The sequence below is a fragment of the Carnobacterium jeotgali MS3 genome (assembly GCF_000745125.1).
Taxonomy (GTDB): Bacteria; Bacillota; Bacilli; order Lactobacillales; family Carnobacteriaceae; genus Carnobacterium_B; species Carnobacterium_B jeotgali.
This window is the reverse complement of the sequence record NZ_JQNF01000003.1, coordinates 1-57671: the sequence shown is the minus strand read 5'-3', so window position 1 is coordinate 57671 and position 57671 is coordinate 1. Positions and strand designations below refer to the sequence as shown.

The following is a 57671-nucleotide window of genomic DNA, read 5'->3' as shown; positions in this document are numbered from 1 at the left end:
ATGCTGGGATTACAAATGATATGCTTTTAATGCGCATGTCTGAGGAAGATTTCGATCAAACAATTTCGGTTAATTTAAAAGGAACCTTTAATACGATTCGTCATGCATCAAAAGTCATGCTAAAACAAAAAAGCGGCACTATCATTAATATGGCTAGTGTAGTTGGTCTTGTAGGAAATGTCGGACAAGCAAACTATGCAGCAAGTAAAGCCGGCGTTGTTGGTTTAACAAAATCTGCCGCTAGAGAACTATCTGCTAGAGGAATCACTGTAAATGCTATTGCTCCAGGTTTTATTGATACAGAAATGACAGATGTATTATCTGACAAGATGAAAGAACAAGCGGTTAGTCAGATACCTTTGAAACATTTAGGTAACGTAGAAGATGTTGCAAGAGCTGCAGTATTCTTAAGTGAAAATAAATACATTACAGGTCAAGTCATCAATGTAGATGGCGGAATGGTTATGAATGGTTAAGAAGGAGGAAAAAAAATGACAAATCGTGTAGTAATTACCGGAATGGGTGCTGTGACACCTTTAGGAAATACAGTAGCTGAATTTTGGGATGGACTTAAAGCTGGAAAAAACGGCATAGCACCGATTACAAAATTTGATGCCACCGAAACAGGAATCACTGTTGCTGGTGAATTGAAAGATTTTGATGCAACAAACTATATGCAACGTAAAATTTCAAAACGGATGGATGAATTTTCAAGATACGGTGTTGCAGCTGCAGTTCAAGCTGTAGAAGAAAGCGGCATTGATCGTGAAAAAACAGATATGAACCGTTTTGGTGTCATCGTGGGTTCTGGTATTGGTGGATTAAACGCTATGCAAGAACAAATCATTAAAATGAACACAAAAGGGCCGCAACGTGTAGCTCCTTTCTTCGTACCAATGGCGATTGGAAATATGGCTGCTGGAAATATTTCGATTGCAATTGGAACAAGAGGAATTAATACATCCATTGTTACAGCTTGTGCGTCTGGTAACAACTCAATTGGTGAAGCATTCCGCAACATCAAACATGGTTATTCAGATGTGATTCTTGCGGGTGGAGCTGAAGGCACAATCAACGAAATCGGTATTTCAGGTTTTGCTGCATTGACAGCTTTATCAAAAAGTACAGATCCTGACCGTGCATCTATTCCTTTTGACAAAGAACGCAATGGTTTCGTTATGGGTGAAGGAGCGGCAGTCTTGATGCTTGAAAGTTTAGATCATGCATTAGAACGCGGTGCGACAATTTATGCTGAAGTCGTTGGATACGGTTCAACTGGAGACGGTTACCATATGACTGCTCCGACACCAGATGGAAGTGGCGCTGGGCGTGCAATGCAAGATGCAATGGCCGAAGCTGGCATTACACCTGCTGACGTTGGGTACATCAATGCTCATGGAACTAGTACAGGAGCGAATGATTCAGCTGAAACAATGGCAATCAAATATGCTTTTGGCGAAGAAGCAAAAAATGTGGCTATTTCAAGTACGAAAAGTATGACTGGACACTTATTAGGTGCTGCAGGTGCTATTGAAGCAGTAGCATGTGTGAAAGCTCTTCAAGACGGCTTTTTACCACCTACTATTGGCCTTCAAGTACCAGATGAAGCCTGTGATCTAGATTTCATTCCAAATGTTGGACGTGAAGCAGATATCAAATACACTCTAAACAATTCTTTAGGCTTTGGCGGACACAATGCCGTAACATGCTTTAAGAAATGGGAGGGTCAGTAATAATGGATTTCAATCAAGTAAAAGAAATTCTAGATCTAGTGAACAAATCAGAATTAACTGAATTCGATTTGCAAATGGACAATGTGAATTTAAGAATGAGTAAAAATACAGCTACTCAACAAATCAGCCATCAATCGGTTTCAACTGATTCAGAAGCAAGATTTAGCGAACCCGTTCGTAAAGAAAATTTACAAACTTCTTCTATTATCGAAGAAACTGCTCCAATTGCTGAGTCTATTGCCGAGGGCGCACTAGTTCACTCGCCAATTGTGGGCGTTATCTACACATCACCGTCACCAGACCAACCTGCTTTCAAAAAAGTTGGCGATAAAGTGTCTGTTGGAGAAACGCTTTGTATTGTCGAAGCCATGAAATTAATGAATGAAATTAAAAGTGAAATTGAAGGAACCATTACTGAGATATTAATAGAAGATGAACAAGTCGTTGAATTTAATCAACCGTTGTTCAGAATCGCCTAGGAGGAAACACAAATGACAACTATGAATATTAAAGAAATCCAAGAACTGATCCCAAATCGTTACCCTATTTACTTCATTGACCGTGTTGACGAAATGATACCAGGTGAACACGTTGTAGCACTTAAGAATGTTACGATTAATGAAGAAGTATTCCAAGGACACTTTCCAGGTGAACCGGTATTGCCAGGAGTTTATATTTTAGAAGCATTAGCTCAAGCAGGATCGATTCCTTTGCTTACGTTAGACCGCTTTAAAGGTCAAACAGCTTACTTAGGCGGAATGAACAAAGTTAAATTCCGTAAAAAAGTTGTTCCTGGTGATCAATTAATGTTGCAAGTTGATATTGTTAAATTAAAAGATTATGCTGGTATCGGAAAAGGCGTAGCTTACGTAAACGGAAAAAAAGTTTGTGAAGCTGAATTAACTTTCATCATTGGTAGATAAGACGATGTTTAATAAGATATTAATTGCCAATCGAGGAGAAATCGCTGTTCGGATTATTCGAGCTTGTCGTGAGATGGGAATCAAAACGGTTGCTGTCTATTCTGAAGCAGACCGTGATGCGTTGCATATGCAGTTAGCGGATGAAGCTATCTGTATTGGACCCGCAAAAGCTGCGGATTCGTATTTGAATATGCAAAGTATTTTAAGTGCAGCCGTTGTGACGAATGCACAAGCCATTCATCCAGGTTTTGGTTTCCTATCTGAAAATAGTACATTTTCGACCATGTGTCAGGAAATGAATGTGACATTTATTGGACCAGATGCGAGTACTATTGACCAAATGGGGAATAAAGCGAATGCGCGTGCTCTTATGATTGAAGCAAATGTACCTGTTATTCCAGGAAGTGAAGGCTTTATTACCGATACTAATGAAGCTAAACAACTGGCAGATCAATTAGGATACCCCGTAATGGTTAAAGCCGCAGCTGGCGGAGGCGGAAAAGGCATGCGAAAAGTGCTATCTAGTGAAGAGTTAGTTTCCGCATTCAATAGTGCTAAAAATGAAGCGAAAGCTGCTTTTGGCGATGATCAAATGTATATGGAAAAAATCATTGAACATGCACGTCACATTGAAGTACAATTACTAGGTGATCACTATGGAAATGTGATTCATTTAGGTGAGCGTGATTGTTCATTGCAACGGAATAATCAAAAAGTGATTGAAGAGTCTCCATCTGTTGCTATCAATGAAGAACAACGAAAAAAACTTGGTGAAACCGCTATTCGTGCTGCAAAGTATGTTGGTTATAAAAATGCAGGTACGATTGAATTTTTACTGGACCAAGATGGTGAGTTTTATTTCATGGAAATGAATACGCGTATCCAAGTTGAACATCCGGTAACAGAAATGGCCACTGAATTTGATATTGTAAAAGAACAATTATTGATTGCAAGTGGAGCAGAGCTGTCTATTCAACAAAGTGACGTTCGTTTAACTGGACATACGATCGAATGCCGCATCAATGCTGAAAATCCTGCGTTTAATTTTGCTCCTTCACCAGGAACAATCAATTATTTATTGATGCCTAGTGGTGGAAATGGATTACGAGTTGATAGTGCGATGTTTGCGGGAGCAGATATCCCGCCTTATTATGATGCAATGATTGCTAAAATCATTACAAAAGGCGCAAATCGTGCTGAAGCCATTGCAAAAATGCAACGTGCTTTAGGTGAAATGGTTATTGATGGGATTATCAGCAATCAATTTTTCCAAGAAGATTTGTTAATGGATAAGCGATTTGTTAATGGAGAATACGATACAAGCTTTTTGCAAGACGTTTTCCTGAAAGAATGGGTACCTCGTGTTGAATAAGTTTGTCTTGGATCAACAAAAAACATTTCACTAATAAGCAGTAAATAAAAGAGGTGACAATGTGCAGTTATTTAAAAAAAGAGCGTATATACCAATTAGTAAACACACGCAAATTAATGAAGAAAATGATACGCCTATGGTACCAGATGGCATGTTTGCACAATGTCCTAGTTGTAAAAAAGCCATCTATACAAAAGATTTAGGCACGCAAAAAATTTGTCCGGAATGCGGCTATACTTTCAGAATTCGAGCTCAAAAACGTATCGAATTAACCATTGATGAAGACAGTTTTGAAGAATGGAATCAAGATATTCCATTTGAAAACCCGTTAGATTTTCCGGAATACGATACGAAAATTCAAAAAGCTCAAAAAAATACTAAACTCCATGAGGCTGTTTTAACTGGAAAAGGGCTAATTGATGGATTAGAAACGGCTATTTGTGTAATGGATTCTCATTTTATAATGGGAAGTATGGGGAAAGTAGTCGGTGAAAAAATTACGCGGACATTTGAAAGAGCGCTTGCTGAAAGACTACCGGTCATTGTTTTTACAGCCTCTGGTGGTGCGAGAATGCAAGAAAGTATTTTATCGCTGATGCAGATGGCAAAAATTAGTGGAGCCGTTGCTCGTCATAGTGATGCAGGTCTACTGTATGTAACAGTATTAACCGACCCAACTACAGGTGGCGTAACAGCCAGTTTTGCGATGCAAGGAGATATCATTTTATCTGAACCTCAAGCGTTAGTTGGTTTTGCTGGCAGACGAGTGATTGAACAAACCATAAATGAAGAACTGCCGGATGATTTCCAACTTGCTGAGTCTGTTTTAGAAAATGGCTTTATCGATAAGATTGTTCCAAGAAAAGAATTAAAAGCAACTTTGAGTCAGATCTTACGTATCCATTACTAAGAACAGTCAAGTAAGTATTTTTATAAAGAAGGTGAAATAGTTGAAAGAAGCTATGGAAATCGTTGCTTTATCAAGAAAAACATCACGATTATCTGCTTTAGAGATCATGGAATCGGTATTTGACGATTTTATTGAATTCCATGGCGATCGATCTTTTCATGATGACAAAGCTATTGTAGGTGGAGTAGCAACCTTAAATGGAAAACCTGTAACGGTTATTGGGAATCAAAAAGGGCACGAAGTACAAGAAAATATTCTGCGGAATTTTGGTTCTCCTCATCCAGAAGGATATCGAAAGGCCTTACGTTTAATGAAACAAGCGGAAAAATTTAATAGACCTGTGATTACCTTTGTTAATACTTCTGGTGCATATTGTGGCGTTGAAGCTGAAAATAGAGGACAAGGTGAAGCCATTGCTCGTAACTTAATCGAAATGAGTAAGTTAAAAGTGCCTATTCTTTCTATTATTATTGGAGAAGGTGGTAGTGGCGGAGCATTAGCTTTAGCTATGGGAAACCAAGTGTGGATGATGGAACACACGATGTATTCTGTCCTGTCACCTGAAGGGTTTTCTTCTATATTATGGAAAGATGCATCAAGAGCGAAAGAAGCAGCTGAACTGATGAAATTAACGGCTCAAGATTTATTAGGTCTTGATATAATTGATTCCATTTTACCTGAAACGAATGAAGAAGGTTTATTGCCTCACGAGGATATCCTTAAAGCTATGCGTGAGACGATTAGTTCAACATTGGAAGAACTTTCTGCAAAAACACCTGATCAGCTTGTTGAAGAACGTTACCAACGTTTTAGAAAATATTGATGACTGTTCGATACTAAAATTAATCAATAAAAAAAGATAGAAAAGCCGTAAAAAGCTTTTCTATCTTTTTTTGCATAGACCGTTTTGCTTGCATAGAGCCTGTTGACTGTTTGAAGCCCAAAAGCAATACTCAGCGAACGGTCAATTTCTAAATGCTAGACTCTAGTTAGGTGGGTAAATCAATTTTTGGTATTTTTACTGTAGAAGATTGATAAAGATACTTGCCATCGTTTGTTTCAATTAAAATACTATAGCGGTGATCATCTAAAAGTAATTTGCCTAGCATTTCTCTAGAATAGATTCGTCCTAAAGGAAAACCATCTGGTAAAGCAACAGTTACTTTCTTCAACTCATAAAAACCTCTAGCAATCGTTTCTACAAAGATAATATTTGAGATTGATTGCAACTCAATTTGTTCCTCGACCATAAGATCTTTTACATAGCCTTGATTCACTTAGGAACCTCCTTTAGAATGTAGGTAGTTAATTGTTTTACAATGCCAAAAGATTCGTTTGACAAATGTGCGCACCGTACAGTATATAATACTTTATGAAATAAATCTATCAGTATAAAAATTAATTAAAGGATTATTTTCTATCACTTTAGTAAACAAATGTATGCTAAAATAAAGACTGAATAAAAAAGGGAAATGAAGAATAAAAACTGAACAACATGAATGCAGGAGTGTGACATAATGGGAGAAACAGTACCCTTTCCAAAAAATTATGAGTGGTATAAAAAAGAAGCGATGGAGCGCTTTTTATCAGGAAGAATGGAAGAAGCTCTTCCGTTCTTTGAAGAAGCCTATCAATTAGAACAAGATGAGCTATTAAATACAAATTATACAACTGCATTATACCAAGTGGGAGACTATCAAAAAGCTAAAGAGATCGCAGATGATAAATACTCTTTTTATGAACAAGAAGAGTCCTTAACCATTTTTTATACAGCTATTTTAATAAAGTGCCATTTATTTCTTCAAGCTGAACAAGCGCTAGTATTTCGCAAAAAAAAATTCCCACTAACGAATAAGGCTAATGAAAATTGGTTAGCTATTCAAGAGATGTTGGAAGAAGAGCAAGCTCAAATTGAGTTAGAAAAACAGAAAAAAATCCAATACTTGCTAAAAGAAGCTTATTCTTTAGGAAATAAATCGTTTGCTGAACAATCTACTATTATGAAAGGATTGGAAGAAATTCCATTAGAACCTTTTATTGAAGCAGTTAAGCCGATATTATCAAACCCTTATGTTAATGGCATTATTAAAGCGACTGCTATTGAACGATTAGCTATAGAGCAAGTAGCGGGTGAATTTGACGTTTATTGGATGAAAGAAAAAAGAACAATTCAGCCGGCTTCATTAACTTCCATTAAAAATCATGCAAATGTTCAGGAAGTTATGGCTTTATTATCTGAACGTGTGGAACAAAATGACCCTACCTTGTATCAAGCTATGATTCAAGAAGCGTACCTGCACTTTTTCATGCTGTACCCATTCATTAATGAAGTCATAACTTCTCCGCTTAAATGGGTTGAACTGTATCAAAAACGATATGATAACTTCTACCAAGAATCTGATGAATCCCTATCTGATACTAAAGAGATGGAAGAATGGATGCACAAGATTGATGAAGAACTAAAGGATTTAGCTTAAGCTTTTTATGATATTGGCTGGTATGTGACGACGGTCAAGCTGTTTTACCCTTAATTCGTTGTTTTTATTTACAAATTTATGCCTTTAGTGTACTATTAATGAGTATGCAATTGCTTTTTTATTGCGAAAAATAGAGTGTTTCGGAGGGAAATATAACATGACTGCTAAATGGGAAAAAAAAGGCACAAATGATGGTGTCTTAACATTTGAAATTTCAGAAGAAAAAATTAAAGAAGGTCTAGATACTGCTTTTAACAAAGTAAAATCTACCTTAAGCGTACCAGGATTCCGTAAAGGGAAAGTTCCTCGTACAATCTTCAACAAACAATATGGTGAAGAAGCTTTATACGAAGATGCTTTGAACGCTGTATTACCTGAAGCATATGATGCTGCAGTATTAGAAGCTGGACTTGATCCAGTTGCTCAACCAAAAATCGATGTTAAATCTATGGAAAAAGGCGAAGCTTGGGTTATTGAAGCTGAAGTTACTGTGAAACCTGAAGTTGAATTAGGTGAATACAAAGGCTTAACAGTTGAAAAACAAGACCGTGAAGTAACAGACAAAGACGTTGAAGAAAACATTGAACAAAAACGTGCTGCACAAGCTGAATTGGTATTGAAAGAAGATGCTGCAGTTGATGGCGACACAGTTGTTATTGATTATGAAGGATTTAAAGACGGCGTTGCTTTCGAAGGCGGCAAAGGCGAAAATCATTCATTAGAATTGGGTTCAAACTCATTCATCCCAGGTTTTGAAGAAAAACTTGTTGGCGTTAAAGCTGAAGATGAATTAGACGTTGATTTAACTTTCCCTGAAGATTACCATGCTGAAGACTTAAAAGGTGCTGCTGTAACATTTAAAGTTAAAGTACACGAAGTTAAAGCAAAAGAATTACCAGAGTTAGATGATGAATTTGCTAAAGATGTTGACGAAGAAGTTGAAACTTTAGCAGCTTTGAAAGAAAAAATCAAAACTCAATTAACAGAAGCTAAAAATGCTGCTGCTGATGAAGCAATTGAAGAAGCTGCAATTCGTCAAGCCGTTGACAATGCAAAAATTGAAGATCTTCCATGGGCAATGGTTCACGATGAAGTTCACCGTCAAATGGATGTATTTTTAAACGATATGCAACGTCAAGGTGTTTCACCTGAAATGTACTATCAAATTACGGGTACTACAGAACAAGACTTACACAAACAAATGGAAGCAGATGCTGATTTAAGAACTCGCACAAACTTAGTTCTTGAAGCAATCGTTGATGCTGAATCGTTTGAAACTTCTGAAGAAGAAGTAAATGAAGAAATCAAGAACTTAGGCGAACAATATGGTATGGATGAAAAAGCTGTCCGTGCTGCATTGACTCCAGAAATGTTGAAACATGACATTTCAATGAAAAAAGCAATTGATTTAATTACTGAAACAGCTAAAGAAAAATAATTGCTGATTCGTTAAGCATAAATTAAAACTAACAAAAAAAGGACTTCAAAAGTTATTCTTTTTGGAGTCTTTTTTTGCCTAAAAGAGAAGCAGGTTAAATTCTAGCTTTAGAGCCTAAATTATGCTATGCTATTTAAGATTTGAACGATTCTCATTGGATTATGAGCGGCAAATCTGCTACTATTGTAAGTGGTACGAATGAGAATAGAGGTGGACAGGAATGTTTAATGATGAAGAAACAAAAGGACCTGTGAGCTGCTCTTTTTGTGGCAAGTCTCAAGACCAAGTGAAAAAAATTGTTGCTGGTCCAGGTGTATATATATGTAATGAATGTATCGATTTATGTAAAGAAATTATTGACGAAGAATTTAGTGATGCAGGTTATGGCGAATTTTTAGAAGTGCCTAAACCTCAAGAAATTAGAGGCATCTTAAATGATTATGTTATTGGACAAGAACAGGCTAAAAAATCATTATCTGTAGCTGTTTATAACCATTATAAACGTGTAAACCAAATTGGTGGAGACGAAAAAGATGGCGTAGAATTGCAAAAGAGTAATATTTGTTTAATTGGACCAACAGGATCCGGAAAAACTTTTCTGGCTCAAAGTTTGGCTCGTATTTTAAATGTTCCATTTGCGATTGCGGATGCTACAAGTCTGACAGAAGCTGGATATGTTGGTGAAGACGTTGAAAATATTCTTCTAAAACTAATGCAAGCAGCTGATTATGATGTAGAACGTGCTCAAAAAGGAATCATTTATATTGATGAAATTGATAAAATTGCGCGTAAAGGCGAAAATGTATCGATTACACGTGATGTAAGTGGGGAAGGTGTTCAACAAGCCTTGCTTAAAATCTTAGAAGGAACTGTTGCAAATGTACCTCCACAAGGCGGTAGAAAACATCCTCATCAAGAGTTCATTCAATTAGACACAAGCAATATTTTATTTATTGTTGGTGGAGCTTTTGACGGAATTGAAACGATTGTTAAAAATCGTATGGGAGAAAAAGTTATTGGTTTTGGTTCTGCTAAGAAAAAAATAGAAGAAGGCCAAAGCGTTATGCAACAAATTATCCCAGAAGATTTATTGAAATTTGGATTGATTCCAGAATTTATCGGACGTTTGCCGGTTATGGCTGCGTTAGAAAAATTAACTGAAGATGATTTAGTCCATATTTTAACAAAACCTAAAAATGCACTTGCAAAACAATACAAAAAATTATTAGGTTTGGATGATGTTGAACTAGAATTTGAAGAAGATTCTTTAACAGAAATTGCTAAAAAAGCAATTGAACGCAATACTGGTGCACGTGGTTTACGTTCCATTATTGAATCAATCATGTTAGAAATTATGTTTGACTTACCTAGTCGACCAGAAATCGTTAAATGTGTGATTACAAAAGATACTGTAAGTGGTTCTGGACTTCCTGAGTTTTATGATAGTGAAGGTAAAAAAGTAAATTAATTTTGCTTGAATCATAGCTTTATGGCATCAAATAAACCAACTAAACGGGGTTGAGACAATTTATTTTGTCTTAACTCCGTTTTATTTAGATTTTTCGGCAAATAGTGAGAGTCTCAAAAAGAATGGCTTAATGAATAGCCAAAATTCATTTGTAAGCATCTTGATATCGTCTTAAATCTAAAGTTAACACGGTTGCTGCTTTAGTTGTTCATCTGAACTATGAGTTTCTAAGGGGAAAGTCGAGGTTGATTTAAATTTAAAATATCATTGATTACATTAATATGTTAAAATGATAAAAGAATTTATAATTAGAGATGGAGATTAGAAAATGAAAGTAAATAAAGCTGATATTGTCATCAGTGCGGTTTCGCCTGCTCAATATCCAAGTACAGGGTTACCTGAAATAGCCTTAGCCGGTCGTTCAAATGTTGGGAAATCATCATTTATTAATACAATGATTAATCGAAAAGGGCTTGCTAGAACATCAGGAAAACCAGGAAAAACTCAAACATTAAATTATTATATTATTGAAGATAGTTTTTATTTCGTAGATGTTCCAGGTTACGGATACGCTAAGGTATCAAAAACAGAACGGGCAAAATGGGGACAAATGCTTGAAGTTTACTTTACTCAAAGAGAGACTTTAAAAGTAGCTCTTTCAGTAGTAGACCTTAGACATCCGCCGACAGAAGACGATGTACAAATGTATGAGTTTCTAAAGTACCATTCTATTCCTGTTATCGTAGTTGCTACAAAAGCGGACAAGATTCCAAGGGGAAAATGGAACAAACATATAAAAATCGTTAAAGATAAATTAAACATAAGAGAAGAAGACCATTTCGTTCTTTTTTCTTCTGAAACAGGAGAAGGTAAAGAGCAGGCTTGGAGCTTGATTGAATCATACATTAAAGACTAACTTCTTTTTGTAGCAATTAAACAAGTCAAGAATAATTGATGAGCTAAAATAGAAGGGATAGAACGGTAATTAGCATTCTATCTTTTTCTGTTTTTTATCAATTATAATGATGGAAAATTAGAGGATGGTACTATTGAAAATCTTATTATACGGGGTTAGTCACAAAACGACGCCGATAGAAATTAGAGAACATTATACAATTGAAGAACAACAGTTACCTGAACAACTCGCTGAGATAAAATCTTTTTCAGGTGTTAAAGAAGCTGTCATTCTTTCAACGTGCAATCGAACAGAATACTATCTTTATATTGATCAAAATGAATTTATGCATGGAGAAATGCTTCGTTTTCTTTCAAATCATACAGGATATGAAATTTCTGAAGTTATATCAACAAGCTATGGAAAGTCGAATCATGAAGCTGCTGAACACTTATTTAATGTAGCAACTGGGCTTGATTCATTGATCATTGGCGAAACGCAGATTTTGAGTCAAGTGAAACAAGCGTTTGCTATGGCTGTTGAACTAAAAACATCTGGTCCAATTCTAAATTCTTTGTTTAATAAGGCTATTTCTTTTTCTAAAAAAATGCATACTAAAACAAACTTAGATAAGTTATCGTACAATCCCGGAACTGCCGCGGTTAAATTATATAAAGAAGAATGGGATAGCTTAGCAGACAAACGTTTCCTTTTGATTGGATCAGGAAAAATGATTCGTTTAACGGCTAAAACGTTATTTTATCAAGGCGCTACTCATATAACCCTAATTGGTCGTAACGAACAGAAAGTAAATGACTTAGCACATGAATTGAATTTATGGGCACAAAAAACACGGCATTCAGATGTGTTAAAACGTTATTTCTTTACAGCTGATTTTAATCATCTGCCAATGTCTTTAGCGGCGGCCGATGGAGTGGTCACTGCTACAAAAGCACCCTATCATTTGATAACCGGAAAAACGATTGAAGAAATGGCGACCATTCGTTTAACTTTGAAAAAACAGTTGTTTATGGACTTTTCGGTTCCGCGAAATATCGAGCCTAGTATTCAATACATTGAAGGTATTCAAGTATTTGATATGGACCAAATTAGTTTTCGTTTAGAAGAAGCCGATCTTGATAAAGATAAAGTCGTTAGAAAAATTAAAGTTGAACTAAGTGAAGAGGTAGCAGAATTTAAACAATGGTATCTAGAAAGAAAAGCCGTTCCTTATTTACAAGAGCTTAACGAACAAATGCTGAATTTAAAAGAACTGACATTAACAAGTTTAGAAAATAAATTGCCTGAATTAACCCAACATCAAATTCGTTTAATTGATAAGCATATGCAAAGTATGATTAATCAGATGAAGCGCATACCAGTTGAATCTTTAAAAGAATTTGCCAGAAAAAATGCTTCAAAAGAATCGAAAAAAGACTTAAAATTATTCGCTAAATCATTAGGACTTTCAGTGGAATTGGAGAATTCGGAACAACCATCTGAAGTACTTGTAGTAGAAAGTGGAGGGGTCAGCATTGAGAGTCACGAAACAATCTGAACAAGCTTTTGAAAAAGCACTTAATTTAATGCCAGGAGGAGTAAACAGTCCTGTAAGGGCCTTTAAATCGGTAGATGTACCTCCTGTATTTATTCAAAAAGGTAAAGGAAGCCATGTGGTTGATATAGACGGAAATGACTACATTGACTATGTCTTAGGTTGGGGCCCTTTAATTCTAGGTCATGCAAATGATCAAGTCATAGATAAAATTCAACACACAGCAAGTTCTGGGACCAGTTTTGGTATGCCAACACTCTTAGAAAATCAATTAGCTGAACTTGTGATTCAACGTGTACCTTCTGTAGAAATGGTTCGTTTTGTTAATTCCGGAACAGAAGCAACTATGAGTGCATTGCGTTTAGCACGTGGTTTTACAAATAGAGATAAAATAGTGAAACTAGAAGGTAGTTATCATGGACATGACGATGCCTTATTAGTAAAAGTTGGATCCGGAGTTGCAACACTAGGATTGCCTGATTCACCAGGAGTTCCAAAAAGCACTACCTCGAATACGCTAGTAGCTCCTTACAATGATTTAGAAGCGATTGAAGTGCTCTTCGAAGCGTATCCGGGTGAAATTGCAGCAGTTATTGTTGAGCCTGTAGCGGGAAATATGGGAGTTATACCCCCATTAAAAGGTTTTTTAGAAGGCTTACGGTCTGTAACAGAAAAAGATGGTGCTTTATTGATTTTTGATGAAGTAATGTCGGGCTTTAGAGTTGGTTACTACAGCGCACAAGGGTACTATAATGTATTGCCCGATATAACTTGTTTAGGCAAAGTGATTGGTGGAGGGGTTCCAGTAGGAGCCTATGGTGGCAGAAGAGACATAATGGAACATATTGCACCAGCGGGCAGTGTCTATCAAGCAGGTACCTTATCTGGTAACCCTATTGCGATGTCTGCAGGCATTGCTACATTATCTCAATTAACGGAAAAAGATTATGATCATTTTGAGTCTTTAGGCGATGCATTAGAAAAAGGCATCCTTTCATTAAGTGCTCTATATGATGTTCCTATTACAATCAATCGAGCTGGAAGTATGATAGGGTTATTCTTTAATGACGGACCCGTAACCAACTATGAGCAAAGTAAAGCAAGTGATACACAATTTTTTGCCGATTATTATAAACAAATGATCAATCATGGTATCTTACTACCTCCTTCTCAATTCGAAGGAATTTTCTTATCTACTTCTCATACTATTGAGGACATTGAACAAACCTTAGATGCTATGGAAGCTAGTTTTAAAGCATTGAAAAATTTAGAATAGAAAGACTAAAGGAGTTATTTTCAAATGGAATTTAATGAATATCAAAAGCTAGCCAATCGTACTTTATATGGAAACGAACAAGTCTTGACTAATTGTGCTTTAGGCGTTGCGAGTGAAGCCGGTGAATTGGTTGATTTAGTTAAAAAATATACTTTCCATGGTCATGATTTAGATAAAAAAGAACTAACTAAAGAACTTGGAGACGTTTTATGGTATCTCTCTCAAATTGCGGAATGGGCTGACATTCCTTTTGAAGAAGCAGCAATACAAAATATTGAAAAACTAAAAAAACGTTATCCAGATGGCTTTTCTGAAGAACGCAGTCGTAAGCGAATGGACTAACAAAAAAAGAAACGTTGAATGATGATTATCATTTAACGTTTCTTTTTTTAGTTTTTTTTTCTAAAGAATTAGTTTTTTCGTCTTCATCTAAAGGCAAGTCCTTTTCAGATTTAGAAAAATCAAGTTCATCTTCGGGGTCGATAGCAAATTTACTAAACAACTCATCTAAGCTTGTTTCTGATTTATGAATTAGTCCCATAATCAGCCTCCTTTTTCTTGTATCCTTATAGTAATCCCAAATTTGAAATAAAACAATGTTTTTATATAATTTCCGGCTCAAACTAATATATACATTTATATATGTATAAAAGTAGTATTAAAGTGAAAAAAAGTAAATATTTTTAAAATATATTGTATAAATATCCTTTATCTGTTATGATAATTTATAAGTTAAAAGTAGAAGATTGTAGAAAAGAGGAAAAATTATGATAAAGAAATCATTATATTTAGTTGTATTGAGTTTAATTGCTGTTTTTAGTTTTTTTATACCCGTTGAAACAGTATTTGCTGCTGATACGGCATTAGAAGATATTCAAGAAAAAGGAACTTTGGTAATAGGTACGAGTGCTGATTTTCCACCATATGAATTTCACAGTACAGTGAATGGAAAAGATACCATTGTCGGAATGGATATATCAATTGCTCAAAAAATTGCCGAAGATTTAGGAGTCGAATTAAAAATCGAGGATATCGGTTTTGATAGTTTGTTACCGGCATTAGAATCAGAAAAAGTCGATATGGTTATTTCGGGTATGAGCCCTACTGAAGAACGTAAACAAAGTGTGGATTTCTCTGAGGTATATTATACAGGAGGACAAAATATTGTTGTAAGAGAAGCCGACAAAGAAATATATAAAAGTACGGCTGATTTAAAAGGCTTGAAAGTTGGCGTTCAAACAGGTTCTTTACAAGAAACACTCGCTCAAGAGCAAATGCCGGATTCAGAAATATTGAGTTTAACAAAAACGACCGATTTGCTTTTAGCTTTAAAGACAAATAAAGTTGAAGCTGTGCTAATGGAAAAACCTAGTGCAGAAGCATATGTAGGAAATGATAACCAAATCCTAACATTTGATGGTGGATTTCAATTAGAAGAAGGCGAACAAGGTAGTGCAATCGCGTTTAAAAAAGATACACAATCTTTAGTAGCAGCTGTGAATTCTTCTTTAACAGAAATCAGTGAACAAGATTTAATTTCTGATTATCTAGAAGAAGCTGGAACCCATTTACAAGAGGCACAAGGTGGGACAGAAGAAGAATCAGCTGAAAGCAACAGTATTTTGAATTATTGGAATTATTTCTTAAAAGGTACCGGATATACGATTCTTATTTCAGTTGTAAGTGTCTTTTTTGGTTCAATACTAGGGGTAGTTTTATCATTTATGAGAATGAGTAAGAATAAAATCGTCCATTTCGTAGCTACAGCTTATGTTGAATTTGTACGTGGAACGCCAATGATGATCCAAGTAATGTTTATCTATTTTGCTGTTGGTTATTTAGTCAACATTCCAGCATTAGCATCCGGAATCATTGCTGTGTCGTTAAACAGTGCAGCTTACATTTGTGAAATCATCCGTTCTGGTTTAAATTCAGTGCCAAAAGGTCAATCTGAAGCTGCTAGAAGTTTAGGTATGAGTAAAAAAATCGCGATGCGTCAAATCATTTTCCCACAAGCACTTAAAAATATTTGGCCAGCATTAGGAAATGAATTTATCACAGTGATTAAAGAAAGTTCGATTGTCTCAATAATTGGGGTTAGTGATTTAATTTTCCAAACAAGAGTAGTAACATCCGTTTCATATAGAGGAATCGCTCCTTTAGTTGTGACGATGATTATCTACTTTATCTTAACATTTAGTTTAACTAAGTTATTAAATCATTATGAAGGGAAGATGAATCATGATTAAAATAGATCATTTAAAAAAATCGTTTGGCACTAATGAAGTCTTAACAGATATCAATCAAGAAGTAAAAAAAGGTGAAGTAGTGGTTATTATTGGCCCTTCTGGATCAGGAAAAAGTACATTACTTCGTTGTTTAAACTTATTAGAAACACCAACAAGTGGAGAAGTAATTTTTGAAGGAACGGCTTTAACTGGTCTAAATGAAACGAAAATAAATCAATTGCGAGAAAAAATGGGTATGGTTTTTCAAAGTTTTAACTTATTTCCTCATATGACTGTTCTAGAAAATTTGAAAGTTTCTCCTGTAAAAGTAAAAGGACTATCAGATCAAGAAGCAACGGCCAGTGCAATTAAATTATTAGAACAAGTTGGACTATCTGACAAAGCCGATGCTTATCCTGCTAGTTTATCAGGTGGACAACAGCAAAGGGTAGCCATCGCTCGTGCTTTAGCTATGAATCCGGCGGTGATGCTGTTTGATGAACCAACGTCTGCTTTAGATCCTGAAATGGTAGGAGAAGTCTTAAAAGTTATGCAAGATTTAGCTGATGTGGGTATGACCATGGTAGTTGTGACTCATGAAATGGGCTTTGCGAAAGAAGTAGCTGATCGTGTGATTTTTATGGATGGCGGCTATATTGTTGAAGAAGGTAAACCTGAAGAACTATTTAATAACCCGCAACATGAAAGAACTCAAGATTTTTTAGCTAAAATACTGTAATAATTTAGTGTTAAGCTATTTGATCAATAAGAAACGTAAAAAAGGATCTACGCTAAATAAATGGCGTAGATCCTTTTTTTATTAATCACTACATCAGTCACAAGAGGTTTTTAGCCGATAGTCATAGTACTTGGTTCAACATGAACTTTTGTATCAAAAACTTCAAAATCAGCTGCTAATAGAATTTCAACCTGCTCCGTTAATTCGTGGCTTCTTTTAACAGTCATTTCAGGATCGGTTTTTATCACAACATCGACATGGATAATGGTTCCATAGGTTCTGGCCTTAATCGATGCAACTTCTAAAACTTCAGGTAATGTTAGAATGGTTTGTTGGTATTTTTTTAAGTCTTCTTCGTTAAAGCCATCAGACAATTCAAATGCGCTTTCTCTGAAAATTTCAAATGCAGTTTTTAATATAATCAATGAAACAATAATTGCCATTACACTATCAATCCAGGCCATATTAAAATTAGAAGCAAATATGGCTATAGCAGTTGAAAAACTGATTAAACTATCATTGAAAGTATCTTTCGAAGCGGCTTTTAATGCCTGACTTTTTTGTTTTTTTGCTAACTTGCTATTGTACAAATAAACCCCTAGCAAGATAATACTTGAAAATAAGCCAGCATAACCTGCAACTAAATCAGGGGAGTTCCTTTCAGGAGCAAAAAAATGTTCCACTGCAGAGATAAGAACTTCTAGTCCAACCGCTAACATAATGAAAGAAGTGACCATGCTTGCAACGGTTTCAGCTTTCCAATGGCCATACGGGTGATCGTCATCAGGAGGTCTTCTTGCCAAGCGCAATCCAATAAGGACAGCGATTGAAGCAATGGTATCTGTTGTATTGTTCAATCCATCTGCTCGTAAAGCACTTGAGCCAGAATAGTTAGCAATCGTTAATTTAAGTGTCGCAATAAAAAGATAAGTCACAATACTGAGTACTGCTCCACGCTCAGCAATTTTTAGTTCTTCATAACGATCTTTTATCATCGTCAAAACGTTCGACGTCCCTTCAACTTGAAATTAAGTAATAGAATCTATTTTACCTAAACTTAAGAAGAATAGCAATTAGTTTTCAATTAGATACAAAAAGGCTGAGATTAGGATATTTTGTCCTAACCTCAGCCTTAAGTAACCTTATTTTTCTATTTAAGCAATCCTTCAGTTGTAACAGGTTTTCTCCAAAGACCAAGAATAACAGCTGAAACAATTGTTCCGATGATTAGTGCTACTAAAAATAGGAACCAGTGATTTGAAAGAGCTACAACGAAAATACCACCATGTGGTGCAGGAATTGTAATACCCCATAATTGAGTTAAGCCACCAGCAATCGCTGCTCCAATAACAGAAGAGCCAATTGTGCGAAGAGGATCAGCAGCTGCAAAAGGAATAGCTCCTTCAGTAATAAATGATAGTCCCATTACATAATTTGTAAGAGCCGATTTTCTTTCATCTTCATTAAATTTGTTTTTAAAGAAAGTGCTAGCTAAAGCAATTGCTAGAGGTGGAACCATACCACCGGCCATTACTGCAGCCATCAAAGCACCATCACCAGAATCTGTGAAAATTCCAATTGAAAAGGCATAAGCTGCTTTATTGAAGGGACCACCCATATCAATAGCCATCATTCCACCTAATAACGCACCTAAAATGACTGCGTTAGCTGTACCTAAGTTTTCTAAGAAAGTAATCATTGCAAGATTAATTGTGGCGAAGATAGGTCCAACAATAAAGAACATAAGAGCACCAGTAACTAATAATCCAAGAATTGGGTAGAAGAGAATAGCTTTTAAACCATTAAGTGATTGTGGTAATCCTTTTAAGGCTTTTTTCAAAGCTAGAACTGTATACCCAGCTATGAAACCAGCTGCAAGGCCGCCAAGGAAACCGGCGTTACTATTCACAGCAAGCAATCCACCAACCATACCAGGCATTAGACCAGGGCGATCAGCAATACTCAAAGCAATATAACCAGCTAAAATAGGAATTAAGAAATTAAAGGCGTTCGATCCAACAGTATTCAAGAATAAGAAGAGGGCATTAGAATCACCTAAAAAGCTTTCTACTAAGAAAGAAATAGCCATTAATATTCCGCCACCGATAACAAAAGGTAGCATAGTTGAGATTCCATTCATTAAATCTTTATAGACACGATTAACCCATGAACCAGACTCTTCATTATCAACAGACTCGTCTTTTTGTCCTTCTGATGAGTAGATAGGAGCTTGTTTATTCATAGCTTTAGTAATCAATTCTTCCGTTTTACGAATGCCGTCACTAACTGGACGTTGCAACATTGGTTTTCCATCAAAACGAGCTAATTCAACTTTTTTGTCAGCAGCTATGATAACTCCATCAGCTCTTTTGATATCTTCAGCAGTTAAACGGTTTTTGATACCGTCAGAACCGTTCGTTTCTACTTTAATCTCAACGCCCATTTCAGCGGCTTTTTTCTTTAATGCATCCTCAGCCATGTAAGTGTGCGCAATACCTGTCGGACAAGCCGTTACTGCAATCACAAATGGTTTTTTAACATCTTGATTTAATTTTGGAGCTTTAGTTGCTTCTAGTTCAGCGGCAGCTTCTTTTTCTTGTACGTCTTGAGCAGCTGCAAAAAGTGAGCGAACTTCTTCAGGTGTTTTAGATTCTTTTAAAGATAAAACGAAATCAGGATGGATCAATAGGCGAGATAGGTTTGCCAATGCTTGTAAATGTGTGTCATTTGCGCCTTCTGGAGCCGCAATCATAAAGAATAGGAACGCCGGTTGTCCATCTAAAGAATTGTAATCAACGCCATTTGTACTTTTAGCAAATAAAACAGTTGCTTCATTTACCGCGGTTGTTTTAGCGTGTGGCATTGCAATTCCATCGCCTAAACCTGTAGAAGTAAGTGATTCACGGTGCATAATGCCTTCTTTGAATAGATCAGCATCGTTAATACGGTTATTTGCTTTTAAACTCGCAACCATTTCATCAATAACGCCTTCTTTAGTTGTTGATTTTAAATCCATAATCATGACTTCTTTGATTAATAAATCATTAATATTCATTGTTTTTCCTCCTATTTTATAAAGTTATTTCTGTTAGTATAACTTCTTCTAATAACGCGTCTATTTCAGAACGTGTTGCTAAATCATCAGAAAAAGCTGTTGCACTTCCGGTAGCGACACTTTTTTTGAAAGCTATTAGAGGGTCTTTAGTGTCAACAAGAGCTCCAATGAAACCAGCAATCATAGAATCACCAGCACCGACAGAATTTTTCACGATGCCTTTAGGAACAGTAGCCTGATAAACTTTTTCGCCTGTAAAGAATAAAGCTCCATCACCAGCCATTGAGACGAGTGCATGTTTAGCGCCTAAAGCAACCAGTTTTTTCCCATAAGGGATTGCATCCTCAACGGATTCGAAAGTTGTCCCGAAAAGATCAGCTAACTCATGGTGATTGGGTTTTACTAACAAAGGTTTATGCACTAAAGCGTTCATTAATTCTGTTCCAGTCGTATCAATCACAAAATTGGCTTGTTTTGAAATAACTTTCGCAATCAAATTTTGATAAAAATCTTCCGGCAGAGAAGGAGGTTTGTTTCCAGAGAGAATAACAATATCTTGAGCAGTTAATAAATCGATTTGTTGCATTAATTGCTCAACTTCAGCATTTTCAATTAAGGGACCTTGAGCATTTAATTCTGTTTCAGTGTCAGATTTTAATTTAACATTGATGCGCGTATCTCCTTTAATAGAAACAAATTGAGTATGCACACCTTCTTTTTCTAACCAATCAGAAATGAAATTCCCAGTAAAACCACCTAGAAAACCTAAAGCAGTAGAAGGTTGGCCGATATGGTTTAACACACGAGAAACGTTAATACCTTTACCACCGGGAAGTTTGATATCTCTATCCATGCGATTTAATGCACCTAATTGAACAGCAGAGACATGGACAATGTAGTCAATTGATGGATTTAGCGTTACTGTATAAATCATGATTTTGCCTCCAATATTGTTGTTGTAGTATAATAACTTCCATATTTTTTAGCCGTTAGATGATCTGTAATGATTAATGCATCATCAATATTACAGACTTTTACAAAAGTAACTTTATTAAATTTTGTTTCATCAGCTAAAACATATGCTTTTGAACTGTTCTTAAAAGCCTGTTGTTTGACCGCAGCTTCTTCTGGATCTGGGGTAGTAAACCCATAATCTTTATCAATCCCGTTCATTCCTAAAAAAGCTTTATTGAAGCGATAACGTGATAATTGTTCTATGCTAGTAGTTCCAATGATAGCTTGAGTAGTATTTTTTAACTTTCCGCCAATTAGTAACACGTCATTATTTTGTTCTGAAAGAAGAAGAGCATGTTGCACCGCATTTGTTACGATATGAATACTTTTTTCTTTTAAAAACGGAACCATGAAAAATGTAGTTGATCCTGCATCCAAAAAAATAGTATCTCCATCTTCGACAAAAGAAGCAGCTAATTTTGCGATATTTTTTTTGTTTTGAACGTTTTTGATTGATTTTTCTGTAAGTGTTTGTTCTTTTTCAACAGTGTAAACTCTTTTAGCGCCGCCGTGCACACGTACAAGCTTTCCTTGTTCTTCCAATAAAGCTAAATCACGTCGAATAGTGGACTCTGAACAATTCATTTCTAACATGAGTTCTTGGGACTTGATCACTCCATAATGATTTAATTTTTCTATTATGAAGTTGTATCGTTCTTCAGTAATCATTTTATCCCTCCAATATCGTTACTTTACCACCAAAAACAGTCAAAAGCAATCAAATATAAACCGATTTCATGATTTTTTAATCGCTTTATTTTAAAAAATAACAAACCTTAAAGTAATGGGTGACGTATACCAGATAGTCTTATAAAAACAGTTGTTCTTTCCATTAGTGTAAAAAGATAGTAGACCAATTTTAATTTCCGTAAATAAATTAGTTGGAATTTAAGGAATTGATTATACAAAAATAGGAAAGAAATCAACATGATTTCTTTCCTATTCTGCATTTTTGATATTAACGTTCTATTACTTCAATAGATTCGATTTTAACTTCTTTCAAAGGTTTCCCAAGCGAATCCGTTTTAACGTTACTTATCTCATCAACAACATTCATGCCTTCAATTACTTGCCCAAAAACGGTGTAATTTTGGTCCAGGGAAGGATAACCGCCAGATGCATAAGCCTCCATTATTTTAGTTGGTGTAGTTGATGGATTCGCCAATTTACTGACATCTGATGGGTTTTGAACGATATAAAATTGGCTTCCTATTGAAACAGGTGCATTTGTTTTAGCCATAGCAAGGGCTCCACGGATATGGAATAATTGAGACGAAATTTCTGTTTCAAACGGTTCACCCCAAATACTTTCGCCGCCAGTACCGTCTCCTTTGGGATCACCACCTTGAATCATAAAGTTTGATAAGATACGGTGAAAAGTCGTCTCATCATAATAGCCATCTTTGCTATGAGTAATAAAATTTTCAACGGCTTTTGGCGCTAAATCTGGGAAGACTTTAGCTCGTATTGTACCAAATGTAGTGGCGATTTTAATTTCTATCTCATTTTCGTTCACTTCTTTAGTTAACTGAGGAAAATCAATATTTTCTTCAGCTAGATCTGTTGATTGAGTCAGTGAGCTTGCTGGGGAAAACATTGTTGTGAAGCTTGCTCCGGTACTCTGTGACAACGAGTGGACTCCGAAAATCATTAGCCCTATTGCAATCATGAACAAGGTAATTCCAATAATATAGCTTTTCTTTCTTTTCACATTACACGTCCTTATAATATTTAAGCGAACTCGCTTAAGAATAAAAAAGTTCCCTGTAAATTATACTACAAATGAGAAAAGAATTAAATAGTTAAAATGAAATGATGGAACAATGAGTGTAATTGAAAAAAACAGGCTGTTTTTTTGTTTTATCCGTAAGAAAAGTGACAATATCCTCATTTAAAATAGACAAATACATAAAATAAACGTACAATAGATAATGGACTAAAATTGGGTATACTGAGCGTATTTCATTTTTAGAGGATATGTGATAATTGGCTTTCTTGTTTACATCTTGGAACAAATGTAATATTAAGATGATGCGCCAGATCCATTGTGTAACCTAGAAAATAACTAAATCTCATACACTTAAAAATGAGGAGGAAAATAAAAATGTCAATGTTTTTAGATCAAGTAACAATCAATGTAAAAGCTGGTGATGGTGGTAACGGAATGGTTGCTTTCCGTCGCGAAAAATTCGTACCAGATGGTGGCCCTGCTGGTGGAGATGGTGGTAAAGGTGGAGATGTCGTTTTTATCGTAGACGAAGGTTTACGTACATTAATGGATTTTCGATTTAACCGTCATTTTAAAGCAGAGCACGGTGAAAATGGCATGAGTAAAAACATGCATGGCCGAGGAGCAGGGGACAACGTTATTAAAGTTCCGCCTGGCACAACTATTAAAGAAGCAGAAACTGGAAAACTTTTAGGCGATTTAGTGCATCATGGACACAGTCTTGTTGTTGCTAAAGGTGGTCGAGGTGGTCGAGGCAATAGCCGTTTCGCTACTCCTAGAAATCCAGCTCCAGAAATCGCCGAAAACGGTGAACCAGGAGAAGAATATAAAATTGATATGGAATTAAAGGTATTAGCTGATGTAGGTTTAGTTGGTTTCCCATCTGTTGGAAAATCGACTATCCTTTCAGTCGTATCTGCTGCTCGTCCTAAAATTGGCGCTTATCATTTTACAACATTAGTACCAAATTTAGGAATGGTTCAAACGCCAGACGGACGTAGTTTTGTTATGGCCGACTTGCCTGGCTTAATTGAAGGAGCTTCACAAGGAATCGGTCTGGGAACACAATTTTTGCGTCATATTGAACGCACTCGTGTAATCTTACATGTTATAGATATGAGTGGAAGTGAAGGCCGCGATCCATTTGATGATTACGTAGCTATCAATAAAGAATTGGAAACACACAATCTTCGTTTGATGGAGCGTCCTCAAATTATTGTTGCCAATAAAATGGACATGCCTGAAGCAGAAGAAAATTTAATTTCGTTTAAAGAAAAATTACAAGCGCTAAAAAAAGACGAATACGAAGAAGATCTTCAAATTTTTGCTATCTCAGCTATCACACATCAAGGAACACAAAACTTATTGAATGCTACAGCTGATGTGCTAGATGTAACTTCAGAGTTTCCGTTATATGAATTGGATCAAGAAGAAGATACTGTTTTATATAAACATACTGCTGAAGAAAAAGGATACGAAATTACAAGAGACCCTGATGCTACATGGGTATTGAGTGGAGAGAAACTTGAAAAATTATTCAAGATGACGAACTTTGATCATGATGCATCTGTCTTAAGATTTGCCCGTCAATTAAGAACGATGGGAATAGACGAAGAAATGCGCGTACGTGGCGCTAAAGATGGCGACTTAGTCCGCATCATGAAATACGAATTTGAATTTGTTGAATAGAGAGTAATTTAGCCAAGCAATCAACTCATCGATTGCTTGGCTTTTTTTTATTTATCTCATTATCGCTTATTTGGGAAATATTTGTTAAAATATAGAGCATAGATGAATACGGTTTTTTTTATCGTACGATTGATACTTAAACGGTTAGGATAGGATGAAATGGAATTATTATTTTTAGGAACAGGTGCAGGTGTTCCGGCTAAACATCGGAATGTAACCAGTATTGCTTTAAAATTATTGGAAGAACGCAACACAATTTGGCTTTTTGATTGTGGAGAAGCGACACAACAACAAATACTGCACACGACTTTAAAACCGCGTAAAGTAGACAAGATTTTTATTACTCATTTACATGGAGATCACATTTTTGGATTGCCTGGTTTTTTAAGCAGTCGCTCTTTTCAAGGTGGGGACGGACCGTTGACCATCTATGGCCCTGTTGGCATTAAAAATTATGTGCTAACTTGCCTAAAAACATCTGGAACAGCGTTAAAGTATTCTTTAAACTTTCACGAAATAGTAGAAGATGGGATTCTATTTGAAGACTCACACTTTAAGGTAAGTTGTGGTAAGTTAAAACACGGCATCCAATCTTTTGGTTACCGGATTGAAGAAGCTGATCATCAAGGAATGTTGCAAGCAGATAAGTTAAAAGAAGCTGGAATACCTTTTGGTCCGTTATTTGGAAAGCTAAAACAAGGAAAAACGATTACCCTAGAAGACGGACGAGTATTCAATGGACAAGATTTTATTGGAGAAACTCAAAAAGGCCGAATTGTTACCATTCTTGGCGACACAAAAAAAACAGAAAACAATGTATTGCTTGCTAAAAATGCCTCAGTTTTAGTACATGAAAGTACATTTGATGGTGCGAATCAAAAAATGGCAAGAGATTATAACCATTCTACCAATATAGATGCGGCGCAAGTAGCTAAAGAAGCGGGTGTCGACAAGTTATTGTTAACCCATATTAGTGCTCGTTATTTAGGTAAAGATGTTTATTTATTAGAAAAAGAAGCTAAAAAAGTTTTCCCGAATACGCGAATTGTAAATGATTTTGATGAAATCGATATCCCGCTTATTAGAACGGATAAATAAATCAACTAAAGGAGCTTATTATGAAAAATTTCGATACACTTAATGATAAAGTAGTTTTTATTACTGGTGCTTCAACTGGTTTAGGAGAAAAAATAGCTTATGAAGCTGCAAAAAAAGGTGCTGTGGTAATAGTCAGTGCTAGAAGAGAAGACATGCTTTTAAAAGTCAAGGCGACTTGTGAAGAATATTCAGGTAAAAAAGCCTATGCATTTTCTTTAGACGTTTCAGATCCTGAACAAGTCAAAAAAGTAATCGAAGAAATCTATCAAACAGTTGGTGTTGTAGATGTGCTTGTAAATAATGCAGGTTTTGGACACTTTGAAGAAGCGTTAACCTTTGATATGGATCTAGCTGAAAGAATGTTTCGTGTAAATGTGTTAGGTTTAATGTATGTGACTCAACTAGTTGCTATTGAAATGGCTGAAAGACGCCAAGGTCATATTATCAATATTGCTTCTCAAGCTGGGAAAATGGCTACACCAAAATCAACCATTTATTCTGCAAGCAAATTTGCAGTAATTGGCTATTCAAATGCTTTGCGTTTGGAACTAAAACCATTGAATATTTTTGTGACAACTGTAAATCCAGGACCTATTGAAACAAACTTTTTTGATATCGCTGACGAAAGCGGAACTTATTTAGACAAAGTGGGTCGTTATGTATTAAATGCTGAAGATGTAGCTAATCGTATCGTTGCTTTAATGGGCACCTCTAGAAGAGAATTAAATCTGCCTGCATTGCTAGAAGTTGCTGGGAAGTTTTATACGATTTTTCCTCGAATTGGCGATTATTTGGCGGGTAACTTGTTTAATAATAAATAACAGTGTTAAGCATTTCCGTAGTGTTCATTAGTAAGTGTGTGTTAAAATAGCACTGTTAAAGAGGGAAAAAATAATTCATAGTGAAAGGAGATTCTTAAGTTATGAAAAAACAATGGGGGACGATAGCAGCCATCATTCTTATTGTCATCGTAGCATTCTTTGCTGTTATAAATGTTGATTCAGTTCCAGTTAATTTTGGTTTTACTGTAGTAGCTTGGCCTTTAATCATGATTATTCTAGGTTCTTTATTAATTGGTGCTTTAGCAACTGTTCTAATGTCTATTGGTACTACGTATAAAAATAAAAAAGATTTAAAGCAAGGAAAAAAAGACTTAGAGAATGCTGAAAAGAGAAAAGAAGAAGCAATAGCACAAACTCGAGCAGAATATGATGAAAAACTTACTCAAAAAGATCTTGTTATCAGTGAACAGACAGATAAAATTAACAGCTTAGAAAAAGAATTGATTAGTCGGATGACTCAATCGACTGTTAACTCTGCTAACCAACAAAATCCATCATTATAAATTCAAAAAAAAGAAGAACAAACTTTAAGGGTTTATTCTTCTTTTTTATTTAGAATGTATTCGTTTTCTTAATAGCCACAATTATTTTTCAATCTGGCAATCTAGTTTACAAAACTAGATTGTCTAGTGCTTGCTATTGTGTTAAACTATTATTAATAGAAATGGAATAAAAGGTGATCATATGCATAAAGTTGAAGAAGATTTATTAATTTGGTCTAATGAAATAAGCCAGTATACTTTCCCCAGATGGGAAGAACTACCTGATTTTGATCTGTATATGGATCAAGTCTTAAATTTGATTGAACGCTATTTGTCTATTTTTAAAGTAAATGATCAAAAACAAATTCTCACTTCTTCTATGATTAATAATTATGTTAAGCTGGGATTGATTCCTCCTCCGGTTAAGAAAAAATACACTAAGAGGCATTTAGCATATTTGATTGCTATTTCAATTTTAAAACAAGTGATGACTATTTCGGAAGTAAGAGAGGGAATTCTGCATCAAGCTGCAATAAGTGGCATTAGAGAGGCTTATGACTTGTTTTGTACGGAGCAAGAGTATGCTTTAAGAGCTATTGCTTCTCATGTAAAACAAGTAGATAGGAAACCCTTGCTGCCAGATGATACAGATACGTCAACTTTTATCGTTCGAACGGCTACCATAGCAGTTGCTACAAAAATTGTGACTGAAAAAGTTCTCTCTCTAGTAGAACAACAAAAGGAAGACAAGGAAAAAGAAAAGAAAAGAACTAAAATCAAAAAGTTGGAGGAATAAACATGAACACACAAAAAATAGGGTTTTTAGTTGATTCGGGATCGGACGTTCCTCTAGAAACAATTGAAAAAGCAAACATTAAGGTAATTCCTTTAAAAATCATCTATTCAGATAAAGAATATACTGATAAAGTAGATATCCATGCACAAGATGTTTATGATCGTTTAGATCAAGAGATTCCTAAAACATCTTTGCCAAGTGGTGAAGTGATAAGTGAAATGTTACAGGAATTTAAAAATGAAGGCTATGAAAAAGTGATTGCCATCACCATTTCAAGTGGATTAAGCGGAACGAATAATATGGTGCGTTTAATGGCTGAAAATGTTGATGATTTAGAAGTATTCACGTTAGATACTAAAAACATTGGTATCGGTAGCGGCTTTTTAGCGATCAAAGCTACTGATTATGTTGAAAAAGGTTTAGCATGGGAAGTTATCAAAGAAAAATTACTAGATGACGTTAAGAAATCTAAAATCTTTTTCCATGTTCCGACATTAGAGTATTTACAAAAAGGTGGTCGTATTGGGTTAGTATCCTCTATCCTTGGGAATGTTTTAAACTTAAAACCCGTTATTTCTTGTAATGAGAATGGCATTTACCACACGGTTGCAAAAGTGCGCGGCAATAAAAAGAGTATTCAAAGAGCGATTAATTTAGCTTCTGAGTTTGCTGGTAATGCAAAAAAATACCATTTAGCGATTGCTTTTGGTGGGAAAACAGCTGAAGTTCAAGTAGATGATATTCGAGTTGAACTTAAAAAGAAATTGCCGAATTTTATTAAAATCTATGAAGATCAAGTCAGTCCAGCTTTAGGAGTTCATACGGGTCCAGGATTGATTGGAATAGGCGTTCAAATTATTGAAGATTAATGATTGTCTATAGCAGAAAAAAGAGAGATTGGAACGCTAATTGTTCCAGTCTTTTTTGTGTGTAAACAGTTATCCGTTTTGATAAGCAATCACCTATTTTTTATTTTGGCTAATAGTGTAAGAGGAATTAAAGCTATAACTACAGGTCTAATTTTGATATAATGATACAGTTAGGAGTGATAGAATTTGTTGAAATCACGTACAAAATGGAAATTAAATGAACCCATAGTTGATCATGAAAAAGTAACGGACTTAAGCAAAGCCTTAAGCTTATCTCCTTTATTTATTGAATTATGTTTACAAAGAGGGCTTGATTCTAAAGAAAAAATCGAGCAGTTTATCCAACCCGATGAAACATGGATTTATGATCCTTACTTGATGCATGACATGGAGCGTGCGGTATCTCGGATTACCGAAGCCGTTGAGCAAGGGGAACAAATCACTATTTATGGCGATTACGATGCAGGTGCGATACGTTCATAAGTGAAAAGCTTGTGCCCATGTTGTTAGTAAACTAAAAACATGGAGAACTGATTAATTGAAAGCTGGAATGAGAGAGTAACGACTTGAAACGGCTTCCCTAATCCTCCGATATGCGTTTAAATAGGTGAAAATTTAATCGTATAAAGCTCGGTGAAGTCAGCTGAAAAAAGCCGTAAATAAGACAAGTTCTTATACGAAAAAGATCCAGAGGTGGATCTCGCTTTTGATAGGCTGGGGGTCTTATAAACGATCTATGGTTAGAATGTTCCTAAAAGGAGCTGACGAATCTTCGAATGTACGAGTCGATACGTAAATGGTGTAGAAATGCACTACTGAGATTGCGCCAAAAGCTAATCTTATTGCATGTGGTAGAGTAAAAATCTGACGTTATGAAATACCCTATCATCTTACAGGGATGATCCAGTGCAACGGCCCATAGAAGAAACCTAAGGATCTATAGAACAAGATAAGTTAATCGGAACGTATGAAACTTAGGATGTGGATGTTTTTACCGACAAATGAAACAGTTTAGACGAAAATCTCGTAAGAGTACAATAAGCTAATTTACCTAAGTGAAAGTAGAGCCATAGTACCAATGAAGCTGTGATAACAAGCAGTTGAGGGAGGGGCTCAAGTCGTTTTATGAAGCAATTTATAGAACGATGGAACGCCGTGTGAGGTGAAAGTCTCACGCACGGTGTGGAGTGGGGGAAAATCTGGCGATTGCTTCAAAAGATTACCTATCACTATATGGTGTCACAAGTACGGCCGTTTTAAAAGAAACAATTGAAATGATAGGCGGAGAAGTTAACTACTACATTCCCAATCGTTTTACAGATGGATATGGACCGAATACAGCAGCTTTTGAACGCTTAATTGAACAAGGCACGCAACTTATTTTAACGTGCGACAACGGTGTTTCTGGACACACTGCGATTGACCGGGCAAAAAGTTTAGGAATAGATGTTATCATTACAGATCACCATGAGTTGCCAGACACATTGCCTGATGCCTATGCAGTGATCCATCCAAGGCATCCAAAAGGTTCTTATCCTTTTGGAGAACTAGCGGGTGTTGGCGTAGCCTTCAAACTAGCAACGGCTTTATTAGGCGAAATACCGATTGAGTTATTGGACTTGGTCGCATTAGGTACGATAGCCGACCTCGTTTTATTAACCAATGAAAATAGAGCTCTAGTAAAGCAAGGGTTATTGGTTTTAAAAAATACTCAACGGATGGGGTTAACAGCCTTATTCAAATCAGCAAAAATCAAACGAGAAGAAATTGATGAAGAAACTATTGGCTTTATCATAGCACCGCGTTTGAACGCAGTAGGACGTTTAGGCGATGCAGCTCCTGCTGTGGAATTATTGACGACCTTTGATGATGAAACAGCCCTTGCTTTAGCACAATTGGTACAAGAAAAAAACACTGAGCGGCAAGCATATGTTTCTACAATAACCAATGAAGCTTTTGAGATGATTGAAAAATTGCCTACAGCTTCTGACGTATACGTTTTAGCAAAAGAAGGTTGGCATGAGGGTGTGTTAGGAATTGTTGCGAGTAAAATCGTGGGCAAAACTGGCAAACCAACTCTTGTTATGACTATTGATAACGCTAAAGGTCTAGCAAAAGGGTCTGGCAGAAGTATAGCAGCCTTTCATTTGTATAACGCCTTGGATAGTGTCCGTCAACTGACCACTACTTTTGGTGGACACCATATGGCTGCTGGATTAACTGTTCCTATAGAAAATATTGCGCTGATTCAAGATAACCTAAATCACTATGCTGCTGAAACAGGGCTTTCAGAAGAATTAGGTGAAGAAATACAAGTAGATGGTCAACTGAAGATTCAAGAAGCTACGGTAGAAGTTGTTGAAGAACTAAATCGATTGGCTCCTTTTGGAACAGATAATCTTAAACCTCTATTTCTCTTCAAAAATGTAGAGTCGCAGGATGTGCGCCGTATTGGTGGCGATCAAGCTCATTTAAAAATGAAACTTGTTGAAGATAATACTTTTCTAGATGTTATTGGCTTTCAATTTGGTTCTGTTGCGGATGAAATAGGCTTATATTCAGATGTTTCTGTTGTTGGAAAGCTAGCCATAAATGAATGGAATGGGTCACGCAAAACACAGTTGATGTTAGAAGATTTAGCTATTGAAGGTGTGCAAGTTTTCGATTCAAGAAGCACGCAAATTCCTGCAGCATTATGCAATACAGAACAAGCTGATTTCATCTTTTTTGATCAACTAAATTTTGAAAAATATGGTCATCTTTTACCAGATACTAGCTTTAGTCATCATTTGACGGACGGAGCAGCAATTGATCAGTTTGAGATGAAAACCACTCAATTAATTTTTGTGGACTGCCCTTCTGATAGTGAATGGGTCAAAGAATTACTAATTGCAAATCATCCGGAAAAAATTATTGCTTGTTTTTATAGCCGTGAAGAGTTGTATTTAAACGGAATCCCTAATCGAAATCAATTCGGACAGGTTTTTAAATATATAGCTACACATGTTGATATTGATGTTCGAAATAAACTAACTTTATTAGCAACACATTTGAAAATAAAAGAAAATAACTTAATTTTTATTATTTCAGTGTTTTTAGAGATAGGATTTGTTACAATAACAGATGGCGTTATGAATGTCGTTAAAGATGTTCAGAAAAAAGAGTTAGAACAAACAACAACTTATAAAAAACGACTAAAACAAATTGAATCAGAAAACTTTTTTGTTTACAGTCACTTTTCTGAGTTGGAAAGTTGGATGAAACAACAAGCAAATGCAACCCTTTAAAATTGAATGGAGGAAAAGTTTCAATGGATTTAAAAAAATATATTGCTGATGTCCCAGATTTCCCGGAAAAAGGCATCGTCTTTCGTGACATTTCACCTTTAATGGCTGATGGAGAAGCTTACCGCTTTGCCACAAATGAAATTGTAAAATATGCAAAAGATAAAGGCGTGGAAATGATTGTTGGACCTGAAGCACGTGGATTTATTGTAGGATGTCCTGTAGCTTATGAAATGGGTATTGGATTTGCACCAGCACGTAAAAAAGGCAAATTGCCTCGCGAAACAATCGAAGTAACGTATGGTTTAGAATATGGAAAAGATACGTTACAGATCCATCAAGATGCTATTAAACCTGGGCAAAAAGTTCTTGTTTGTGATGACTTATTGGCAACAGGTGGCACGATTGCTGCAACGATTGAATTAATTGAAAAATTAGGTGGAGAAGTTGTTGGTACGGCTTTTCTAGTTGAATTAAAAGATTTAAATGGACGTGACAAAATCAAAGGTTATGACATCTTAGCTTTAATGGAGTACTAATAAGCTTCTTTGTCTGTCACATCGAAATAAAAAAACTCTAGAAATTGATTTTTCTAGAGTTTTTTAGTGTGTTCTTCGTTTATTTGCGTAAGTTAGTTTTAGCATCACAACTGATATTACAATGACAATAAGAGGAGCGTGTAAGATGCAATCGACCAGTCTTGACCAGACCTTATTTCACTTAACTTTATGCAAAGGAATCGGTGCTACAAGCCGTATCCGGATGCTTTCATCTTTGATGGATAGCCCTCATTTATCTGCATATGAGTTAGCATTTTGTGCTCAATTAAATGCTGCAAATACTAGATTGTTTATGGATAGTTATGCGGCTGTTGATCGAGCAGTAGCTTTGAATGAGTACAAGAAGAGACACATCAAATGGGTCTCCATTTTAGATCAAAGCTATCCAGAATATTTAAAGCACATTTACAATCCGCCGGCTCTATTGTTTTATCAAGGCGATCTTACTTTGCTGAATCAAAAATTATTAGCTATTGTAGGGTCGCGTTTAACGAGTTCCTATGGCGAAAAAGCTTTAACTATTTTGTTGCCAGAATTGATTACTAACGGTATTACTACTGTAAGTGGTTTAGCCAAAGGAATCGACCGTCTAGTTCATGAAAAGACAATTGAACTAGGCGGTCGGACAATTGCTATTATTGGGACGGGGCTAGATCAGTTTTATCCTTTTGAAAACGAGAAATTACAAAAGGAAATTGCTAAGAATCACTTGCTTATCTCAGAATATCCATTAGGAACGAAGCCTTTAAAACAACATTTTCCTATGCGGAATCGCATAATTGCTGGCCTTTCGTTAGGTACACTAGTCATTGAAGCTAAGTATCGTAGTGGCAGTTTAATTACGGCAAACATAGCACTTCAAGAAGGACGCGAGGTTTTTGCCGTACCTGGAAACATTACGAACCCTTATTCAGAAGGGACGAATGATTTAATTTTACATGGAGCAAAATGTGTCTTGACGGCTGATCATATTTTAGAAGAGTTCACCAAGTAAAAGACTTGGAAAAATCAACTTCAAAAAAACAGTTAAACTGTTTTTTTGAAGTTTTTTTCGTAGTGTAAATATAAATGGCTTAAGGACGGAAAAGTAAAGGGTTTCAAGGGGAATTTCTGTTGTTTTCCTTCTATTATATGGTGTTTTTTAAACGAAAAGTAAATAAGGGTAGTTGACAAAGTACCTAAAGATGGCATAAGATGATAAACGATTTCTATTACCGATTAGAAAATGATTGAACTAGTAAAAAATACGCTCATTTGAGAGGAGCATTTCATTGGCATATAAATACCTGGTGATTGTTGAATCACCTGCTAAAGCAAAAACAATTGAAAAATATTTAGGTCGAAATTATAAAGTGGTGGCTAGTCTCGGACATATTCGCGATCTTCCAAAGAGTCGTATGGCCGTTGACGTGGAAAATAATTACCAACCTGAGTACATTTCTATTAGAGGTAAAGGTCCTTTAATCAAGGAATTAAAAAAATATGCAAAAAAAGCTGAAAAAGTTTTTCTCGCAGCTGACCCGGATAGAGAAGGGGAAGCTATTGCTTGGCATTTGAGTTTTTTATTAGGATTGGATGTAACAGACAAAAATCGTGTTGTATTTAATGAAATTACTAAAGAAGCAGTTAAAAACGCATTTAAAGAACCGCGTTCTATTGATATGGATTTAGTGAATTCACAACAAGCTCGAAGAATATTGGATCGACTTGTAGGGTACACTATCAGTCCTATTTTATGGAAGAAAGTTAAAAAAGGATTAAGTGCCGGAAGAGTCCAATCGGTTGCGTTAAAATTGATCTGTGAACGAGAAGAAGAAATCAATCAATTCAAACCTGAAGAATATTGGTCAATCGGAGCCAATTTCAAAAAAGACAAAAAGAAATTCAAAGCAAATTTTTACGGCATAAAAGGAAAGAAAAAAGCTTTGGGTACTGCAGAAGATGTCCAAAAAATTATCAAAGAATTGGATGGCGACCAATTTGAAGTGATGTCTGTTACGAAAAAAGAAAGAATTAGAAACCCAGCGCTGCCATTTAAGACAAGTAGTTTACAACAAGAAGCTGCCAGAAAATTAAATTTCAGAACCCGTAAAACGATGATGGTTGCTCAACAACTTTATGAAGGCATCTCATTAGGTCGAGGTGGCACTGTTGGTTTGATCACTTATATGAGGACCGATTCTACTCGAATCGCTCTTTCTGCTAAAAATGAAGTAGCTGAATACATCATTAAGGAGTTTGGAGCAGACTATGCTGCTTCTAAACCGCGGACAGGTAAAAAAGCGGAAGGCGACCAAGATGCACATGAAGGTATTCGCCCATCGAGTGTGTTGCGGACACCAAAAGAAATAGAAAAGTATCTGACAAAAGATCAATACAAATTATATAATCTTATCTGGTCAAGGTTGGTAGCTAGCCAAATGACACCTGCCGTATTCGACACGATAAAAGTTGATATTGCTCAAAAGGATATTTATTTTAGAGCAAATGGATCTACCATCAAATTCCCTGGTTATCAAAAAGTATATATCGAAGGAAATGATGAAGGTAAAGAAGACAAAGAAAATATTTTGCCTGTTATGGAAAAAGGCGACAATGTTAAATCTATTGATATTGAACCTAAACAACATTTCACGCAGCCACCTGCTCGTTTTTCAGAATCGACATTGATTCGCGTATTGGAAGAAAATGGTGTAGGTCGTCCTTCCACTTATGCACCCACTTTAGAAACTATTCAACGGCGGTATTACGTTAAACTACAAAACAAACGTTTTGAAGTGACTGAATTAGGTGGTATCGTCAATGGACTAATCAATGAATTCTTCCCTCATATCGTGGATGTCCACTTTACAGCAGATATGGAAAAGGATTTAGATGAAGTTGAAGAAGGCAACAAAGAATGGGAAAAAGTTATTGATCAATTCTATAAGCCATTTGCGATTGAAGTCGAAAAAGCTGAAGAAAATATGGAAAAAATTCAAATCAAAGATGAACCTGCTGGATTTGATTGTGAACTTTGCGGTCATCCTATGGTGATCAAATTGGGCCGTTATGGAAAGTTCTATGCGTGTAGTAATTTCCCAGATTGCCGAAATACAAAACCAATCGTGAAAGAAATAGGTGTAACTTGCCCAGTATGTGGTGAAGGCCATGTTATTGAACGAAAATCAAAGAAAAACCGTCTATTCTATGGTTGTGATCGTTACCCAACTTGCGAATTTGTTTCATGGGATAAACCTGTAGGACGCAATTGTCCGAAATGTGATCATTATTTAGTAGAGAAAAAAGCAAAAGGCAGCAAACAAGTCGTGTGTAGCCATTGCGATTACAAAGAAGAAGTCCAAAAATAAGTTGAACTAAACTTGATCGAAAAACTAGTGAAGTTTAAGGGGTAATCCTCTTACTTAGCTAGTTTTTTTATTTTGGAGTCACTAGGAACACTCGTATTGTTGGGTATTCAATAACATTTGTTTGAAAATAACTAAATTGTTTTAAAATTCAATTAATTTAGATCTTAATCGATTGTAATCTAAAATTTTGTATGATAAAGTAGCTTTGTTGTAAGAGTGGAGGGATGCTTTTTGGTGGATCAAACAGCTAAAACGATCTTTTTGCAGTATTTGATTACCGAAAGACATTATTCTGAGCTGACTAAGAAAGCTTATGAAGAAGATATCACTCATTTTGAAAGCTTTTTAAATCAAACGGGTGATACGAATTTTAGTAATGTAACACTGCAAGATGTGCGCATCTATTTAGGTGAATTAAATGAACAAGGATTAAGTCGAAATAGCATTTCAAGAAAAATTTCAAGTATGCGAGCATTTTATCAATTTCTATTGAAAAACCAACTAGTTGAAGACAATCCGTTTTCTTATATTCATTTGAAAAAGAAAACGCTTCGCTTGCCTAAGTTTTTTTATGAAAAAGAAATGGATGCTCTTTTTGAAGCTGTAAAGGGTGAAAAACCGCTAGATTTTAGGAATGAAGCGATTTTAGAAATTCTTTATGGAACCGGTATTCGTGTAAGCGAATGTAGCGGTATTCAGTTAAAAGACATCGATTTCGATTTAAGTGTCTTATTGATTCACGGAAAAGGCAATAAAGAACGGTATGTTCCTTTTGGTCATTATGCTGCCGTAGCTATGCGCGATTACATGGAGAAGAGTCGCACGCCATTGATGGCAAAATACAAAAAGAGTCACGACTTATTATTTGTGAACCATCACGGGGATCCAATTACTTCGACTGGAATCGAATATGTCTTAAATCAAGTTATAAAAAAAAGCAGTTTAACCTCTGATATTCATCCGCATATGTTGCGTCATTCATTTGCGACACATTTATTAAACAATGGTGCAGATATGCGAACGGTCCAAGAATTATTAGGCCATGCCAGTTTATCTTCGACTCAAATCTATGCTCACGTAACCAAAGAACGTCTTCAAAAAAATTATCGCCAATTTCATCCAAGAGCTTAACAATTGGATAATTGACTGGAGGAAAAAACAATGACAGAATTTCATGCAACGACTATTTTTGCTATTCAGCACGATGGCAAATGTGCAATGGCTGGAGATGGTCAAGTAACAATGGGTGAACAAGTGATCATGAAAGGTACTGCTCGAAAAGTACGCCGCATTTATAATGATGAAGTGCTCGTTGGGTTTGCCGGAAGTGTCGCTGACGCGTTTACTTTAGAAGAAAAATTTGAAGCTAAATTACATGAATACAAAGGTAACCTAACGCGTGCAGCTGTCGAATTAGCTCAAGAATGGCGTTCAGACCGTGCAATGCAAAAGTTGGAAGCTTTGCTCATCGTTATGAATAAAGAAGAAATGTTAATGGTCTCTGGTGGTGGAGAAGTAATCCAGCCTGATGACGGAATATTGGCTATCGGTTCAGGTGGTAACTTTGCACTTGCGGCTGGCAGAGCTTTAAAAAAACTTGGCAAAGGTTTAACAGCTGCTCAAATTGCAGAAGAAAGTTTGAATACCGCTGCTGATATCTGTGTATTCACGAATCACAATATTATTGTTGAAGAATTATAAGGAGTGAAAAGAATGATGACTAAAGAAGATATGACTCCCAGAGAGATCGTTGCTGAATTAGATAAATACATTATTGGGCAAAATATGGCAAAAAAATCAGTTGCTATCGCCTTACGCAATCGTCAAAGACGCTTGAAACTATCAGAAGATATGCAAAAAGAAATCACGCCTAAAAATTTGTTGATGATTGGTGCAACCGGAGTTGGTAAGACAGAAATTGCACGTCGCTTAGCAACTATCGTTCAAGCACCATTTGTAAAAGTGGAAGCAACAAAATTCACCGAAGTGGGGTATATCGGTCGCGATGTCGAATCGATGGTACGTGATTTAGTAGAATCGTCTATTCAAATTGTCGAAAAACAACAACATTCGAATGTGTATACACAAGCTGAACGAAATGCCATTGAACGAATCGTTAAGATACTAATACCAGGTATCAAAAAAGAAAAAAAACAAGCTGCTAGTACTAACCCATTCGAGTCTATGTTTAAAAACATGGGGGTAGATCCGAATCAATTAGCTCCACAAGCTGAAGAAGAGGAAGAAGTAACGGAAGCTATTTCGACCGATCGCGAAAAAATGAAACAACAAATTCGCAATGGACTTTTAGATGAAAGAGAGATTACTGTTCAAGTAGAAAGTCAAAAAAAAGCGATGAATTCTCCTATGGGTGCGGGTCTAGAACAAATGGGTATTGATTTGAATGAAACGTTAGGGGCTTTACGTCCTAAGACAAAAATCAAGCGGACAGTTACCGTTAAAAAAGCGATTGACCTTTTTATCCAAGAGGAATCTGAAAAATTGGTTAATCAAGAAGACATTCATTCTATGGCTGTTGACTTAGCACAAAATTCAGGTATTATTTTCATTGATGAATTTGATAAGATCACGTCTAAAAATCAAAATAGCGGAACGGTGTCTAGAGAAGGTGTCCAACGCGATATTTTACCGATTGTTGAAGGGTCACAAGTCAGTACCAAGTACGGTCCTATTCAAACGGATCATATCTTATTTATTGCTTCCGGTGCTTTCCATGTTTCTAAACCAAGTGATTTGATTCCTGAATTACAAGGAAGATTTCCAATTCGTGTAGAGTTGGATGATTTGACTAAAGAAGATTTTGTTAAAATTTTAACTGAACCGAACAATGCGCTCTTAAAACAATATATCGCTATGTTAGGAACCGAAAACGTTAAGATTACTTTTACGTATGAATCGATTGAACGTTTAGCTGAAATTGCGTATAGAGTGAATCAAGAAACAGATAACATTGGAGCAAGACGGTTGCATACGATTTTAGAAAAGCTATTAGAAGACTTGTTGTTTGAGGCACCTGATATGCAAATGGGCGACATTACGATCACTGAAAACTACGTAAACGAAAAAATTGAACACATTGTAGAAGACAAAGATCTAAGTCGCTACATTTTATAAAGAATGATGGAGGCTTCTCATGAATGATTTACTGCAAAAAATGCGTAGAATTAACCACCTGTTGCAAACAAAAGGCGGTGTTGTAAAGTCAGATGCGTTAATAGAGGGCAAATTGCCTTTTACCGATATGGCAATAGTATTAGGCGATATTCTTAATGCCAACACTTATTTGATTGATGACACGGGGAATTTATTGGGTCATTACGAAAAACATGAAATCAATAATGAACGTGTGAAACAAATGCTAGTGGATGGGAAATTCCCAGCAAAATATACCCGAAGCATGTTAGAAATTTACGAAACAAGAGCCAACATCGACATTGAAAGTGATTATACCGTTTTTCCGATTGAAACGCGGGATATGTTTGTAGAAGGCTTAACAACGGTTATTCCTGTTTTTGTTGCAGGCGAAAGGCTAGGAACACTGCTACTTGCCCGCTTACAACCCGCATTTGATGATCCTGACTTAATTCTAAGCGAGCATGCAGCAACTGTAGTCGGTATAGAAATTTTGTATAAAAAGTCTACTCAAATCGCAGAATCAGCTCGTAACACGGCAACTGTTCAAATGGCTATCAAGACATTGTCTTACAGTGAACTAAAGGCTATTAAGGCGATTTTTGAAGAATTAGACGGTACTGAGGGACGGATCACAGCTTCTAATGTTGCGGATAAAGTGGGAATTACGCGTTCAGTCATCGTAAATGCATTACGTAAGTTAGAGTCCGGCGGTATTATTGAATCTAGGTCTCTAGGGATGAAAGGTACGTATATCAAAGTACAAAACACGAAATTTATTGATGCTTTAGAAAAAGAATCCATTTATTAAGGCTTATATAGCTATAAAAATAATCCTTTAGTTTATTATACTTAAAGGATTATTTTTTTAAGCAGTTCTAAATCTAGATAGAAGCAATAGCAACTAAGGAGGATGTACTCATGATTACCTTACAAAACAACCTATTAACCGTGTCTATTTCTACAAAAGGCGCTGAACTTCAAAGTATTAAAAATCCTACTGAGGGAATCGAATATTTATGGCAAGGAGATGCTGCTTTTTGGGGCAGAAAAGCACCTGTCTTGTTTCCAATTGTTGGGCGCTTAAAAAATGATCAGTATAGCTATAATGGAACAACTTATCCATTGAATCAACACGGCTTTGCTAGAGATAGCGAATTTCACGTTGAAGAACAAACGGCGAATATGGTTCGCTTAACGACTCACTCTACTCCTGAAACAAAGACTTACTACCCCTTTGATTTCCAATTGACTCTAACGTATACCTTAGAAGAGAATACAGTTAATGTCAGTTACTTAGTAAAAAATACTCATCCATCAGAAGAATTGTATTTCTCAATTGGGGGACATCCAGGATTTAATGTCCCTATGACTAGCGATACTACGTTTGAAGATTACTATTTAAGCTTTTTACCTAGACGGACACGTCGCCAAATCCCATTAAAAGGTGCTTATTTAGATTTAGAAAGTAAGACATTGGGTCAAACGAATACAGAAATCGCCTTAAAAAGAGCCTTGTTTGACAATGATGCTCTGATTTATGAAACAAAAGGAAAGAATGTTTTTTCAATTCGTTCGGAGAAAACAGCTCATTCTGTTTCGTTAAGCTTTGAAGATTTTCCTTTTACAGGTATTTGGTCTCCGCCTAAGAAAGAATCCCCTTTTGTTTGTATTGAACCGTGGTTTGGGATAGCAGATTCAACTGATTTCACGGGTGAATTAAATGAAAAGCTTGGCATTCAACATTTAAAAGGGACCGAATCTTTTTCTGCTAATTACACTATCTCCCTAAGTTGAGCTCTTCCAGCAACAAGGAGTGCATAGAAAAAGGATCTGAGATTTTCCTCAGATCCTTTTATTGTATTAGTTATGCGGTTTGTGAGAATCTTTTTTATATCCTAGTCCAAACGGAACTTTACTTTCGGTACCATTGCGTATACGTTTGATGTTTTCTCTATGTCTGTAGATGATAAAAATAGTTAAGATAAACGCAATAGTTGTTAAAATCCAATCCCCAATGACTAAACTAGATAGCGTAATAAGAGGCAAAGCAATCATGCTTGAAAAGCTGACCATTCTTGATAGCCATAATAACACTAAAAATATGGCCACACTATAGATAAAGAACGGAGGATTATACGCTAATAAGACGCCTGCGCTTGTAGCAACGGCTTTACCACCTTTAAATTGAGCAAATACAGGGTACGTATGACCAAGTATGGCTGCTAAACCCATAACCATCGGATTGATCGGTAAGTGGAACAGTAAAGGCAAACTTGCAGCGAGTGTTCCTTTTAAGACATCAGCTAATAATACCAATGTGCCTGCAGTCTTTCCTAATACTCTGAACGTATTCGTTGTCCCAGAGTTGCCACTGCCAAATTGGCGAATGTCTTTTCCATAAAACTTTGTTCCAATCCAAACTCCTGATGGGATCGAACCGAGTAGATAAGCAATAATAAACATGAGTATGATTTTAATCAACAAACTTCTCTCCTTGACTTGCAGTATACATAGATACATTAACGTACTCATTATTTTAGCACTTATCTTATGGGAAGGCTACCAAAAAAAGTGTAGAATTCACAAAGTCCACAGAGAGACAAAAAAAGTTTATTTGCTCCTCAGCTTGCAATTCAAAAAAAAAAATAGTTTAATGAAAAGAGAATTCTACATTTTAGGCGAACGTATTTTCGCCTTTTTGTAAAACTCTACTGTTTAATGCTTTAAATTCCTTTAAATATAGAGTATGATTGAAAAGGTGCTTCTTAGAATTCTTAGAACGAAGCAATTCAAAGACGCGGTTATGGCTTGACCATGGTTGCCTAATAAAAATAAGAGATCAGAGAAAACTTTAAAAATAAAGAAAAACCTTCTTGTGTTCAGTTAAAAGATGACTGCATTATTTTGTTGAATAGCTAAGAATACTTTCCTTTGTTTTAAAGCATTAAGGAGTTTTAGTATGCCAAAAGAATTAAATAGAGATTATAATGATGAATCTATCCAAGTATTAGAAGGTCTAGAAGCTGTACGAAAAAGACCGGGTATGTATATTGGATCTACAGATACACGTGGTTTACACCATTTGGTCTATGAAATAGTGGATAATTCAGTCGATGAAGCTTTATCTGGTTTCGGGACTGAAATTAACGTAACGTTGCATAAAGACAATAGCATTAGTGTTAAAGATAATGGACGTGGTATGCCTACTGGAATGCATTCATCTGGTATCCCCACTGTTCAAGTAATCTTCACTGTTTTGCATGCGGGTGGTAAGTTTGGCCAAGGGGGTTATAAAACCTCAGGTGGACTTCACGGTGTTGGAGCAAGTGTCGTTAATGCACTTTCTGAGTGGCTTACAGTTACAATCATTCGTGATGGTGTTCATTACCAACAAAAATTTGTTGATGGTGGTAAAGCCAAAGGTTCTTTGAAGAAAATCAAAACATCTAATGAAAAAAATGGAACCATTGTGCACTTCAAACCAGATGCGACGATCTTTACGACTGTTAATTTGTCTTATGATGTACTAGCAGAACGTTTAAGAGAATCGGCGTTTTTATTAAAAGGCTTGCGCATCTCTTTAGTGGATGAACGAAACGATCAAGCAGAAGTTTTTTATTATGAAGAAGGTATCAAAGAGTTCGTCAGCTATTTAAATGAAGATAAAGATCATTTGACACCTGTTGCTTATTTTGAAGGTGAAAACAACGAAATTGAAGTTGAATTCGCTTTTCAATACAATGATGGGTACTCAGAAACGATTTTATCTTTCGTTAACAATGTTCGCACTAAAGACGGTGGGACTCATGAAGCCGGAATGAAAACAGCAATTACAAAAACATTTAATGATTATGCTCGAAAAGTGAGTTTATTAAAAGAAAAAGACAAAAATTTAGAAGGAACTGATTTTAGAGAAGGCTTGGCAGCCGTTATTTCTATTCGTATTCCTGAGAACCTTTTGCAATTTGAAGGGCAAACAAAAAGTAAATTAGGAACACCACAAGCTAGATCAGCTGTTGAAACAGTTGTTAGTGAACAGTTAAGTTATTATTTAATCGAAAATGGCGATTTAAGCCAACAGTTGATCCGCAAAGCGCTAAAAGCACGCGAAGCACGTGACGCAGCTAGAAAAGCGCGTGAAGAAAGCCGTAATGGGAAGAAACGCAAAAAAAATGACACTCTTTTGTCTGGAAAGTTAACTCCAGCTCAAAGTAAAAATGCAAAACGAAATGAATTGTATTTGGTCGAAGGAGATTCAGCTGGGGGTTCCGCAAAACAAGGTCGAGACCGTAAGTTTCAGGCTATCCTACCCCTGCGCGGAAAAGTAATCAATACTGAAAAAGCTAAGTTACAAGAAGTTATGAAAAATGAAGAAATCAGCACTATGATCTATACGATTGGTGCAGGTGTCGGACCAGAATTTGATATTGCCGACTGTAACTACGATAAAATCATTATTATGACCGATGCGGATACCGATGGTGCGCATATTCAAACATTATTGCTAACCTTCTTTTATCGGTACATGAAACCTCTTTTTGAAGCAGGGAAAGTTTATTTAGCTTTGCCACCGTTGTATAAACTCTCAAGAGGCATCGGCAAAAAAGAAAAAATTGCCTACGCGTGGACAGATGATGAATTGGTTCAAGTCACAAAAGACTTTGGCAAAAATTATATCTTGCAACGGTATAAAGGGCTGGGTGAAATGAATGCAGACCAACTATGGGATACAACTATGAATCCGGACACGCGCACACTGATTCGCGTTAAAATCGATGATGCTGCTCAAGCTGAAAAACGTGTGTCTGTCTTAATGGGTGATAAAGTAGAACCTAGACGTAGATGGATTGAATCACATGTTGAATTTACTTTTGAAGAAGGCGGCAGTATTTTGGAAAACAGCCAAATTATGGATCAAATAGAAACAGTAGATGAAGGAAGTGTCGAAGATGGAGAATAGAGCGGAAATTCAGGAATTAACCCTGGAAGAAGTTATGGGAGATCGTTTTGGACGCTATTCAAAATACATTATTCAAGAACGTGCATTGCCAGACATTCGAGACGGGTTAAAACCGGTTCAACGCCGGATCTTATATGCAATGAACGTAGAAGGCAATACAGCAGATAAGGGATTTAGAAAGTCTGCTAAAACGGTCGGAAACGTTATCGGGAATTATCACCCACATGGAGACAGCAGTGTTTATGAAGCAATGGTACGTCTAAGCCAAGACTGGAAGCAACGTGAAGTCTTGATTGAAATGCATGGGAATAACGGGAGTATGGATGGAGATCCTCCGGCAGCTATGCGATATACGGAAGCACGTTTATCAAAAATTTCTGCTGAATTGGTAAGAGATATCGATAAAGAAACGGTTGATTTCATCTTAAACTTTGATGATACAGATGAAGAACCGACTGTCTTTCCTGCTAGTTACCCTAACTTACTTGTTAATGGAGCGACTGGGATTTCAGCAGGTTATGCAACCGATATCCCTTCACATAATTTAGGAGAGGTAATTGATGCAACGGTTCATTTGATTGATGATCCTGATGCTTCTGTAACGGATCTAATGCAGTATGTTAAAGGACCTGATTTCCCCACTGGCGCTATTTTACAAGGGGTCGATGGTATCAAAAAGGCCTATGAAACTGGAAAAGGTAAAATCATTGTCCGTTCTAAAACTAGAATAGAAGAAGTTAGAGGCGGTAAAGAACAAATCGTCATTAATGAAATTCCTTATGAAGTCAATAAAGCCGTTTTAGTTCGTAAAATGGATGAAATACGGTTGAATAAACGAGTTGACGGAATTGCTGAAGTCCGTGATGAATCTGACCGTAACGGTCTACAAATTGTTGTTGAATTAAAAAAAGAGGCTAATGCGGGTGGTATTTTAAATTATTTATTAAAAAATACTGATTTACAGGTTGCTTATAATTTTAATATGGTAGCGATTGATAAAAAAAGACCCAAACAAGTCGGAATCGTTAGAATGCTTCAAGCTTACTTAGATCATAAACAAGAAGTTATCACTAGAAGAACGAATTATAACTTGCGCAAAGCTGAAAGCAGACAACACATTGTTTCAGGCTTGATTAAAGCTCTTTCTATTTTAGATCAAGTTATCGAAGCTATTCGCAGCAGTAAAGATAAGAAAAATGCTAAAGAAAACTTAATTGAGCGTTTTGATTTTACTGAGATCCAAGCTGAAGCCATTGTTTCATTGCAACTGTATCGATTAACCAATACCGATATAACTGCACTAGAAAATGAAGCAGATGCTTTAAATAAAGATATTATGGCGTACAACAAGATTCTAGGTAGTTCTCAAGAACTGAATAAAGTCATGAAAAAAGAATTAATAGAAGTAAAGAAAAAGTACGCTTCTCCTAGACTGACCGTTATTGAAGATGAAATTGAAGAATTAAAAATCGATACGGAACTTCTGATTGCATCTGAAGAGGTTATGGTTTCTGTTACAAAAGAAGGATACATTAAGAGAACCAGTCTACGTTCATATAGTGCTTCTAAACCTACTGAAATAGGCATTAAAGAAGGAGATTATCCAATTTATATTCAGCAACTGAATACATTGAATCATCTCTTGATCTTTACTAGCAAAGGTAATATTATTTATCGTCCAATTCATGAAATTTCCGATTTGAGATGGAAAGATATGGGAGATCACTTATCCCAAAATATTGCTTTTGAAACAGACGAAACCGTTGTAAAAGTATTCGGATTAGAGAAACAGCTTCCGCCAGCGACCTTTACTTTCATTACAAAAGAAGGGTACATTAAACAAACGGCAGTTTCAGAATACGTTATTGGACGTAATTACAAAAATAAATCTTTTTCAGCAATAAAACTTAAAACAACGACGGATGAACTGTTAAATATCGTCTATACAGAAAAACCATTGTCAAAAGATGTTTTCTTAGTCACTAATAGAGGATTTGGATTACGTTATCCTTTAGATGAGGTTCCTACTGTGGGTGCAAAAGCTGCAGGTGTGAAATCAATTAATCTTAAAGACGGTGACTATGTTGTAAATGGTGTGTTGGTCGATACCACAGCTTCCAAAGCCGAATTAATGATTTTAACTCAAAGAGGTTCTGTTAAAAAAATGAATATTCTTGATTTCGAACCGCTTGGACGAGCTAAGAGAGGGTTACTGCTCTTAAGAGAATTGAAAAAGAATCCGCATCGTGTGGCTTTCGCTTTTGAAGCGTCTAAGGAAGATAACTATAGAATTCTAACATCCAAAGGACAAGAAATCTCACTATCTAGTCAATCCTATTCAATAAGTGACCGTTATTCAAATGGATCATTTATTTTAGATGAAGTGGCAGACGGAACACCTATTGAGCTTAAAAAAGATTTATTAGCTAATGAGATTAAATAGAAATAATGTTGTTTAATTAAGGGTATGTTTGCTAAAACAGACATACCCTTAGTATTAACCATGATAAGACCAAAAAGGTGTAGCCTAACAGCTACATCTTTTTTTATCTGTTTTATTAAAAACTAGTACAGTTTGATTTTTTGTGAAAAATAGTACAAAAAATATCATTGAATACAGAATAATGAAAACCTTGAAATATCTACAAATCAATCTTTTTAAATAATTATTTTTATTTTATTGACGAAAATAAATTGATTTGTTTTTAGTTCGTGTTATAATGAGCATGAAGAATCTGTTAGAATTGTTTAACAGATATAAAAGGAGGAAAATGACTTATGGAAAATTGGAAAGGCTTTAAAGGAAAAATGTGGCAAGAAGAAATTAACGTACGCGATTTTATTCAACAAAACTATACCCCTTATGATGGAACGGATGAATTTTTAGAAGGTCCTACACCCGCTACCGAATCATTGTGGAAACAAGTTATGGAATTAAATACGGAGGAACGTGAAGCAGGCGGAGTACTAGATATGGATACGAAAGTAGTTTCAACAATCGTATCTCATGATGCTGGTTACTTAAATAAAGAATTGGAACGCATTGCCGGTTTCCAAACTGAGAAACCTTTTAAACGTGGTTTGCAACCTTTTGGTGGAATTCGCATGAGTGAATTAGCTGCTGAATCATATGGTTACGAAATTGATCCAGAAGTATCTCATATTTTTAGAGACTACCGTAAAACACACAATCAAGGAGTATTTGATGCTTATACGCCAGAAATTAGAGCTGCCAGACGTAGTGGAATCATTACAGGTCTGCCAGATGCTTATGGACGTGGACGTATCATTGGAGATTACAGAAGAGTAGCCTTATATGGTGTCAATCGCTTAATTCAAGAAAAGAAAAACGATTTAGCAAATAAGGGTTACGGCACAATGAGCGAAGATATTATTCGCGACCGTGAAGAATTAAATGAACAAATTCGTGCTTTAAATGAATTAATTGAGTTAGGTAGAATTTACGGCTTTGATATTTCTCAACCAGCCCAAACAGCTCAAGAAGCTTTCCAATGGTTGTATCTAGGCTATTTAGCAGCAGTTAAAGAGCAAAATGGAGCAGCAATGTCATTAGGACGTACATCTACATTTCTTGATATCTATATTGAGCGTGACTTAGCTAATGGCATTCTTACTGAAGTTGAAGCTCAAGAAATCACAGACCATTTTATTATGAAATTGCGCTTAGTAAAATTTGCACGTACACCAGAATACAATGATTTATTCTCAGGGGATCCAACTTGGGTAACAGAAGCTATCGCAGGTGTAGGTGACGATGGACGTCACATGGTTACAAAAAATAGCTACCGTTTCTTGCACACTTTAACAAACCTTGGACCAGCTCCAGAACCAAACTTAACCGTTTTATGGTCTACACGTTTGCCAGAAAACTTCAAGAAGTTCTGTGCTAAAGCATCTATTTCTTCAAGTGCTATTCAATATGAAAATGACGATATTATGCGCTTAGAATGGGGCGATGACTACGGAATCGCTTGTTGTGTATCTGCTATGCGTATTGGGAAACAAATGCAATTCTTCGGAGCACGTGCTAACGTAGCTAAAGCTCTTTTATATGCCATTAATGGAGGTGTAGATGAAAAATCAAAAGCTCAAGTTGCTCCAAAATATCAACCAATTACTTCTGAATACTTGGATTATGATGAAGTCATGGAAAAATATGATGTTATGTTGGAATGGATCGCAGGCTTATATTTAAATACGTTAAACATTATTCATTTCATGCATGATAAGTATTCTTATGAACGCATTGAAATGGCTTTGCACGATAGTGACATTATGAGAACAATGGCAACTGGAATCGCTGGATTCTCAGTAGCAATTGATTCATTATCTGCCATTAAATATACAAAAGTGAAAACGATTCGTGATGAAAATGGCTTAGTTGTCGATTATGAAATAGAAGGCGATTACCCTAAATTTGGTAACAATGATGATCGCGCGGACGATATTGGAATTTGGTTGTTAAAATCATTTATGTCAAAAGTGAAAAAACATCCAGCTTATCGCAATGCAGTCCACACTACTTCAATTTTAACTATCACATCTAACGTAGTATATGGTAAAAAGACCGGGAATACACCTGATGGCCGTCGTTCTGGCGAACCATTTGCACCTGGTGCTAACCCAATGCACGGCAGAGATACTCATGGAGCTTTAGCTAGTTTAACTTCAGTAGCTAAAATACCATACAAATATTCATTAGATGGAATCTCAAATACATTCTCTATTATTCCAAAAGCTTTAGGGAAAGAAGATGACATCCAACAAGAAAATTTGGCTAGTTTATTAGACGGCTATGTAAGAAAAGGCGGTCACCATTTGAACGTTAATGTCTTTAACCGCGAAACATTGGTTGACGCAATGGACCATCCTGAAAACTATCCTCAATTGACTATTCGTGTATCTGGTTATGCTGTCAACTTTATTAAATTAACACGTGAACAACAATTAGACGTTATTAATCGTACAATGCATGACAGTATGTAAGGTATAAACAAATAAAGGAGTGACTAATATGACGGAACCAGCAATTGGATACGTGCATTCTACTGAAAGTTTTGGCTCGGTCGATGGGCCAGGTATTCGTTTTGTAACATTTATGCAAGGGTGCCGTATGCGTTGCGAGTTCTGCCATAACCCTGATACATGGAATATGGGTGGTGGAACTCCTTATACAGCGGATCAATTACTAGCAGAAGCTTTATCTTACCGCGAGTATTGGGGAAGTAAAGGCGGAATTACTGTCAGTGGAGGAGAACCTCTACTGCATATCGATTTTTTAATTGAGTATTTTAGAAAAGCAAAAGAGCAGGGAGTCCACACAACATTAGATACATGTGGTCAACCTTTCACTTATGATGAGCCTTTTTTCAGCCGGTTTGAGGAACTAATGAGCTATACAGATTTGCTTTTATTCGATATCAAACACATTGATAATGAAAAGCATAAGCGTTTAACAATGCACGGCAATGAAAACATTTTGAATATGGCTACTTATTTAGCCACAATCAATAAACCTGTTTGGATTCGTCATGTTTTAGTTCCAGAACGTTCGGATGATGATGCTGATTTAATACGCTTAAGTGATTTTATTCAATCGCTAGGAAACGTTTATAAAGTTGAAATATTGCCGTACCATAAATTAGGTGTTTATAAATATGCAGCTCTAAATATTCCTTATAAATTAAAGGATATAGAACCTCCTACAATTGAACGCATCGACAATGCTAATCGCTTATTACGTATTGAAGAATACACAGGCTATCAAACAATTTAGTCCAGAATAATAAACACAGTTGGAAGAGTAGATTCTTACTTTTCTAGCTGTATTTATTTTTTTAAGCTATTTTCTATAAAAAACAACATAATACTAGCTAAACACGTTCATTTAAGATAAAATTTTAGTGTTAGTTATAGTTTAAAAGGAGAGATAATAATCATGAGTAAAGTATTAATTTTTGGTCATAAGAATCCAGACACAGATGCTATCACATCTGCTATTTCATTTGCTTACTTGCAAAACCAATTGGGAATCGAAGCTGAAGCTGTTGCATTAGGAGAAGTAGGAGAGGAAACACAATATGCTTTAGATTACTTTAGCGTTCCTGCACCACGTGTAGTAGAAACAGTAGCTAATGAAACAGATAAAGTTATGTTAGTGGATCACAATGAGTTTCAACAAAGTGTAAATGACATTGCGGATGTAGAAGTTTTATCGGTAGTAGATCATCACCGCATTTCTAACTTTGAAACAGCTAATCCATTGTATTACCGTGCAGAACCTGTAGGATGTACAAACACAATTATTGCTAAATTATATAAAGAAAAAGAAGTTGCAATTCCTAAAGATATTGCAGGATTAATGTTATCAGCAATCGTTGCAGATACTTTATTATTCAAATCGCCAACTTGCACCGATGAAGACGTTAAAATTGCAAAAGAGCTAGCTGCAATTGCTGGTGTTGACATTGAGTCATACGGCCTTGATATGTTAAAAGCAGGAACTGACTTAAGCAATAAATCTGCTGCAGAATTATTAGACATGGATGCTAAAAGTTTCCCAATGGGAGATAAGAATGTCCGTGTTGCACAAATCAATGTTGTAGACGTAAATGATGTACTTTCTATCCAAACTGAGTTAGAACAAGAGATGCAAAATGAAAATCATGCTAAAAACTATGATTTATTTGTCTTAATCGTTACAAACATCTTAGATAGCGATTCAGTGATCTTAGCATTAGGAAATCCAATCAATGCAGTAGAAGAAGCTTTCAATGTAACATTAGAAAATAACCGTGCGTTATTAAAAGGCGTTGTTTCTAGAAAGAAACAAGTTGTGCCACAATTAACTGCAGCATTAACAAAATAAGTTAGCAAAACCCAATCCAGAACTTAATTTGTTCTGGATTGGGTTTTTTTGTATGTAAAGAAAAAATAATGCTTTAGAACAAATACGAATCCATTAGATAAGAACTAAAAGTCATTTAAAAGCAATTAACGGGTAAACATAAACAAACAATAGTTAACTGAGCTTAAAATCGTCCAAAATTGATCTAAAATGTGCTCGATTGGTTTAAAACAACTTTTAATCTACTTTGTATAATATATATTATGTAAACTAGAAAAAAAGGTAAAATTAGCAAAATGATTAGTAGTCCAATTATTCTAATTCTTCTCTCTTTTAGTCATAAACAATTCTTTTTATATAAACCGAATTTAAATTAGTCCAAAAATGAATTCGGATTATATAATACTTGGACAAACAAACTTATGCTAACGAGAAAAATGTTGCAAATAACTTTCTCTTTACTTAAAATTTTAGACAGATTTAAATTCACTTCAATTTAGCTGCTGACTAATTCCTGTATTTTTAAATCTTTTTATAATTTGCTGACTTAGGTTTACGTTTTAGTATTGAAATTAATTTTGATAGATTTACGAACTTCAAAAAATATTAAAACGGCTAATTATTCTTTGGATAAGCTTACCTAGATTAAACTGTTATAAAAAGTCATAAATATCAATTTATTTTTAGCTTTCTTTATGGCTTTTTATTCAGGAGCTACCAAGACTAATTTGATTCTGTCTGGATCTTCAAGGAAAACAGCCTAATAATTTGTTCCTCCTGCAAATGGGTGTTTTTTAGGATACAGAATTATTATGCCTTTTTCTTCCAGTTTTTTGTCATTTTATCGATCTAATGCCGTGATTCTGTATGGAAAGCCAAATGATTAAGATCGCCTCTACTACGATGATATGGAACATCTGAAAATCGGTCTTCTGTTTGTGCAATAACGATGAGACTCCTTAATTAGTATGCTCTCGCCTATTATTCAACGTAAAAAGAGAGGAGAAATAGTCTTCTCTCCTCTCTCCCCTTACTTTTATCTAACTTTTATGCTTGTTTTTATTTCTCGTAATTAATATGATCTTATTTATCCGGGTTCTCTTGAAACTTCCGAACAACAAATGAACAAGCAGCGTAAATCGTTTTATCTTCCTTTTCCATTTCAGTAACTAATAGACACTCTTTTATTAATACAGTTCGTATACCTTATCAAACAAGTCTTTTTCAGTTTCAACTTGGCTCTTATTCCCTATTACGACCACCGTGCTCTCTTCCAATACACTGTCTAGAACTTTATTAAGCATCTGTAAGGCTTTTGAATCAACCGCTAGAATCTCTTCCTTCAAATGAACCAACTCTTCACGAGTCACGCCTGTTTTTAGACGATTGAATGCAGTTAAACCTTTGCTGAAAGCTGATTTTGGCTGTTCCATGGGACTGATCGTGCCAATAATGTATTTTAATAATTCGCTGTCAGACAACTCCATTTGTGCTACGTAGTTAGGCAAACCTTTATAGGTTTCCAATGTTTTACGGATATTGGGGTCACGATAAGAACTCAAGGCAAATTCACCAGTTCGTCGATGGTTATAAAGCGAACCATAAGCACCACCTTTGACACGGATCTCATTCCACAAGTAACTGTAACGAATAGTTGTTGCCAATACTTTCGCTGCGCCAGTGTAGTCAAATTTATCATTGGCATTTGAAGCAACCGCTACATAGTTCACGTCTTGAGCAGTGACATAAGCTTCATGTTGCTTCGCACCAGGCTTAATGATGGCTGGTTCACCTAATTCAACACTAGGCACCTCAGAAAATGCTACTTGTAATGTTTCTTTGACCAGTACTCCTCGATCTTTCTCACCGACGTATAAAATGTTCAAGCGATTTTTATTTAGCAAACCCTTTACTGTCTGCTTGATACGCTCTGTTGCCTCTTTTGACTTATCGGATTGTAAAGCAGCACGAATGTCTTTCAAAAAAAGGAATTGATCCATTCCACTAATCAGTTCATTTAATTTGGCTGAAGATTTCACTTGACTCAAGGCCCGGTTTGCAGCTAGAACATGGGAACTAGAATTAATGCGTCGTTCGAAATTAGAAATCAGCTGTTGAGTGATTTTCAAAATATCATCTTTATTTTCAAATTGCGTGTGGCACAGGATTTCTTGCATTAATGAGACCAGTTCCTCAAAAGAAGATTCCAAAGATTTTCCGCGTAAAATAAAATAAGGCTTTAGTTGACCTGCTTTATCTTCATAAATATCAATCTTTCCGTAAATACCGCCTGTGTACAGATCTTTTTGACGCTGCAAAGTTGCGACATCATATTTCTTAGTGTCTAGCTTCCCAAGAAGATGACTCAATAAACCCAACCACTGATATTCTTCAGCTGCAACATCTTTCAAATCAATATACAAACTAAGGTAGTCAATGCCGGAAGTGAATTGTTCAGCCTGATAAAAATGAGTTCCCTCATTAAAAGGAATTTCCGTTAGTGGATACTCTTCTACCTGTGTGCTTAAATCTTCTTTCGTCAGTGTTGGAATCTTTGCTAGATCTTCCGGTTTATCCGGCGCTTCTTGACGCTTGATCAACTCTTGTGTTTTAGCTATCATTTTGTCGATTTCTTCTTTAGATAGATTAGCTTTATATTCTTGCAATTGCTGATGAGTTTTCGCTTCAAATTGATCGCTTTTACCCGGTTCAGCTTTTAAAATCACTGCAGTACGCAAAGGATTGTATACTAGTTTTTCTTTGATCAGTTGCTCAAAATACCCCTTACCTGCCAATTCTGCTAGTTCTTTCAAATAACCTGAAAATTGCAAGTTCACATAAGGACTCTTGTCATACAACCAGGATTGATAAGCATTAATGGCATAAATGACTCCACGTGGGTTGTCTTCCGAAATAGCCGCTTCTTTCGTTTGAAAAGTAATTTTATTCAACGCTGAATCAATCAGCCCTTCATCGATTCCTTCAGTCATTAACTGTTTTAAAGTCTCTTGAACAACTTCTTTGAATCGAGTCATCTTAGAGGCATCAGAATATTTAGCAGTGATCATAAACCCCGTTGGATAGCCAAAATCAGCAACGCCACCTATTATGTCCCCACCTATATCCGCATCCAATAAAGCTTTTTTAAGCGGTGATTGATTATTGCCAAATAAAATCTCTTCCAAAACTTCTAGTCCATACATATCCAGTACATCATTCGGTTCAGATACATGCCACCCTAAAGCCAAATAATCTTTTCCTTCAGGGTTATCTCCTGCAGTTATTGAGTAAGTATCTTCAAATACAGCATCATCAGGAACAGCTGGTTCAAAAGATAAGTCGACTTTTTCACTATGTTTGCCTGCGCCACTGAAATAGTCCTCTAATGCAGCAAAAGTTTCTTTTTTATCAATGTCTCCATATAAGACAGTCAGAGAATTACTTGGGTGGTAATAAGTTTGATGGAACGCAACAAATTCTTCTTGCGTTAAACTAGGGATGGCTTTTGGATTTCCACCAGATTCGTGCCGGTAAATACTGTTGGGGTACAACTGATGAGTCAAATGCTGTTGAACTTGTCTTTCAGGAGAGGCTGTCGCCCCTTTCATTTCATTGTAAACAACCCCTTTATAAATCAGGTCATCTTCTGCTGACTCTAAATGATGATGCCAACCTTCTTGCGCTAATATTTGTGCATTACTGTAAAAGTTCGGCTTAAACACAGCATCTAAATAAACACTCATTAAATGCATAAAGTCTTTTTTATTAGTAGAAGCAACTGGATAAATTGTCTTATCTGAAAAAGTCATTGCATTGACGAACGTATTCAATGACCCTTTGACTAATTCAACAAATGGTTCTTTTGAAGGGTATTTTTCAGATCCATTTAAAACTGAATGCTCTATGATATGAGCAATTCCGTTATCGTTATACGGAGGTGTCTTAAACCCAATCGTAAACGCCTTATTGGAATCGTCATTTGCTAGATAAAGAACCTTGGCTCCTGTCTCAACGTGTTCATAAACGGTTCCCACAGATTGAATATCCGGTAACTCTTGTGTCTCAATTTGCTTAAATGCCATAGAATTCTCCTTTTCCTTATGCGTAATGACTTTATTCTACACCTTGTCCTTATAGTTTATAATACCTAAGGGAACAAATGCTACTTTGATTATTTAACTACCAATTCAAAAGTCCAAAGATTCAACAATAAGCGAATCTCAACAATTGATTCTTTTACAGCTGCATCATCAGAAAATAAAGAAGTAACTGACGATAATCAACAAAGTGCTCAATAAGGTTCCCAGTAAATAGTATTCTGCAAACTGAGGATTTTCTGAAATTTTATTGTACCGAGCAATGGACTTCGCTGTCAGAACAAATCCAATAGCCGTAAATTGATTAGCATACAGCATCAGCAAAATAAAGAAACGTTCAAAAACACCAATCAACGCCCCCGCACTTGGGATACCCTCATCTATTTGATTTTCATTGATTGGGCGATAGTGATTCAATACTTTTTTTATCGTTACACTGCATGGCCGGATCATCACCAATAGAATCAGTATCCATGACAAACTATTTTTCATATCCAAACCTAAACTACTCGACAAGGTTTCTAATCCTGGCATATAGTCAATCTCTATATTAGATACTGTGATATAGACAACTGCCGCAAGTAATACAAGGATGTGTAGCCCTTGATCTACTAGAAAGATAACCGTATCTTTATTATTATGAATGAAAAAGCGATTCGCAAGCAAAAATTTTAGACCATCTATCATGAAATGCAGCACTGAAATCCCTATGACCACTTTTAATAAAGGCCAACTAAAAATAGGAATGATCACGCCTACCATAGTGATCAAATAGATAAAACAATGGAGCACTAATTTCTTACCAAATACATCCTTTTCTCTCGCTAACGCGGACGATTGGAAATAAAAGTCTCCCAAGATATGTCCGATAAATAATACTATCCATACGACTTGATTCAACTATTCATCCTCCTCTATATCCTGAATTAAAAAGTGGCTAGCGTCTCTCAAAGCTGTTTTATAGGTATAATATTTCGCTGTATTCAGAGCTTTATTAACACTAGATTGGCCAATCCCTAATTCTTCAGCTGTCTTATATTGATTTTCTCCATGTGTGAAATAAGCATACATAATTTCTTTTTGTCTAGCAGACCACTTTGATTTCAATGCTGTGGCCAGTGACAGAATAGTATTCAATAGCTGATCTGTTTCGTTGGTAGCCTTCTCCGGAACAAATCATCAATATTGGTCTCGCTTGTGGTATATTTATTTTCCATTTTCTTCAATAGTTTCAATCATTTGCCTTGCGCGGTGGTAGGCTGTGCCATCCATCTCCATAGAATTATCTCGTTGGATCGGTGTACTGATACTGCCTAAGCCAATGCCAAATCGCAATTCAATGGGAGCCATGGCCAATTCGATTTCAAAAATAATGCTTAAAAATCACTTGTTTATTTTTTAGTAATCCTTGGAAGCTGTCTCCTAAAGTAATAATGAAATTAGAAGCAATGTCTTCTGCATATTTCTCATTTATTATTTGCAAAATAGAATGAAATTGTTCTTGCACTTCTTTTCGATCCGCAATTTTACGAGAGTCTTTAATATCTCCTATAATGGCTGCATATGGAGTCCTTACAGTTTGTCTGGTCATCTAATCACCATCTTTTTTTGATTATACCAATAAGATTCAGTCTTAGATGAATCTTTGTATAAAATCATCTAAGACTGAATCTTAAGGGTGAGCTTTATTATTTTATTAATTAGCGATAAATTGTTCGATGTAGTTAACCATAATCTAATTATGTTAACTACATCTATACTGTGTTTACGTAAAATAAGCATAAAAATGCTTTGGGAAATTTTAAATACCGTTCAATATACTGCTGAATTAGTATAATTAAAGAAAAAACCAAAATAATTAATTTTGGTTTTAAAGTATTTTTGCTATTTTTTGAGTTAGGACAAAATGTATTTATGAATCATTTTAAGATTTTTTTCGCTTAGTAAACCTTTTAAATTTACTTAAAAAATGATCTTTTTTTGCATCGTCTAATTCTAAGTTTTCTTTTGATAAATCAGTTGTTAAATCAAGTTTTTTATCGATTTTAGCGCCTTTTTTTAGTCGTTCTTGAAATTTTTCTTTCATTAACTGTTCAATATTTTTTAAATCCGGGTATTTTCCATCTTTTTCTCCGGCAGCTATGATGGCTAACACTTCTATATAGCTCATAGAAAGCGCCGTTGTGATGATTGAAGCTGTTGTACCGCTAATTAGTCCTCCAACAATTGTACCCGCTCCAGGAATCATTTTTATCACATTTGAAACGATGTACCTTCCCGCAAATGTAGCTCCCCCAGTCCCTCCTATTGCTGCTACAAGACTTGCAATAGTGGCTTTATCCATTGATATACCAAAAATCGCTGTAATATGGGCCCAATAATGTTACTTGCATTGGTACAAGAACGGATGCATCAGAAAAAGGAATCGGTAAAAAACCTACGCCAAATGAAGTAGCGATATATCTTGTCGCCCAACTGCGAGCAGAATTCGCTTTTCGGGCAATATCTACTTGTTGGGCATTGTTAAAAGCCTTTTTTGCTTCTTCTGGTATGATTTCAAAACTTAATTCAAGCAATTCTTTTAATCCAAATGCTGGAATCGACATTTCTTCCGTCAATTTTGAAGCTTTCAGCCATCAAAGATACAACACCATAAATCGGTAAATTAAGGTTTTTCAATATAGGTTTTAAATGTTGCTGCTGGTTCACCGATTGATTGGGTCAAAACGATCACAACCGGGACTTTTTCACTTAATTCCGTTATAAGTTCAAGTTCTGTTGGTTCTATTCGTGAAGAATTTGCATTAA

52 protein-coding genes (1 of these 52 running past the window's edge) are annotated in these 57671 nt (G+C 35.8%); 37 read left to right on the top strand and 15 right to left on the bottom strand.

Features of this window, described 5'->3' with window-relative positions; translation table 11 throughout:
- From fabG to BP18_RS00410, 7 genes are all read left to right on the top strand, one after another.
- A protein-coding gene (gene fabG / locus BP18_RS00440; protein ID WP_007724721.1) for a 3-oxoacyl-[acyl-carrier-protein] reductase crosses the window boundary here: on the top strand, window positions 1-476 show its 3' portion. It extends 262 nt beyond the left edge of the window; only the last 476 of its 738 coding nucleotides appear in the window; its start codon lies beyond the left edge, outside the window; its stop codon occupies window positions 474-476.
- 15 nt (window positions 477-491) lie between these two features.
- Window positions 492-1733, top strand: coding sequence for a beta-ketoacyl-ACP synthase II (gene fabF, locus BP18_RS00435; protein WP_007724724.1), 1242 nt, complete (start codon window positions 492-494; stop codon window positions 1731-1733).
- Window positions 1734-1735: 2 nt separating this feature from the next.
- The gene (gene accB, locus BP18_RS00430) at window positions 1736-2212 is read left to right on the top strand and encodes an acetyl-CoA carboxylase biotin carboxyl carrier protein (protein ID WP_007724728.1); all 477 of its coding nucleotides are present in this window, start codon (window positions 1736-1738) and stop codon (window positions 2210-2212) included.
- A 12-nt stretch (window positions 2213-2224) separates the two neighbouring features.
- Window positions 2225-2656, top strand: a complete 432-nt coding sequence (gene fabZ / locus BP18_RS00425; RefSeq protein ID WP_007724739.1) for a 3-hydroxyacyl-ACP dehydratase FabZ — start codon at window positions 2225-2227, stop codon at window positions 2654-2656.
- Between the two features lie 4 nt (window positions 2657-2660).
- The gene (locus tag BP18_RS00420; protein WP_029276000.1) at window positions 2661-4028 is read left to right on the top strand and encodes an acetyl-CoA carboxylase biotin carboxylase subunit; all 1368 of its coding nucleotides are present in this window, start codon (window positions 2661-2663) and stop codon (window positions 4026-4028) included.
- Between the two features lie 61 nt (window positions 4029-4089).
- Window positions 4090-4938, top strand: coding sequence for an acetyl-CoA carboxylase, carboxyltransferase subunit beta (gene accD / locus BP18_RS00415; RefSeq protein ID WP_007724741.1), 849 nt, complete (start codon window positions 4090-4092; stop codon window positions 4936-4938).
- A 52-nt stretch (window positions 4939-4990) separates the two neighbouring features.
- Window positions 4991-5761, top strand: a complete 771-nt coding sequence (locus BP18_RS00410; RefSeq protein WP_029276004.1) for an acetyl-CoA carboxylase carboxyl transferase subunit alpha — start codon at window positions 4991-4993, stop codon at window positions 5759-5761.
- Between the two features lie 166 nt (window positions 5762-5927).
- Here the strand turns inward: BP18_RS00410 and BP18_RS00405 are convergent, their stop codons facing one another.
- On the bottom strand, window positions 5928-6215 hold the full coding sequence (locus BP18_RS00405) for a hypothetical protein (protein ID WP_007724743.1): 288 nt from the start codon (window positions 6213-6215) through the stop codon (window positions 5928-5930).
- A 240-nt stretch (window positions 6216-6455) separates the two neighbouring features.
- Between BP18_RS00405 and BP18_RS00400 the strand changes: the two genes are divergently transcribed.
- The 7 genes from BP18_RS00400 to BP18_RS00370 all read left to right on the top strand — a co-directional run bounded on the left by BP18_RS00400 (window position 6456) and on the right by BP18_RS00370 (window position 14389).
- Window positions 6456-7415: a hypothetical protein gene (locus tag BP18_RS00400; RefSeq protein WP_035050136.1), complete on the top strand. Its 960-nt coding sequence runs from the start codon at window positions 6456-6458 to the stop codon at window positions 7413-7415.
- Between the two features lie 157 nt (window positions 7416-7572).
- The gene (tig, locus tag BP18_RS00395) at window positions 7573-8853 is read left to right on the top strand and encodes a trigger factor (protein WP_007724747.1); all 1281 of its coding nucleotides are present in this window, start codon (window positions 7573-7575) and stop codon (window positions 8851-8853) included.
- Window positions 8854-9073: 220 nt separating this feature from the next.
- Window positions 9074-10321, top strand: a complete 1248-nt coding sequence (clpX, locus tag BP18_RS00390) for an ATP-dependent protease ATP-binding subunit ClpX (RefSeq protein WP_007724751.1) — start codon at window positions 9074-9076, stop codon at window positions 10319-10321.
- Between the two features lie 328 nt (window positions 10322-10649).
- Window positions 10650-11237, top strand: a complete 588-nt coding sequence (gene yihA, locus BP18_RS00385; protein WP_007724754.1) for a ribosome biogenesis GTP-binding protein YihA/YsxC — start codon at window positions 10650-10652, stop codon at window positions 11235-11237.
- 124 nt (window positions 11238-11361) lie between these two features.
- The gene (gene hemA, locus BP18_RS00380) at window positions 11362-12774 is read left to right on the top strand and encodes a glutamyl-tRNA reductase (RefSeq protein WP_029276006.1); all 1413 of its coding nucleotides are present in this window, start codon (window positions 11362-11364) and stop codon (window positions 12772-12774) included.
- A complete protein-coding gene (gene hemL, locus BP18_RS00375; protein ID WP_029276008.1) occupies window positions 12752-14047 on the top strand; it encodes a glutamate-1-semialdehyde 2,1-aminomutase in 1296 nt (431 codons plus the stop codon). The genes hemA and hemL overlap by 23 nt, the downstream gene beginning before the upstream one ends.
- Window positions 14048-14071: 24 nt before the next feature.
- Window positions 14072-14389 (top strand): nucleoside triphosphate pyrophosphohydrolase family protein, encoded by a 318-nt coding sequence (locus BP18_RS00370; protein WP_007724887.1) that lies wholly within the window; start codon window positions 14072-14074, stop codon window positions 14387-14389.
- A gap of 28 nt (window positions 14390-14417) precedes the next feature.
- On the opposite strand, the gene BP18_RS12680 is transcribed toward BP18_RS00370, so the two are convergent.
- Window positions 14418-14588 (bottom strand): SPJ_0845 family protein, encoded by a 171-nt coding sequence (locus tag BP18_RS12680; protein WP_007724890.1) that lies wholly within the window; start codon window positions 14586-14588, stop codon window positions 14418-14420.
- Window positions 14589-14814: 226 nt separating this feature from the next.
- Here BP18_RS12680 and BP18_RS00365 point away from each other — a divergent pair, with 226 nt between their 5' ends.
- Window positions 14815-16296 carry an ABC transporter substrate-binding protein/permease gene (locus BP18_RS00365; RefSeq protein WP_007724892.1) on the top strand — a complete coding sequence of 494 codons (1482 nt, stop codon included), beginning with the start codon at window positions 14815-14817 and terminating at the stop codon, window positions 16294-16296.
- Window positions 16289-17014, top strand: coding sequence for an amino acid ABC transporter ATP-binding protein (locus BP18_RS00360; RefSeq protein ID WP_007724894.1), 726 nt, complete (start codon window positions 16289-16291; stop codon window positions 17012-17014). The genes BP18_RS00365 and BP18_RS00360 overlap by 8 nt, the downstream gene beginning before the upstream one ends.
- A gap of 110 nt (window positions 17015-17124) precedes the next feature.
- Here the strand turns inward: BP18_RS00360 and BP18_RS00355 are convergent, their stop codons facing one another.
- The 5 genes from BP18_RS00355 to BP18_RS00335 form a co-directional block, all read right to left on the bottom strand.
- A complete protein-coding gene (locus BP18_RS00355) occupies window positions 17125-18009 on the bottom strand; it encodes a cation diffusion facilitator family transporter (protein WP_029276009.1) in 885 nt (294 codons plus the stop codon).
- Window positions 18010-18164: 155 nt separating this feature from the next.
- Window positions 18165-20069: a PTS fructose transporter subunit IIABC gene (locus BP18_RS00350; RefSeq protein ID WP_007724903.1), complete on the bottom strand. Its 1905-nt coding sequence runs from the start codon at window positions 20067-20069 to the stop codon at window positions 18165-18167.
- A 16-nt stretch (window positions 20070-20085) separates the two neighbouring features.
- Window positions 20086-21003, bottom strand: a complete 918-nt coding sequence (gene pfkB / locus BP18_RS00345) for a 1-phosphofructokinase (protein WP_007724906.1) — start codon at window positions 21001-21003, stop codon at window positions 20086-20088.
- Window positions 21000-21752, bottom strand: coding sequence for a DeoR/GlpR family DNA-binding transcription regulator (locus BP18_RS00340; protein ID WP_007724909.1), 753 nt, complete (start codon window positions 21750-21752; stop codon window positions 21000-21002). The genes pfkB and BP18_RS00340 overlap by 4 nt, the downstream gene beginning before the upstream one ends.
- A 289-nt stretch (window positions 21753-22041) precedes the next feature.
- Window positions 22042-22752: a peptidylprolyl isomerase gene (locus BP18_RS00335; protein WP_050771816.1), complete on the bottom strand. Its 711-nt coding sequence runs from the start codon at window positions 22750-22752 to the stop codon at window positions 22042-22044.
- A 441-nt stretch (window positions 22753-23193) separates the two neighbouring features.
- Between BP18_RS00335 and obgE the strand changes: the two genes are divergently transcribed.
- From obgE to BP18_RS00255, 16 genes are all read left to right on the top strand, one after another.
- The gene (gene obgE, locus BP18_RS00330) at window positions 23194-24501 is read left to right on the top strand and encodes a GTPase ObgE (RefSeq protein ID WP_029276011.1); all 1308 of its coding nucleotides are present in this window, start codon (window positions 23194-23196) and stop codon (window positions 24499-24501) included.
- 159 nt (window positions 24502-24660) lie between these two features.
- Entirely contained in the window at window positions 24661-25599 is a 939-nt protein-coding gene (gene rnz / locus BP18_RS00325) for a ribonuclease Z (protein WP_007724918.1), read from the top strand.
- Window positions 25600-25619: 20 nt separating this feature from the next.
- Window positions 25620-26420 carry an SDR family NAD(P)-dependent oxidoreductase gene (locus BP18_RS00320; protein ID WP_029276013.1) on the top strand — a complete coding sequence of 267 codons (801 nt, stop codon included), beginning with the start codon at window positions 25620-25622 and terminating at the stop codon, window positions 26418-26420.
- Between the two features lie 101 nt (window positions 26421-26521).
- Window positions 26522-26944, top strand: a complete 423-nt coding sequence (locus BP18_RS00315; protein ID WP_007724923.1) for a LapA family protein — start codon at window positions 26522-26524, stop codon at window positions 26942-26944.
- A 181-nt stretch (window positions 26945-27125) separates the two neighbouring features.
- Entirely contained in the window at window positions 27126-27719 is a 594-nt protein-coding gene (locus BP18_RS00310) for a DUF1836 domain-containing protein (protein ID WP_007724925.1), read from the top strand.
- Between the two features lie 2 nt (window positions 27720-27721).
- A complete protein-coding gene (locus BP18_RS00305) occupies window positions 27722-28588 on the top strand; it encodes a DegV family protein (RefSeq protein ID WP_007724929.1) in 867 nt (288 codons plus the stop codon).
- Between the two features lie 186 nt (window positions 28589-28774).
- Window positions 28775-29071: a hypothetical protein gene (locus BP18_RS00300; RefSeq protein ID WP_007724932.1), complete on the top strand. Its 297-nt coding sequence runs from the start codon at window positions 28775-28777 to the stop codon at window positions 29069-29071.
- Window positions 29072-29775: 704 nt separating this feature from the next.
- Window positions 29776-31875 (top strand): single-stranded-DNA-specific exonuclease RecJ, encoded by a 2100-nt coding sequence (recJ, locus tag BP18_RS00295; protein WP_035050134.1) that lies wholly within the window; start codon window positions 29776-29778, stop codon window positions 31873-31875.
- 23 nt (window positions 31876-31898) lie between these two features.
- Window positions 31899-32411, top strand: a complete 513-nt coding sequence (locus BP18_RS00290) for an adenine phosphoribosyltransferase (RefSeq protein ID WP_007724940.1) — start codon at window positions 31899-31901, stop codon at window positions 32409-32411.
- A 145-nt stretch (window positions 32412-32556) separates the two neighbouring features.
- Window positions 32557-33426 (top strand): DNA-processing protein DprA, encoded by an 870-nt coding sequence (gene dprA, locus BP18_RS00285; protein ID WP_007724944.1) that lies wholly within the window; start codon window positions 32557-32559, stop codon window positions 33424-33426.
- 277 nt (window positions 33427-33703) lie between these two features.
- Entirely contained in the window at window positions 33704-35782 is a 2079-nt protein-coding gene (gene topA, locus BP18_RS00280; protein WP_029276016.1) for a type I DNA topoisomerase, read from the top strand.
- 231 nt (window positions 35783-36013) lie between these two features.
- Window positions 36014-36913 (top strand): tyrosine recombinase XerC, encoded by a 900-nt coding sequence (xerC, locus tag BP18_RS00275; RefSeq protein ID WP_007724948.1) that lies wholly within the window; start codon window positions 36014-36016, stop codon window positions 36911-36913.
- 30 nt (window positions 36914-36943) lie between these two features.
- A complete protein-coding gene (hslV, locus tag BP18_RS00270) occupies window positions 36944-37483 on the top strand; it encodes an ATP-dependent protease subunit HslV (protein ID WP_007724951.1) in 540 nt (179 codons plus the stop codon).
- A 15-nt stretch (window positions 37484-37498) separates the two neighbouring features.
- Entirely contained in the window at window positions 37499-38917 is a 1419-nt protein-coding gene (hslU, locus tag BP18_RS00265) for an ATP-dependent protease ATPase subunit HslU (protein WP_029276018.1), read from the top strand.
- Window positions 38918-38936: 19 nt separating this feature from the next.
- Complete coding sequence (codY, locus tag BP18_RS00260) at window positions 38937-39746, top strand: GTP-sensing pleiotropic transcriptional regulator CodY (protein WP_007724962.1); 810 nt, start codon at window positions 38937-38939, stop codon at window positions 39744-39746.
- Between the two features lie 110 nt (window positions 39747-39856).
- Window positions 39857-40732 carry an aldose 1-epimerase family protein gene (locus BP18_RS00255; RefSeq protein WP_029276020.1) on the top strand — a complete coding sequence of 292 codons (876 nt, stop codon included), beginning with the start codon at window positions 39857-39859 and terminating at the stop codon, window positions 40730-40732.
- Between the two features lie 66 nt (window positions 40733-40798).
- Here BP18_RS00255 and plsY read toward each other — a convergent pair whose 3' ends face one another.
- On the bottom strand, window positions 40799-41416 hold the full coding sequence (gene plsY / locus BP18_RS00250) for a glycerol-3-phosphate 1-O-acyltransferase PlsY (protein ID WP_029276022.1): 618 nt from the start codon (window positions 41414-41416) through the stop codon (window positions 40799-40801).
- A gap of 481 nt (window positions 41417-41897) precedes the next feature.
- Between plsY and parE the strand changes: the two genes are divergently transcribed.
- The 5 genes from parE (at window position 41898) to BP18_RS00225 (ending at window position 50787) form a co-directional block, all read left to right on the top strand.
- Window positions 41898-43898, top strand: a complete 2001-nt coding sequence (gene parE, locus BP18_RS00245; protein WP_029276024.1) for a DNA topoisomerase IV subunit B — start codon at window positions 41898-41900, stop codon at window positions 43896-43898.
- On the top strand, window positions 43888-46341 hold the full coding sequence (gene parC, locus BP18_RS00240) for a DNA topoisomerase IV subunit A (protein ID WP_007722614.1): 2454 nt from the start codon (window positions 43888-43890) through the stop codon (window positions 46339-46341). The genes parE and parC overlap by 11 nt, the downstream gene beginning before the upstream one ends.
- A gap of 335 nt (window positions 46342-46676) precedes the next feature.
- Entirely contained in the window at window positions 46677-48905 is a 2229-nt protein-coding gene (gene pflB, locus BP18_RS00235) for a formate C-acetyltransferase (RefSeq protein WP_007722615.1), read from the top strand.
- 28 nt (window positions 48906-48933) lie between these two features.
- Window positions 48934-49695, top strand: a complete 762-nt coding sequence (gene pflA / locus BP18_RS00230) for a pyruvate formate-lyase-activating protein (protein WP_007722616.1) — start codon at window positions 48934-48936, stop codon at window positions 49693-49695.
- A 162-nt stretch (window positions 49696-49857) separates the two neighbouring features.
- The gene (locus tag BP18_RS00225; RefSeq protein ID WP_007722617.1) at window positions 49858-50787 is read left to right on the top strand and encodes a manganese-dependent inorganic pyrophosphatase; all 930 of its coding nucleotides are present in this window, start codon (window positions 49858-49860) and stop codon (window positions 50785-50787) included.
- A gap of 1166 nt (window positions 50788-51953) precedes the next feature.
- On the opposite strand, the gene BP18_RS00220 is transcribed toward BP18_RS00225, so the two are convergent.
- The 7 genes from BP18_RS00220 to BP18_RS12670 form a co-directional block, all read right to left on the bottom strand.
- The gene (locus BP18_RS00220) at window positions 51954-54848 is read right to left on the bottom strand and encodes an insulinase family protein (RefSeq protein WP_029276028.1); all 2895 of its coding nucleotides are present in this window, start codon (window positions 54846-54848) and stop codon (window positions 51954-51956) included.
- Between the two features lie 168 nt (window positions 54849-55016).
- Entirely contained in the window at window positions 55017-55763 is a 747-nt protein-coding gene (locus tag BP18_RS00215) for a DUF3307 domain-containing protein (RefSeq protein ID WP_029276030.1), read from the bottom strand.
- Window positions 55764-56000 carry a hypothetical protein gene (locus BP18_RS12760; protein ID WP_051926193.1) on the bottom strand — a complete coding sequence of 79 codons (237 nt, stop codon included), beginning with the start codon at window positions 55998-56000 and terminating at the stop codon, window positions 55764-55766.
- 69 nt (window positions 56001-56069) lie between these two features.
- Complete coding sequence (locus BP18_RS12905) at window positions 56070-56213, bottom strand: SatD family protein (protein WP_269319384.1); 144 nt, start codon at window positions 56211-56213, stop codon at window positions 56070-56072.
- Window positions 56214-56226: 13 nt separating this feature from the next.
- Window positions 56227-56454: a SatD family protein gene (locus tag BP18_RS12900; protein WP_051926192.1), complete on the bottom strand. Its 228-nt coding sequence runs from the start codon at window positions 56452-56454 to the stop codon at window positions 56227-56229.
- A 333-nt stretch (window positions 56455-56787) separates the two neighbouring features.
- Window positions 56788-57207, bottom strand: coding sequence for a hypothetical protein (locus tag BP18_RS12675; RefSeq protein ID WP_051926191.1), 420 nt, complete (start codon window positions 57205-57207; stop codon window positions 56788-56790).
- Window positions 57200-57481, bottom strand: coding sequence for a hypothetical protein (locus tag BP18_RS12670; RefSeq protein WP_051926190.1), 282 nt, complete (start codon window positions 57479-57481; stop codon window positions 57200-57202). Before BP18_RS12670 ends, BP18_RS12675 begins: the two co-directional genes overlap by 8 nt.
- Window positions 57482-57671: the final 190 nt, after the last annotated feature.

Excerpts from the sequence above, each read along its gene's own strand:
- fabZ (WP_007724739.1), top strand. The coding sequence starts at position 2,225 with ATGACAACTATGAATATTAAAGAAATCCAAGAACTGATCCCAAATCGT.
- pfkB (WP_007724906.1), bottom strand. The coding sequence starts at position 21,003 with ATGATTTATACAGTAACGCTAAATCCATCAATTGACTACATTGTCCAT.
- accB (WP_007724728.1), top strand. The coding sequence starts at position 1,736 with ATGGATTTCAATCAAGTAAAAGAAATTCTAGATCTAGTGAACAAATCA.
- hemA (WP_029276006.1), top strand. The coding sequence starts at position 11,362 with ATGGTACTATTGAAAATCTTATTATACGGGGTTAGTCACAAAACGACG.
- codY (WP_007724962.1), top strand. The coding sequence starts at position 38,937 with ATGAATGATTTACTGCAAAAAATGCGTAGAATTAACCACCTGTTGCAA.
- obgE (WP_029276011.1), top strand. The coding sequence starts at position 23,194 with ATGTTTTTAGATCAAGTAACAATCAATGTAAAAGCTGGTGATGGTGGT.
- hslV (WP_007724951.1), top strand. The coding sequence starts at position 36,944 with ATGACAGAATTTCATGCAACGACTATTTTTGCTATTCAGCACGATGGC.
- parE (WP_029276024.1), top strand. The coding sequence starts at position 41,898 with ATGCCAAAAGAATTAAATAGAGATTATAATGATGAATCTATCCAAGTA.
- clpX (WP_007724751.1), top strand. The coding sequence starts at position 9,074 with ATGTTTAATGATGAAGAAACAAAAGGACCTGTGAGCTGCTCTTTTTGT.
- parC (WP_007722614.1), top strand. The coding sequence starts at position 43,888 with ATGGAGAATAGAGCGGAAATTCAGGAATTAACCCTGGAAGAAGTTATG.
- pflB (WP_007722615.1), top strand. The coding sequence starts at position 46,677 with ATGGAAAATTGGAAAGGCTTTAAAGGAAAAATGTGGCAAGAAGAAATT.
- BP18_RS00315 (WP_007724923.1), top strand. The coding sequence starts at position 26,522 with ATGAAAAAACAATGGGGGACGATAGCAGCCATCATTCTTATTGTCATC.
- BP18_RS00370 (WP_007724887.1), top strand. The coding sequence starts at position 14,072 with ATGGAATTTAATGAATATCAAAAGCTAGCCAATCGTACTTTATATGGA.
- BP18_RS12905 (WP_269319384.1), bottom strand. The coding sequence starts at position 56,213 with ATGGCTCCCATTGAATTGCGATTTGGCATTGGCTTAGGCAGTATCAGT.
- BP18_RS00310 (WP_007724925.1), top strand. The coding sequence starts at position 27,126 with ATGCATAAAGTTGAAGAAGATTTATTAATTTGGTCTAATGAAATAAGC.
- pflA (WP_007722616.1), top strand. The coding sequence starts at position 48,934 with ATGACGGAACCAGCAATTGGATACGTGCATTCTACTGAAAGTTTTGGC.
- fabF (WP_007724724.1), top strand. The coding sequence starts at position 492 with ATGACAAATCGTGTAGTAATTACCGGAATGGGTGCTGTGACACCTTTA.
- BP18_RS00255 (WP_029276020.1), top strand. The coding sequence starts at position 39,857 with ATGATTACCTTACAAAACAACCTATTAACCGTGTCTATTTCTACAAAA.
- BP18_RS12900 (WP_051926192.1), bottom strand. The coding sequence starts at position 56,454 with ATGACCAGACAAACTGTAAGGACTCCATATGCAGCCATTATAGGAGAT.
- BP18_RS00360 (WP_007724894.1), top strand. The coding sequence starts at position 16,289 with ATGATTAAAATAGATCATTTAAAAAAATCGTTTGGCACTAATGAAGTC.
- yihA (WP_007724754.1), top strand. The coding sequence starts at position 10,650 with ATGAAAGTAAATAAAGCTGATATTGTCATCAGTGCGGTTTCGCCTGCT.
- BP18_RS00335 (WP_050771816.1), bottom strand. The coding sequence starts at position 22,752 with ATGATTGCAATAGGGCTAATGATTTTCGGAGTCCACTCGTTGTCACAG.
- rnz (WP_007724918.1), top strand. The coding sequence starts at position 24,661 with ATGGAATTATTATTTTTAGGAACAGGTGCAGGTGTTCCGGCTAAACAT.
- BP18_RS00355 (WP_029276009.1), bottom strand. The coding sequence starts at position 18,009 with ATGATAAAAGATCGTTATGAAGAACTAAAAATTGCTGAGCGTGGAGCA.
- BP18_RS00320 (WP_029276013.1), top strand. The coding sequence starts at position 25,620 with ATGAAAAATTTCGATACACTTAATGATAAAGTAGTTTTTATTACTGGT.
- BP18_RS00340 (WP_007724909.1), bottom strand. The coding sequence starts at position 21,752 with ATGATTACTGAAGAACGATACAACTTCATAATAGAAAAATTAAATCAT.
- dprA (WP_007724944.1), top strand. The coding sequence starts at position 32,557 with ATGCAATCGACCAGTCTTGACCAGACCTTATTTCACTTAACTTTATGC.
- tig (WP_007724747.1), top strand. The coding sequence starts at position 7,573 with ATGACTGCTAAATGGGAAAAAAAAGGCACAAATGATGGTGTCTTAACA.
- BP18_RS00290 (WP_007724940.1), top strand. The coding sequence starts at position 31,899 with ATGGATTTAAAAAAATATATTGCTGATGTCCCAGATTTCCCGGAAAAA.
- hslU (WP_029276018.1), top strand. The coding sequence starts at position 37,499 with ATGACTAAAGAAGATATGACTCCCAGAGAGATCGTTGCTGAATTAGAT.
- BP18_RS00350 (WP_007724903.1), bottom strand. The coding sequence starts at position 20,069 with ATGAATATTAATGATTTATTAATCAAAGAAGTCATGATTATGGATTTA.
- BP18_RS00365 (WP_007724892.1), top strand. The coding sequence starts at position 14,815 with ATGATAAAGAAATCATTATATTTAGTTGTATTGAGTTTAATTGCTGTT.
- BP18_RS00410 (WP_029276004.1), top strand. The coding sequence starts at position 4,991 with ATGGAAATCGTTGCTTTATCAAGAAAAACATCACGATTATCTGCTTTA.
- BP18_RS00400 (WP_035050136.1), top strand. The coding sequence starts at position 6,456 with ATGGGAGAAACAGTACCCTTTCCAAAAAATTATGAGTGGTATAAAAAA.
- BP18_RS12680 (WP_007724890.1), bottom strand. The coding sequence starts at position 14,588 with ATGGGACTAATTCATAAATCAGAAACAAGCTTAGATGAGTTGTTTAGT.
- BP18_RS12675 (WP_051926191.1), bottom strand. The coding sequence starts at position 57,207 with ATGGATAAAGCCACTATTGCAAGTCTTGTAGCAGCAATAGGAGGGACT.
- BP18_RS00220 (WP_029276028.1), bottom strand. The coding sequence starts at position 54,848 with ATGGCATTTAAGCAAATTGAGACACAAGAGTTACCGGATATTCAATCT.
- BP18_RS00225 (WP_007722617.1), top strand. The coding sequence starts at position 49,858 with ATGAGTAAAGTATTAATTTTTGGTCATAAGAATCCAGACACAGATGCT.
- BP18_RS00305 (WP_007724929.1), top strand. The coding sequence starts at position 27,722 with ATGAACACACAAAAAATAGGGTTTTTAGTTGATTCGGGATCGGACGTT.
- BP18_RS00420 (WP_029276000.1), top strand. The coding sequence starts at position 2,661 with ATGTTTAATAAGATATTAATTGCCAATCGAGGAGAAATCGCTGTTCGG.